This window comes from Polycladidibacter stylochi (assembly GCF_001562055.1).
Lineage (GTDB): Bacteria > Pseudomonadota > Alphaproteobacteria > Rhizobiales > Stappiaceae > Pseudovibrio > Pseudovibrio stylochi.
Window position 1 is genome coordinate 1 of record NZ_LLWE01000035.1, and the last position, 57,671, is coordinate 57,671.

Here is a 57,671-nt window from a genome sequence, read left to right on the forward strand (position 1 = left end):
AACTGGATTACCCATAAACCTGATAGAGCATCTAAGGCATGGCGAAAAAACTGCCCCAAGCGCTCAATAAACTAAAGAGTCGTGTACTGTGCTTTTTATGACTGGATGAGTTCTAAGGAGTTCTTGACCTTACTCAAATGAGCCCGTAATGCCGCAGGTTTTACGGGTTTATGCAGTACGCTCATATGCTTGTCTTTCGCTTCTTGACGCACTTCTTGTGTGCGGTCAGCTGTTATTAAAACAGCAGGGAACTCTTGACCAAACTTCCACCTTAAATTCATAACTGCATCAGGGCCTGTTCCGGTGTCCAAATGATAATCAGCAAGAATAATGTGTGGCTCCGCCCTGTGAAGGTGGATTGCTTTTGCAGCTTCAACAGCAGATTTTGCCTTTAAAACGCTACATCCCCAGCCTGTTAGAAGTGCTGCCATACCATCTAGTATCTGCTGTTCATTATCAATGGCAAGAACACGTAGGCCCTGTAGTTGTCCTGTTATCTGTGTGGTGGCTTCTTCTCTCGATTCTTGTGGCACGCTGCTGGCACACTTTAAATCGAAGGAAAAGCAGGAGCCCTTGTGTTGTTGTGATTTAAGAGAAATGTTTAAGCTGAGTACTTTACTAATCCGGTCAACAATTGAAAGACCGAGGCCAAGACCGGTGGCAACTCGTGCACCGTCATCCAATCTTTGAAACTCTTTAAAGATATTTTCTTGTTGGTTTGGTGCAATGCCAATACCACTATCATACACTTCAATTCGTACCATTGAGCTACCATATTTTCGGCAGCCAACAACAACGCCTCCCTCCCGAGTGTATTTTAAGGCGTTAGAAATTAGATTCTGTAACAAGCGCCTGAGTAGTCGTCTGTCAGAACGAACGGATATTTTGGTTGGTAGAATTTTGAATTTAAGCCCTTTATCAGCAGCAATTGCCGCGAATTCTTTTCGTAAAGGATTAAAGATTTCGTCCAATCGGAAGACTGTGTATTGCGGCTTGAATGAGCCAGTATCAAACCGCGATATATCAAGAACAGCACTGATAATCTCTTCAACAGATTCAAGTGAGGTCTCGATATTATGAGCCAACGAACGATCAGTTTCACTACCGTTAATAAATCGATCAGAAAGAGAAGAAGAATAGAGCCGGGCCGCATTCAAGGGCTGTAAAATGTCGTGACCTGCTGCTGCCAAAAATCGGGTCTTATCCTGAAAGGCATTCTCGGCAGTTTGCCGTGCCTCATTTAATTCATTATTGACTTTAGTTAGTTGCTCGGTGCGCTCTCGAACGCGTCGCTCTAAGGTTTCGTTGGCCCGCGCAAGTGCAGCCTCGGCTAAAACGCGCTCTGTGATGTCGCTATATGTCGTCACAACACCGCCATCTGGCATGGCATTGCTGCGCACCTCTAACACACTGTCGCTTTGTAAAAAGTGCTCTTGGAATGCTTCAAAGTGTTGGCTGTATCGTTGAACTTTTTCCTTCGTTATTTGCTCGACATCGCCATCACCGAATTCACCGCGCTCCGCACATAAATCGATGACTTTTTTAAGCGATGTACCAACCTGGCCAAACTCTGGGGGCAAAGATAAAAGCTCGCGAAAGCGCCTGTTCCAGCAGGTGAGCTCAAGGTTACTGTCAAAAACAGCAATACCTTGTTTTACCTGATCAAGGGCAATCTGCAGTAAATCCCTATTATACTGAATAGCCTCGCTGGCATCATCGAGTAGTTTTATAGCTTCTTTGGTGTTGGTTGAGCGGCGTTTGAGCAGTAAGGTAATGACCAGCCTTGAAGAAGCAGAGCCAATGGCGCTAGCGAGCAATTGCTCGGAAAACGATAGCGTGACACTATCTACAGCCATACTGGCTTCTATTTTGCGGTTGCTTTCACGCGAGAAACGATCAAATGAACGCTGCGTTCTTTCCTCGCCGACATATCGGGCGATTGTCGCCTGAAGTTCTCCAATTGTCACAGATGTTCGCCACAAACCGCTGTTGGGAGAATGAGAAACACTATCAGGTACAAAAATGTTGGCTTGTACCCGCTCCGTAACCGTTGCTGGCCGACTAAGAGAAGCCAGTATATAGACAATTAGGTTTATCAATAGCGATGCTAGAACCCCAACAACAAAAGGATCTGCACCTTCTATGCCCAATGGGTTGGTTAGATAAGCGGTTAATCCCATCGGGTCTTCGCCAAATAGGCTGGGGCTACTGGCATTGTGGTTGATAAATTCGGGCAGGAAGAGCGCATAAGTCCATACGCAAAAGCCAGCTATCATACCAGCAATAGCTCCGCGCGCATTCGCTCCCTTCCAAAAAAGCCCCCCAAAGAAGGCGGGAGCAAATTGTGCGATTGCTGCGAACGAAAGCAAGCCGAATGAAGCCAGTGCGGCGCTGTCGCCTGCGTAATTATAGTAGGAATATCCGGCAAGGATAACGCAAAAAATAGCAAGGCGACGAACGAATAGCAGTGTACGGCTCATATCCTTGCCAGATGAAGAGATGATTTCGTCTTCATTGCCCCGCCTTAAAATAAGCGGCATAACAATGTCGTTGGAGACCATAATGGCCAGCGCAACTGTGGTGACAATGACCATAGCTGTAGCGGCAGAAAGCCCGCCAAGGAACACAATCAAGGTCAGCCATGGCAAATTGCTCTCCATTGGCAAGGCCAAGACAAACATATCCGGATTAATATTGTTACCAACCAAAACCAGCCCGGCTAAAGCAATCGGTACAACAAAAATATTAATGGCTACGATATAGGCAGGAAACAGCCAGCGGGCGAGCCGTAATTCACTCTCGCTATTGTTTTCGGTAACAGTCACATGAAACTGACGCGGCAAGAGCAAAATAGCTACGAATGACAAGAGCGAAATAGCTATCCACCGGCCCCAGTTGGTCGGTGCATCAAGAGCTTGTCTAGCAAGAGCGCTGTCATAGGCTGCCGAGATGAGCTGTGCGGGATTGTCAAAAAGAAAATAGCTAACCCAAATCCCAACAGCAAGAAATGCAACAATTTTAACAATAGCTTCAAGGGCAATAGCACGCATTAAGCCTTCTTGGTGTTCAGTTGCATCAATATGACGTGTGCCGAATAAGAGCGCAAAAGCGGCCATTAGTAACGCAATGATAAAGGTTCCGTTTGCGGCATAAGGAAATGAGATGTCAAAATCTAATGGGGTTTGCACAAGCGTGCTGACCGAAAGCGAAACGGCTTTGAGTTGCAAGGCAATATAGGGGATCATTCCAAAAACGGCAATCAATGTAACGAGAGCGGCAACAACGGGATTTTTGCCATAACGTGCGGCCATAAAATCAGCAACGGATGTTATACGTTCCGCTTTAGCAAGGTGTACAACGCGGCGAACGAGCGGAAAAAATAATAGATAAAATAAAACTGGACCCAGATAGATTGCTAAAAACTCGTAGCCCCGTGCACTGGACATGCCAACTGAGCCGAAGAATGTCCATGAAGTGCAATAAACTGAAAGCGAGAGGGCGTATATGACAGGCCTACCTGCAAGCGAGTTTTTTCGCTTTCTTGCAGCGCGATCTCCCCAGCTGGCAACAACAAATAAGCAAAGAATATACCCTAGCGCGACGGCAAATAGTAACCAGCCTGGCAAAAGTGCTCCCCCTTCTTTTCAAATCGATGCCTTCCCCAAGGCATGTATAATTAATATGGAAGCTACAAATTAGCTTTGTAATAAGTGCAAGGCAAGCAAGATAAATACAATAATTAACAATAGTTATATTAATAATAAAAAATAACTGATTAAAATATACAGTTGAACAATACTGCAAACATGACAAGATTTTCTTATCTTGATTTTGTATTTATTAGTTTGCTTTCAACTATTCCATGGCAAACTAACAGCTCTGTTAGGATAATAAACGGTGGTTAACTCGCGAAAACTGCACACAAGTAGCTCGAGGGATAAGCAAAACATCCCTATGTCGCCTTTGCTCTCGGGAGTTTTGTGCAGTGGCACCGGTTTACATAATAAGAAAAATATTTTTCCCAGGAGCTCTGCTGTGAACCAATCAAGCCTTAATCAAGAAAAACAAAGAATAAACATAATGGAATTGGCTGCTTTTGCCCCCCCCAAAGAAAGTTTACTGAAAAAGCTCGGTCAGCGAATTTGGTCACGTTCTCCAATTAATAGTAGGGATAAGCTTGTGCTGATTATGCAGCAACGTGCTGCATTTGTTTTGTATTGTTTAGCGATTGATCGTCTGGAGGAAGCAAAACAGAGTGAGCCAGAACATCAGTATTTTATAGCAGGCAAGCAAAGCACTATGGGCACGCTCTATACGATGTCTTACGCTGTTATTGCTGACTTGGTACTGCATTTGATGCGCAAATCTGTTTTAGCAGATCCTCAATATATTGCTGGCTCGATAACCCGGGTATCAAAGAGGTCAATTGAAGCAGCGCAAAAGGATGCTGTCATCTATCCCTTACAAAGGTCGCTTTATAAAGAGTGGCAGAGTATGTTTCTTTCTGAAAGGTTGCGTGCAAGTGCAATGGCACCATTAAATAAATCATATTTTCCATCACAAAATCTTATGGATCAGCTATGCCAACTGCTTTTGAACAACGAACCCAATAGGTCATCAAAGCAGGTGTTACTACAAAAAAGGCTGAGAGTAATATTAAGCGTCATAGAGAGAGAGCTTGATCGTAAAATGAATTATAAATCACTCCTCGAATAAATAATTGATACTAAACTACGAAAAAATATACAAATATTGAAATTTATTTCAATATCAAGGAGCTCAAACTATCTTCCTATAGGTATATACCTAAGCCTTTTCCCCGACTTAATTGTCGCAGGAACGCTGCGACATTTTTTCACGTTATAATTGTATACATTATTTGTGATTGATTTTTATTCCAGTATTAAAATTGATGAATGAATATGATTATCTGTTCCATAGGATTCTAAGAAACTACCTCTAGAAAAAGTTACGTAGTGATAACCTATAGATATATATAAGTTTTCTATAATATTCTTGTTAAATAAAATTTAATCTCCTTTATTTCAGTGAAAAAATTTTAAAGAAATATTCAAAATGAAATACGCTTGGGCTCGTGAGAATTTATCAATTTATGCGAGTGATAACAAAATCGTTTCTTCTAAACGCGTCGATGTATCCGTAAAATGGCGTGGTTAAGCGATTGACCTAGCCATTTTACTGAGATAGCTCATTACAACTAAATCCCCATCTGCTTAGGCAAAAAATGCCAAGCCAAAATAATTTTGAGGAAGTCATATGCTGGTTTCCACGGCTCGTTTACATAGCGTCCTTAAAACGGCTGTCGATGGCATTATCGTTATTGATGATAGTGGCACCGTCTTGGTTTTCAATGATGCGTGTGTGCACTTGTTCGGATACGAACGTGATGAAGTAATTGGCAAAAACGTTAGCATTCTCATGAGTGAGGATGACGCTAAATCACATGATGCGCATATTAAACGCTATCTGGATACCGGTGAGAAACGTATCATTGGGCAAGGGCGCGAAGTTAGCGGTTGTCACAAAGATGGTTCCCCAATACCCATTGAATTGTCGGTTGGTGAGGCTGACACTTCAGAAGGGCATCAATTTATAGGTATCATTCGCGATTTGCGTGCCAGAAAGGCATTCGAGCAGCGCGTACGTGATTTGCAATCAAATCTGGTGGTAATGACGCGCGTGAATGCATTGGATGAAATGGGTGCTGCAATTGCCCATGAAATCAACCAGCCATTAACAGCGGTGATGCTGTATTTGCAAACCGCTGCCAGACGTATGAAAACGCTCGAAGAACAAGACCCTCAGCTGCTTTCCATAATGACAAGAGCTGTTGATGAAGCTGACCGTGCTAGTAAAATTATCCAGCGCATGCGTTCTTTTGTTGAAAAGCAGGAGCCGCAAAAAGTTGGTGTAAATCTAGCCAGTTTGATAGATGAATGTGTCGAGTTGGTCATGTTGGGGCACAAGAATGATAATATAAATGTCATATCCAATTTCTCTGATCATGACTATAATTTAACAGTCGATGCTATTCAAGTTCAGCAGATACTTGTTAATCTTATCCGTAACGCTTGCGAGGCCATTAAAGACTGCAAAAAGCAAGAGGTTTACGTGGATGTTGATATAGCTGCAACTGACGTTTTTATTAAAGTAACCGACACAGGCCCTGGTTTGTGTGAGGAAGTCAGAGAGCAGCTCTTTAAGGCTTTCACTGGGACAAAGCGGCGCGGTTTGGGAGTAGGGCTTGCTATTTCTCGTAGTATCGCTCAAAACCACGGGGGAGATTTGTTTGTAGAGCCGTATGTAAAAGGCAAAGGTGCTACTTTTGTACTGCGGCTTCCTCTAGGGCTGGATGGAGCCGATGGACAATCAAACCTAGCTAGTGCGTCGATGATTTAATCAAAAAGAAGGATCTGTGCAATGACGTCTCTACCCTATGTCATTCATGTTGTTGATGATGACCCGGCTGTTCGGGATGCGCTTTCACTGCTATTTGAAACCGAGGGTTTCACAGTTGGCGCTTACGCAAATGCAGAAGAGTTTTTGCAGGCTGTGTCTGTAAAAAAACCGGATTGCGTGTTGCTTGATGTTCATATGCCGGGTCGCTCTGGCATAGACATTCTAAAAACCTTGCACAACGAACACTTTCCATCTCCGATTTTTATCATTTCCGGCCAAGGCGATATTCCAATGGCTGTGGAAGCGATCAAGTCAGGTGCCTATGACTTCATTGAGAAACCTTTCGATGTTGATAGCATCATAGCGCGTGTTCGTGAAGCTGTTGCCAGTGTGCATAGTTCCAATGCCTCTGGTCTAGCTGTATTCCCGGGCTCTGAAACGCTGACACCGCGTGAGCGCCAGGTTCTGCAAGAGATTACCGCAGGCTCATCAAATAAAGAAGCGGGTCGCAACCTGAAGATTTCCCCACGCACTGTTGAGGTACACCGGGCGCGAATCATGGAAAAGTTGGGTGCACGCAATGCTGCTGATTTGGTACGTATAGTGCTAACTGGTGAAAACCCTGCCTAACTTGGTGTTATTCCTATATAAATCATGAAGTATTAACCCGCATTCTAGCAGAATTGCAGAGCAAGGCGGGTTAATACGCACGACAAGTACTGCAAATAGGCGATATTGTCGCACACACGAGCCGCAAGTTGTAATCGTTGAAATTACAATTGAGGCATGCTGGGTGGGAGAATTGCCGTTTGATACATGTTATTGAGGACGATTTTTCGGTACGTGATGCATTGCAGCATTTGTTCACAGAACTTGGTGCCAGTTCGTGTACTTATAGTGACGCTGAAAGTTTTTTGAATTTCCTGAAACAGGTGACAGCAAAAGATTGTGTTCTAGTAGATCTACATCTTCCGGGAATAAGTGGTGTTGAAGTTATTAAGTATCTGCGCGAGTTAAGTGATCCGCCGCATATTGTCGCAATTACTGGGAAGTCTCTAGCCGAAATAAACAAGGCCTTTACAGGTATTAAGAGGCCGCCAATAGTCCGTAAGCCATTGAAAGAAGAGTGTCTTTTAAGGGAAATGGATTTAGGTACAGCTCTCAATAGTGCGTGAATGGTAACCCCTTTATTCTAAGAATTGTTTCTTTGGAATAAAATAGTTGTTGCATAATCACGCAGAAATTTGCTTCAAGTCAAAACATGGGTTTTATTCGTGACGGGACGAGGCCTATGGATTTTGTATAGCCAAGTGGCAAAGGACGATGCCGCTGCTATGATAATTTATAGCAAACCATTGGTTTGCGAGGAGGGAGAATGGTGCATTCACTACATGCCAACGGCTTGGAAAGTGATGGCAGCCATGAAGATAATGCTGTTGGAGTAGGTCAACCGACCGGCTCAAATAGTGCCATGCGCAATGCTGGCCGAAAACACAAACTCAATGCTCATGATGTCCTTTTCTATGAGGGTGATAAGGCTGAGCGGCTGTATGAGGTCGTACATGGCGTTGTGATGATGTATAAACTGCTTCCCGATGGACGGCGGCAAGTAGTCTATATTGTTAGAGAAGGCGATATGCTCGGTTTCTCGAAAGAAGAAAACTACGATTGTACAGCAGAAGCTTTGAGTGATACTGAGCTGTTGGTTTATGAAGCGCGTGAAGTGGCTTCATCTGCTTATATGCAGTCTTACATCAACAAATGCTTGCTTGGACAAATGGAAAACCTGCACGAACATGCTGTTTTGCTTGGCCGTAAATCGGCGCTGGAGCGTGTTGCGACGTTTCTAATGAGTTTGGTTCCCAATAGAGGTGGTACAGGTTGTGAAGGACCGCCAGAGCCTGAAGCGGATGATACAAGAACCGTGGTGCTTTCGATGACACGTCAGGAGATCGCCGACTATTTGGGGCTCACCATTGAAACTGTCAGCCGTGTCGTATCGCAGCTTAAAAAGCGCGGACTGATTAAAGTTGAGAAACAAGATAGCATTCATATCACCAATATCTGTGGGATTTGCCAGTTAACTGGAATTCACTAGGCTTCGCTCAATAGCGAGGTTTCGCTAAATGTGATGTGTCTTATACAGATTAGTTGGTGTGAGAGTTCGCCAGTGCTGTAGCAAAAGAAGCAGCACTGGCTTTATTATTATACGGCAACTGAATGGCGCGCTGCCTGCTTGGGCAAATAAGCATCAAAAGCGGCGGCCGCGACGCGCACATAGCGTCGTCCCTCACCAATAAGCTCAATATGCCCTTCACGGATAACAGCAAGGCCGTCTTCGACCATTTCTTGAAGGCGCTCAAATCCATCCGCTACAATCTCGGGGCTTTGTCCATGCTGGGCGCAAATATCAAACACATCTACTGCGTAATAAGTCATCAACTCCATGATGATTTGCGACCGCAATTTATCCTCGCCATGAACGCCCACCCCTTTAACGATTGGCGCAGTGCCTTCTTCGACTTGTCGGGCCCAACCTCGCATATCTGGTGAGTTTTGGATGTAGCCGGAAGGAAGGAAGCCAATTGAGCTTGGGCCAAATCCGATTAATGTATCGGCTTGATCGGTGGTGTAGCCTTGGAAATTACGCCGCAGGCGATGCTCCTTCAGCGCAATAGCCATTTCATCGCTGGGTAGTGCAAAGTGATCAAGGCCAATGGCTTCGTAACCGGCCTCAATCAAAGCCTCTCTGGAAACGTCGGAAAGCATAATCCGCGCTTCAGCGTCGGGAAGATGCTCTTCTTTAATGAGCTGCTGGTGCTTTTTGAACCACGGCACATGGGCATAACCAAATAAGGCAACGCGGCCGGGTGCTAGTTGTTTTGTGTATTCTACGGTTTGCCGAATGGTTTCCTCGGTTTGCAAAGGCAAGCCATACATTAGATCAAAGTTGATCTGCGAAAGGCCGACGTCTCGTAACGCCTGCACAGCAGTTTCAACAACCTTAAGCGGTTGTACCCGTCCGATAGCCTTTTGAACTTCAAGGTCAAAGTCCTGTACCCCAAGGCTGGTACGGTTGATGCCCCCCATCACCAGAGTTTCGGCTAGAAATGGCGTTACGGTTCTCGGGTCAAGCTCGATAGCATGCTCAATATCAGGAAGAAAATCAAAATACTCTTTGAGCGCATCGATAACATTGAGGAAAATATCGCGTGGTAGCAAACTGGGCGTACCGCCCCCCCAGTGGATATGTTGTACCTGTCTTTTTCCATCAGCCGCTTGTTTGAGTTTGCCCCCGATGAGGTGGACTTCTTTTAACAAAAGATCACCATAAGCGCGGATAGGTGCGATTTGCTTGGTCGCTTTGGTGTTGCAACCGCAATAATGGCACATTTCCTGACAAAACGGCACATGTAGGTACAGTGAGAGTGGCTCTAAAACGTTGAGTTGCTGCAACCAATCTTCATAAACCTGCCCATCAACCTCATTGGTAAAGTGAGGGGCGGTGGGGTATGAGGTATAGCGCGGTATTGTACGCGATGCGTATTTTTCTTTAAGATTGACCATTCCCATAGGCTAGTTGCTTGCCTTTCTTACTCATTGATGCGGATCAAGCTTATTGCACTTATTTAGAATATTTATAATGCAATCGACCCACAGCACGACTAGAATGTTTGTTGCCTACTCATAACGCCAGCCAAATATGAGGTGCAAGTCCTTTTTGTGTGGTCGAAAATTAATATTAAGATTTGCATTGCGGCAAAGACATTGATGATCGATTATCAAGAATTATAGGAATATTTAATGCAATTATCTTGGCGACTGATCCTTTGGACAGCCAGTACATTACTCATCGGAGCAACCGGCTACCTTGTCTTTGATTACGTCGGGGCTCCACTTGCTGTTTTCCTGGGGCCTGTCAGTTTTCTTTTAATCGCAACCAGATGGCTGAAGCAACTCAATTTTCCTAACATTCTTGTCAGTCCAGTTTATTTGGTTGTCGGAGCAGTACTTGGGCAGGGCGTGACCGACGGTTTTCTAGCCCATATGAGCAAGTGGCCAATCAGCCTTGGTGCTATATTGCTCCTTGTTCCAGCAATTATATTTATAACCAGTTGGGTGTTGTCTAGGGTGTTTGCATGGTCTCACTCGCAAAGTTTCTATGCCACAATTCCCGGTGCACTCCCTATGACAATGGCAATGGCTGAAGAAAAAGGTGAAGCGCTAGCACCTATTCTTACAGTTCAACTCACGCGCCTGATGTTCATGGTTGTGTTGGTGCCCTTAACAACATCAATATTCATAGAAATCGAGCCATCGATAGCAAGCTCCCTCCCACCAATGACAGCTGTCGAGTACCTATGGCTTGCCGTAGGTTGTTATGTTGTGGGTTGGATATTTGCCCGTTTGAAATTGCCTGCGGGCTATCTGAGTGGTGCCATACTGGCAAGCTCTTTTCTGCATATAACTGGTGTTGTCAAAGGTGGGCTGCCTGCAAATTTGGAAACTGTTTTCCTTATGATGATGGGCTGTAAAATGGGCTTATATGTTAAAAATGTATCCCAAGCGGACTTGGTCAAAAGCCTCCTGCCTTCAATTGTTGCTTTTATAGTCGCCAGTTCAGTTGCATTTTGTTTTGCTGTTTTACTGTCATATCTAACGGGGTTTTCCATACTGCAATTGTTCATTTCCTATACACCCGGCGGACAGGAGGCGATGATATTACTCGCAGGCTATGTTGGGGCAGATCCGGCTTTTGTCGTTGCCCATCACTTGTTCCGGTTTATTGGGCTTTTGGTCCTAATGCCGTTTTTATTGCGCTGGTTTAGAGCTGACGATTTAATTTTAGAAAAAAAATAAAAAAAGCCTGCAAATACCAAAACTTGCCAGACAGGAGACTGACAGCAACTTAAAGTCGAAACTAAAAAAGATGCTATCCTGTCAATATTTAGTCGAATTCTTATGGAATGCGATAAACGCGCCGTTTTGATTCGTTATTGAACGAGCTACCGCTCGCCTTCAACGCGCCAGCTGTTGATATCTTAGGATCAAATAAGACCAATGAAGGACCAATGAAGTCAACTAAAGCGCTTAACGCTTGAAACTTTTCAACTTCTGAACCGTTTTTCTCTTTAGAAAAATTTTATTTTCTTGGGGACACATGAATTTGATATGGGTCAAGGGCGGGACATTTTGTCCTTCATAGATATACCGATACGAAATAATATCCATTTCACCTAACTGGATGGGGCAAAACGTCATGGTTAAGCAGAAAGCCAGATACCTGACGCTTGAGGAGGGGGGCTTTGCCACTCTTCTGTTGGCGACAGTAGTACTGTGCCTGATTATCGCAGGAAGAACCTTCGATCAGGTATTGGCATTTCATGCAGGCGTCGTCGCGGTGGCTTCCGCTGTCGGTGCTTTCTACATATTCCGTCGTTATTTTGACGGTGAAAAATTACGTGCGCCGTTAGAAATTGACGGCAAACCGAATTATAACTTTGGACCGGTTAAAGTCGGCGCTTGGCTTTCCGTATTCTGGGGTATTGCCGGATTTTTGGTCGGTTTGATTATCGCCTTGCAACTGGCTTACCCAGTACTGAACCTGGACCTTCCTTGGACCAGCTTCGGTCGCATGCGTCCGCTACACACATCTGCGGTCATCTTCGCATTTGGTGGTAACGTTCTAATCGCATCGTCATTCTATGTTGTGCAGCGTACCTGTCGTGCGCGTATGCCTGGTGAGATTTTACCTTGGCTGGTTGTTCTTGGTTACAATGTCTTCATTGTTATCGCAGGTACTGGCTATCTTCTTGGTGTTACACAGGGTAAAGAGTACGCTGAGCCAGAGTGGTATGCCGACTGGTTGCTCACTATTGTCTGGGTGTTTTATCTGTTTGCCTTTTTGGGCACCATTTGGCGCCGCCGCGAGCCGCACATCTATGTGGCCAACTGGTTCTATCTGGCGTTCATTGTCACCATTGCAGTGCTGCACATCTTCAATAACGCTTCACTGCCGGTAAGCTTGTTCTCCACCAAGTCCTATATTGTTTGGGCGGGTGTACAAGATGCGATGGTGCAGTGGTGGTACGGTCACAATGCTGTGGGCTTCTTCCTCACGGCTGGTTTCTTGGCCATCATGTACTACTTCATTCCAAAACGTGCCGAGCGCCCGGTTTACTCTTACCGCTTGTCAATCGTGCACTTCTGGGCACTGATCTTCATTTACATTTGGGCCGGTCCGCACCACTTGCACTATACAGCTCTGCCACAGTGGGCTTCTACTTTGGGCATGACCTTCTCTATCATCCTCTGGATGCCTTCATGGGGTGGTATGATCAACGGTCTGATGACCCTCTCTGGTGCTTGGGACAAAATGCGTACTGACCCTGTGTTGCGTATGATGGTTGTTTCTGTTGCGTTCTACGGTATGTCCACCTTTGAAGGTCCGGTCATGTCAATTCGTGAAGTGAACGGCCTGTCTCACTACACCGACTGGACAATCGGTCACGTGCACGCCGGTGCTCTTGGCTGGGTTGGCTACATCTCCTTTGGCGCGTTGTACTGCCTCATTCCTTGGCTCTACAATAAAAAGCTCTACTCCCTGCGTTTGGTGAATGCTCACTTCTGGGTCTCCACTCTGGGTATCGTGCTTTACATCTGTGCCATGTGGGTCTCCGGCATCATGCAGGGTCTGATGTGGCGTGCTTACGATAGCCTTGGCTTCCTTGAGTACTCATTCATTGAAACTGTAGATGCGATGCATCCATTCTATGTCATTCGTGCATTGGGTGGCGGTATGTTCCTGCTGGGCGCGTTGTTCATGGCCTATAACCTGATCATGACAGTACGTAGCAAAGAGAGCGAAGAAACCGTTGCTGATACGTCTGGCTTGGTAGCCGCTGAGTAAACGGGGAGCGTTTAATGTCTGCTTGGAAAAAACACGAGATTTTCGAGAAAAACTCCCTGATCCTGATCATCGGTATTGTAATTGCAATCTCGATTGGTGGCTTGGTGGAAATTGTGCCGCTCTACTACTTGAAGAGCACCATTGAAAAGACTGAGGGCGTTCGCCCTTATACACCGCTAGAACTGGCGGGACGTAACATATACGTGCGCGAAGGGTGCTACACCTGTCACTCACAGATGATCCGTCCTCTACGCGATGAGCTGGAGCGTTATGGCAACTATTCATTGGCAGCAGAGTCAATGTATGACCGTCCATTCCAGTGGGGCTCAAAGCGTACCGGTCCTGATCTTGCGCGTGTTGGTGGCAAATACTCCGACCAATGGCATAAAGACCACTTGGTAAACCCACGTTCGGTATCGCCAACCTCTGTCATGCCGGGTTATCCGTTCTTGGTTAAAAACGAACTGACCACCCGCGACATGAAAGACCATCTGGAACTGAATGTTCTTTACGGCGTACCATACACCGAGGAGCAAATTGCCAACGCAAAAGCTGATGCTGTAGCGCAGGCAATGCCGGATTCAGATGCTGCGGAAGGCTTCGAAGAGCGTTACCCTGGAGTTGCCTTGCGCGACTTTGATGGTAACCCGGACAAAGTGACCGAAATGGACGCGTTAATCGCATATCTGCAAATGCTTGGAACTCTCGTAGACTTTAAACTCTACGACGAGAAAGCCAACCTGCGCTAGGGAGAAGAATATGGACGAGACATATGTTAGTCTTGCAAACTTTGCCCAAACAGGCGGTCTCCTGTACTTTATGGCAGTTTTTGCAGCAATCGTTGTTTACGCAGTTTGGCCGGGAAATAAAAAGCGCTTCGATGAAGCGTCTAGCATCCCGCTTCGGGAGGATGACTGATGGCTGATCATAACAAAGAAGTGGATCAGATTACCGGTGTCGAGACCACCGGCCACGAGTGGGATGGTTTGAAAGAGCTGAATAACCCGCTTCCAAAGTGGTGGCTTTACATATTCTACGGCTGTATTGTCTGGGCAATCGGCTATTGGGTACTCATGCCATCATGGCCATTGGTTAGTGACTACACAAAGGGTGTTCTCGGCTCCTCACAGCGTGCCGAAGCCACAGCAGAGTTTCAGGCTGCACAGGCCGAGCGTGCGAAGATGGGCGAAAAGTTGATGCAGGCTTCTCTTCAAGAGATTGAAGATACACCTGAACTTCTTGAATTCGCCATGGCACAAGGGAAGATTGCTTTTGGTGATAACTGTGCACCTTGTCATGGTACAAGTGCAACCGGTGCCTTGGGTTATCCGAACTTGCAAGATGATGCCTGGATTTGGGGTGGCTCGCTAGACGATATCAACTACACCATTTCCTATGGTATTCGCTCGGGTAATGACGACGAACGCTATGCTGAAATGTCTGCATTTGGCCGTGATGAAATCCTCTCTAAAGAGGAAATCGTTAACGTATCAAGCTATGTTGCAAAAATTGCAGGTATCGACCCTGATCCAAAAGCCGATTTAGACGCAGGTGCTGTTCTTTTTGAAGAGAACTGTGCAGCGTGTCACGGGGAAGATGCAAAAGGTCTTCGTGATGCTGGCGGACCGGATTTGACTGCGCCGAACTATCTATACAAGCGTTCACTTGAAGGTATCGAAGCACAGGTGACATCACCGAAACACGGTGTGATGCCTGCATGGATTGACCGTCTTGGAGAAACAACTGTGAAATCTTTAGCAGTTTATGTTCACTCACTAGGCGGCGGCGAGTGAATCTGCTAAAATTATAGAACACTAATATAACAGGCGGGCGCCTTGCGCCCGCCTGTTAATCCATTCAAAGCCAAACAGGTAGCGCTATGAAAAAGACTGCCAAAGCCATAGCCGAAACAGACGACGACAGTTGGTTTGTTTCAGACGCCAAAATTTATCCCATGGCGACAAAAGGGTTGTTCCGAAATATCAAGTGGGCAATCCTATTTATAACCTTGGGTTTATATTATTTTCTTCCTTTCATTCGCTGGGACCGCGGCGAAGGTTTTCCAAATCAGGCTGTTCTTATCGACTTTGAGCGCGCCCGTGGATACTTCTTCTTTATCGAAATCTGGCCGCAAGAGGTTTATTATCTAACAGGCCTCTTGGTTATAGCTGCTGTCGCATTGTTTTTAATGAATGCAGTAGCCGGTCGATTATGGTGCGGGTATTTATGTCCGCAAACGGTATGGACTGATCTTTTCTTAAAAATAGAAAACTGGGTTGAGGGTGATCGCCGAAAGCGCATAGCGCTTGATAAGCAACCGTGGACATTGAATAAAATCTCCAGGAAAGCAGTCAAACATTTCTTATGGTTGATGGTGGCCTGGTGGACAGGTGGTGCTTGGGTTCTGTATTTTCACGATGCCCCGACACTTGTAGTTGATTTGCTGACATTCACAGCGCCAATCGGTGCCTATGTCTGGATTGGTATACTGACTTTCACAACTTATTCATTAGCTGGCTTTATGCGTGAGCAAGTTTGCACCTACATGTGTCCTTGGCCGCGAATTCAGGCCGCGCTCACAGATGAATATGCGCTAAACGTTACGTATCGTTACGACCGTGGCGAGCCGCGTATGCACTTGAAAGAGGCACAAAAAAAGCAGGCTGATGGTGAAAAGGCTGGCGATTGTATCGATTGTAACCAGTGTGTTCACGTTTGCCCAACAGGCGTGGATATTCGCGATGGATTGCAGTTAGGTTGTATTCAGTGTGGGCTATGTATTGATGCCTGTGATAATGTCATGATGAAAATTGGTAAGCCGAAAGGCCTTATCGGTTATGACACAGATATGAATATTGAACGCCGCGAACGTGGTGAAAAACCTATTTACCGTTTCATACGGCCAAGAACCATCGTTTATGTTCTAATCATTGGCTTAATTAGTGGTTTGATGCTCTACAAGCTGACCAACCGCGATTTGAGTAATCTAACTGTTGTACATGACAGGAATCCGCTCTACGTCAATCTAAGAGGTGGTGCTGTTCGTAATGGTTATACGCTTCGCCTTTATAACCGCTACAAGCAACCGCAGGAGTTCATTCTATCTATTAAAGGTATGCCGGAAGGTTCGCAGCTAAAAGTTGTTGGCGAAAAGACGGGTACTTCCAACGATATACCTGTGGTGGTTGATCCCGATACAACACGTGAAATACGTGCTCTTGTATTTTCTCCAAAAGGGAGCAAGATGCCGGAATCGCATGATATGCAGTTTGTATTGCATGATCCGAAAGCCGGGACAGAAGTTGTAATTGGTGACTTCTTCCGTGCAAAAGGCAACTAACAAGACGGCAGGTCGGCGAATATCCGGCCTGCCTTGATAAGGGCAAAAACCGATAATACTACCGGCAAAGGCCAAAGGGACCATTAAGGAGATAAGCATGTCAGTACAAACGGGTGATACCAAATCGGTTAGGCCATTTACTGGTAAAAAAGCACTGCTTTGGTTTTTGGGCTTTTTCGCAGTGATTTTTGCCGTGAACTTTACCATGGTTTACATGGCTATTGGTAGTTTCCCGGGGCTGGAAGTCGCCAGTTCCTATAAAGTTTCACAGCGTTACAATGAAGAAATAGCACAAGCGCGCGCCCAAGAAGAACTTGGTTGGCAAGTTGACGTTAGTGCAAACAGAACAAACGACAGTGTTTTGCATATTAAAGTAAACGCACTGGATAAATACGGAACAAAATTGAATGGTGAAACTGTTGATGTTAAGTTGAACCGCCTAAGTGATAAATCCCATGACAAGCATCTTGTGCTTGCAGAAACATCCCCTGGTATTTACGAGGGTGTTATACCTGAAGTAGCAAATGGCCTTTGGTATCTTCATCTAAGTTTTCAAAACAGTAATGATGAAGTCGTTTTCCGCTCTAGAAATAAGTTGCTATTTAAAGCAGATAACCAAGAATGAGTGAAACTACCCGTGATTGGGACGCCTTTATTACAAAAGGCGACAGTCAGAATTTGCATATGGATTTAGCGGTTGATGGAATTACATGTGCCGCTTGTATCTATGAAATTGAACGCGATCTTGAAAAAGTTGACGGAATAGAACGGGCACGTCTCAATTATACATCCCACCGCTTAGGTGTGGAGTGGAAGCAAAACACCACGTCGCCCGATCACATAGTCTCTCGATTAGAACGCTTAGGCTATAAAGTTTACCCATTCGACCCGGCGCAAGTAAAAGAGCGCGGCGATAAAGTGGGTAAAGATATACTGCGCTCACTTGCCGTTTCCGGCTTTGCATCTATGAACATTATGTTGCTCTCAATCTCTGTTTGGTCGGGAAACCATTCGGATATTGACGAAGCAACACGTTCTTTTTTTCATTGGCTCTCAGCACTAATTGCACTGCCAACGGTTGCGTACTCAGGGCGTATTTTTTTCAAAAGTGCATATCGGGCGATCCGCCAGCGTAATTTGAATATGGATGTTCCCATATCAATTGGTGTGCTACTGGCAACGGCCCTATCACTTGTTCAAACAATTTTTCACGCCAAACATGCATATTTTGACAGCGCTGTTATGTTGCTGTTCTTTTTGCTCGCCGGCCGCTATTTCGATCACATGATGCGTCGAAAAACGCGTAGCTTTGCAGAAAATTTAGCCGTATTAAAAGCAGAATCAGCCACGAAAATCCAGCCAGATGGCTCACTATTGGATGTGCCTCTATCAAAATTACAAGAGGGAGACCTTGTAATTGTGCGGCCGGGTGAACGCATTTCTGTAGATGGGCTCATAGTTGAAGGGGTATCAAGCGTCGACCAAAGCTTGGTGACTGGTGAAACGAAGCTCCACGAGGTGAGCGTAGGTTCGCCAGTGTATGCCGGTACAATGAACGCGCAAGGTCAGCTAACCCTAGAAGTTATCAAGGCTGCTCAAAATACTTTACTCGATCAGGTCAACAAGCTGCTTGAAACAGCTATGGAGGCACGTGGTAAATACGTGCAGATTGCCGACAAAGCTTCTCAGCTATATGCGCCATTGGTTCATACGGCTGCACTACTGACCCTTATTGGCTGGCTTATCTTTGGTGCAGGCTGGCAGCATGCTATTATTATTGCCATTTCTGTTCTTATCATCACATGCCCTTGTGCTCTTGGTCTTGCCATACCAGCTGTACAGGTTGTGGCGAGCGGCCTGTTTTTTGATCGTAAAATCCTGCTAAATTCTGGTGATGCGATTGAACGTTTGGCAAAGGTAGACACAATTGTTTTCGATAAAACCGGGACCTTAACAACACCGGATCCTCAATTGCTCCAAGAGCACGGCCTTTCGCAACAACAATTAATTGAAGCAGCAAGGCTCGGGCTTTCTTCTTCGCATCCACTTAGTAAAGCTATAGTCAGGGCAGCCTACAAGCTTAATATTAATAACACTGAACTTACGCCACTAAAACAGGCAAGCGAAACCGCCGGGCAGGGGGTTGCCGCTAATGTTGGTGAGGGTGAAATTCGCTTGGGTTCACCGAAATTTTGCGGCGTAAAGAGCAAAGATCTGGCTAAAATCGAAAGTAAATATCCTGAAGCATCGATCATTGCCTACAAGCAGGCAAATGGCACAATACACTTATTACCGGTCGCACAATCGCTACGCTCCGATGCTCAAACACAGGTTTCCCGTCTACTCAAGCGTGGTTACGATGTTCAATTACTTTCAGGTGATCGGGCAAGTGCCGTTGAAAAAGCAGCAAAAGAGCTTGCTATTGAAAGTTACTACGCACAATTACAACCTCAAGAGAAGATTGCGTATATTGAGAAGCTCCGTGGTAAAGGTAAAAATGTACTGATGGTTGGCGATGGTTTGAATGATGCACCAGCTTTAGCCGCGGCTAATGTATCTATATCTCCTGTCTCCGCAGTACACTTGTCGCAAGCAGCCGCAGACGCCATATTCTTAGGAGAGCCGATTGCACCTGTGTTTGATGCTTTGAACATATCGCGAAGAGCACACACAATTATGCAACAAAACCTCTGGCTTTCTGGGGTATATAACTTACTTTCGGTGCCAGTTGCCGTTGCAGGGTATGTAACCCCGTTACTCGCAGCTTTGGCCATGTCAGGCTCTTCCGTGGTCGTGACACTAAATGCTTTGCGCTTGCGTCTTAGCTTCCTTAGTGCTTCGGAACCAGATACCACGTACAAACTAGGGAAATGATAAGTGGAAATTCTAGTATATCTTATTCCAACAGCTTTAGTTCTTGGTGGTGCTGGCTTAGCGGCTTTCTTATGGTCGTTAAAGTCTGGCCAATACGATGATATTGAGGGCGCTAAATGGCGTATATTGGACGACGGCGATTTGCAAGACGAAAACACGAATAATAATAATAGTTAATTACTTCAATATATATATGATATTTTAAATATAATGCCCCTTAGTTAAGGGGAAGATTTAAATAAATATGCTCTGCTATTGGTGAGTGGCGGGGGAATTAAAGTGCCGTTACACCAATATACATATTTACATTTTACATACTGCCAGACTATGCTGCCACGAGTTAATTTTGTTAGGGCTATGCATTTTTTTGTCTTGACAGTTTTAATTGTTGTCATTGTTCCCATTGAAATTAACCTGCCATTCTTTTTGGCTTTTTTCTGTTTAATGGTGGCGTACCCAAGGGACGAGCGACGCAAACAAATTCCAAGCATCAATATATTGGAATATTTTGATATGGCATTATTATCAGTTAAAGAGATTGCCAGAGCAGCAAACCAGGGAAAGTTCTTAGTTTTTTATCAGCCACAGATAAGCTCGGAGCATTGGCAGCCACTATATGTTGAGGCGTTGGTGAGGTGGCGCCGAGATGATGGAACAATAATCCCTCCCTCTGCATTTCTCTCTAGAATTAACTCTACAAAGAAGCTCGATATTTTGGGGCGTCATGTTATACGCCAATCATTGCAAGATCTGTGCTTAATGCGCAGAGTAAACCCTGAGCTCAAACTAGCGGTGAATGTGAATATTTCGCAGCTGGAGACAAAAGGCTTTGTGGCATTTGTTGAAAGAGAACTAATCAAAAATCGCGTAAAACCATACAATTTGGAATTGGAGCTCACAGAAGTTGGCTTAGACCGGCTTTCTAATCGAGCGGGCAACGCGCTTACCAAACTAAAAAAACTGGGAGTATCATTAGCTCTAGATGATTTTGGCAAAGGCGGCTCGGGTAAAACACGGCTGCAATCTATGGATTGGGATACCCTAAAAATAGATAGGAATGACCTAAAAGACCTCATTGATAACCCCAAAAGCATAACTTTACTCTCCTCAGTCATTCAACTGGGTAAAGCAAATAAATTACGCGTTGTTGCAGAAGGTGTTGAAACGCAAATGCAAGCGTTAACCTTGAAAGCAATGGGGGTTGATGAACTACAAGGTTACCTTTTCGCAAAGCCAATGAATATTACACAAACGCAAGACTGGTTATTAAGTTATGCTGATGATGTGAGGGCTCGAAGATTGCGTTTAGCACAAAGTAAATCCAACGTAAGTGCATAATAATATATGTGCAGTCTTGGCGTTTAAACTCGCGAGCAAAAGCACCAAGCGATTCAACAAGAATGTTATATGCCCATACGCAAACAAGCCCCCATTCGGGGGCCTGTTGTCAGTCGCTATTTATTTTTGAGAAACAGCTTAACCGCCAGCGGCATGGTGCAAAATAGCACCAGGTGCTTCAAGATCATCTATGCCAGTGTTTTGGAACGAAATCCCAAGAGTTTGCCATACGTCTACGAGGGCATCTTTTAGATGTTCAATCATCGCATCATTATGGAAGGGGCCTGGTGTAATCCGCAACCGCTCTGTGCCACGTGGTACAGTAGGGTAGTTGATCGGCTGAATGTAGATATTGTGCTTTTCCAGAAGCATATCAGTTGCTTGCTTACATAGATCAGGGTCAGCAACCAAAACTGGAACAATATGGGTTTGTGAAGGCATCACCGGCAATCCAGCAGCTGACAAAATGTCTTTGGTGCGCTGTGCTTGACGCTGTTGGCCTTCACGTTCTTCCTTTGAAGCCTTCAAGTGAGCAATGGAAGCCGTTGCAGCAGCAGCGAGACCAGGTGGTAATGCTGTTGTAAAAATGAAGCCAGGTGCAAAAGAACGGACTGCATCAACAACAGTTTTGTTGCCTGTGATATAGCCCCCAAGAACACCATAGGCTTTCGCAAGTGTGCCTTCAATGATATCAATGCGATCCATGACGCCATCACGCTCACAAATACCGGCCCCGCGTGGCCCGTACATGCCAACAGCGTGTACTTCGTCAATATAGGTCATGGCGTTATATTTATCGGCAAGATCGGCAATCTTTTCTATAGGGGCAATATCACCATCCATAGAATAAACCGATTCAAAAACAATCAGCTTCGCCCGCTCATTGCCAGCCGCTTTTAAAAGTTCTTCCAAATGCTCAAGGTCGTTATGGCGCCAAACCTTTTTGGCAACACCAGAGTTGCGAACCCCCGCGATCATAGAAGCGTGATTCAGCTGGTCTGAGAGAATGAGGCAATCAGGAAGTAGCTTGGCAATGGTGGAAATGGCAGCTTCATTAGAAACAAAACCAGATGTAAACACCAAAGCGCTTTCTTTTTGGTGTAAGTCGGCAAGTTCATTTTCCAGCATGACCAATGGATGGTTGGTTCCGGCGATGTTTCGAGTTCCACCCGCACCGGTTCCCATGTTTTCCACTGTTGTGGTCATGGCCTTGATAACTTTAGGGTGCTGCCCCATGCCAAGGTAGTCGTTGGAACACCAAACAGCGATTTCGCGCGTCGAGGTGCCATTTCTGTAACATGCATACGGATATTTGCCCGTCTGACGTTCAAGATCAGCAAATACACGATACCGCTTTTCGTCCTTTAAAGAAACAATTGCTTCCTCAAAAACGGCTTGATAGTTCATAGGTTGCCCCTTGTTTGGCTGCCCCACAGTTTAATCTGTAGTTTATATGGGCTCTAAACTAACCGAGTTTGACCTCTCTGTCGCAGGACAGATTGCCGCGCTCTGGTTTTATTGACAAACTACTAGCAGAAATGCGTTCGGCTGTCTTAGCATAGCGCAAACTTCTACGAAGTTTGTTTTGTTTTACACACAGGCAATAATAATTATAACCAATTAATATAAAGGTTCCTGCTTAGTTGATATTGACAGATGTACTATGCAAGTTAAGGTGCTAAAAACTTAAGGGTAGAAACGTGTGAGTATTGATCTTTCTTCACTGACATTTCTAGTGGTAGAAGATAGCGCCTATATGCGTACGATTTTACGTACCTTACTGCAAGGGTTTGGTGCGCGGCGGATCATTGAGGCGGAAGATGGCGCCTCAGGTTTAGAGGCATTAGAGAGAGCTACGCCCGATATATTGATTCTCGATTGGGTTATGCCAATTTTGGATGGTGCAGATATGGTACGTATGATCCGCACGCCAGATAACCCCTTCGCATATATACCAATTATTATGGTAACAGCTCACACCGAACGGAGCAGGGTTTTAGAAGCCCGTAAGCTTGGAGTGCATGAACTCCTATCTAAACCCATTAGTGCCAAGGCGCTTCATCAGCGTATTACCTCTGTGATTTTGCAGCCAAGAGACTTTGTCAAATCGGCGGGCTATTTCGGCCCCGCACCACGTGCCATGTTGCACCAGCCAAAATCTTGGCGGCCAATAACGCAAAGCAGTAACGAGAAATAAAAAGGCCTACCAGATTGACTGATAGGCCTTTAAGGTGCGGGCGATCCATTGCGACAGATGGTGCGCTATGCGTAGTTGTGAGAAACGGACGCGGTTATCTCAAAATACGCATGAAAAGCGAAAGCGGTTGAATTGTATCAAGCGAACATTCACCTACTTTGTATGTCATTACCAAGTAATTAGCTGCGTTGAGATTACTTGGTGCCTAGTCTTGCAAAACTTAACCACCCCTTTGGGAGCGGGTGGTTAAGCGAGCTTAACTTTTTTAATGCGCTAAACGCTCCGATAGCTTTTGGGTAGCTTCACCCCATATCTCAGGGGGAAGTTGTGTTACAACGCGTAAAAGTTGTGCGAATTCTTTTTCTTCCAATTGGTATTTTAAGAGCTGTAGTTCAGCCTCGGAGAACTGAGAATTCGTGGTTTGGCTTACTTCGTGCTCGTTAGTTTGATATGCCACATTTGCCTCCATATTTAAAATATAGCACCCTTAAACCCCTATGATGGGTGCTGATGAATCTGTCGTTAAGGTCTCATTAGAGCGACTAGATGTAAACGGATTAGCTGAATTAATTAAAATTGATAATTATCAAAGTGTGTTTTATGTCACATATCTCAATCAAACCGGCATTAGACTTTTTCTTGTAATCAAGTAATTACTCTCAATGGTTGAAATTTATTTCAAATTTTATACATTTAGGTAAATTCTTTACTTACCCAATAAGAGCGATAGTGATTAGTCTTTGCGTCGATATTTATATAACCTATTGAATTAATTGGTTTATCAATACTCTTGGTGGGAGTAGTTTGTAGCTTTTTAGAGTTATCGACCAAGGTGTCGAATTAGGCCTACAACCCAAAGGCGCGTAGTGGATAAACTGGCGAATAATGCCCTATTTTAGGTATACGTAAAAGAGAGTTTGCCTATTGCTGGCTCATATCTAAGCAGGGAGGCGAACCGCAGCAACAATTATACGCACACTTATTGTGTGAGAGTAAAACGAGGGCTGAAACTGGGTTGATAATGGAGTAGGGCGCATACGGAAACAATATGTCACCAATCCCTAGGGCTAACAGATAGAATTTTAAGCTGATTGTTAGATGGTGCTGCCGAGAAGATTTGAACTTCCGACCTCTCCCTTACCAAGGGAGTGCTCTACCCCTGAGCTACGGCAGCCAATAATCTTAAAATACGTGAAAACCGTATTAAATTAAAGTGGTTTCCAAGTATGAATTTTAGAAACGACCCATAACGCTCTCGCGTCGGGATGAAATCTAAAATACTAGGGAAATGGTGCTGCCAGAGAGAATTGAACTCTCGACCTCTCCCTTACCAAGGGAGTGCTCTACCACTGAGCTACGGCAGCATCTTCATTTCTCAAGGCAACGGCCTTGGAACGAGGAGGCTTATGTCACACAGCTTCTTTTGGTGCAACCTTTTTATTTACAAACCTTGTGGAAATTTCCGCACTCCCAATAGAAGTTTTATATATACAAATAAAATCAGTTAGCTACCCGCAGAATCCTGATTTTTATAGGCGTCTTACACTTACCGGGCTTGACAGCAACGTCAGTCATTACAAGGCTTTACGTGCTGAGCCATAAAGAAGCCATATAAAGTGTGTTTTGGCTATTTGCCTTCAACTCCGATTGGCCTTAAATGACAGGATGCTAAAACGAGCCGCACGATGAGGCGAAGAGGTTAAGGTGACGATAATGGCAACAGAAGACAAGAGCTCAAAGCAGGCAGAAAAAGCAAAAACACAATCGAAGACAGCTGCAGAAGAAAAGGCAGAGCGTTTGGCTAAAGCTCTTAGAGATAACTTAAAACGTCGAAAACAGGCTGCAAAACCATAAAATGCCAATGAGCTATTGTTGAATGCATAATATCTCGAAAGTGCCGCAATCTGGACAATTTGCATACAAATTCATCGACGAGCATTGCATTGACGTTGAGCAGTAAAAGCATCAAATCACATCTGCACAAACGTAAAACAATATTTTTTTTGTGGTACAGCGCACCATTAAGCAAGGATGACTTGCAGCGCAACCGGTTAAAGTGATAGGTGACAGCGCTATTAATTATGAGCATGCTGGGCATTTAGGGAACGGGGCATAAAAACGAATGGATAAAATTCGCATTGTTGGCGGTAATGAGCTGAACGGAACAATTTCCATCTCAGGGGCAAAAAATGCAGCTTTGCCTCTTATGATTGCAAGTTTGCTGACAGATGAAACGTTAACATTAGAAAATGTGCCTCGGCTACGCGATGTGGCGCAGCTTACGCAAATTCTTTCCAATCATGGGGTTGATTACTCCGTAGATGGCAAGCGGGCAGGGGAAGATCCGTTAAAAGGCCAGACCCTACACCTAACTGCAGGTCGCATTGTTGACACCACCGCACCTTATGAATTGGTTTCAAAGATGCGTGCCAGCTTCTGGGTTATTGGCCCTTTATTAGCGCGCATGCATCAAGCGCGCGTATCCTTGCCCGGTGGCTGCGCAATTGGCACACGCCCCGTAGACTTTTTTATCGATGCTCTAGAAGCAATGGGCGCTGATATTGAAATTGACAAGGGCTATATTCTTGCAAGCTGTTCTGGTGGCTTAAAAGGAGCTCACATTGTTTTTCCGAAGGTCTCTGTAGGAGCAACGCACACCGCACTAATGGCTGCGACACTGGCACAAGGAACAACAATTCTTGAAAATGCCGCGCGTGAACCAGAAGTTAGCGATCTTGCTCACTGCCTTGTCGGCATGGGCGCGAAAATTTCAGGCATTGGAACCGATAAGCTGGTAATTGAGGGTGTTGATCGCTTACACGGGTATCGTCATTCAGTTATTCCTGATAGAATTGAAACCGGAACCTATGCCATGGCAGTGGCGATGACGGGCGGTTCGGTTTTGCTCGAAGGTGCACGTGAAGAGCTGATGGAAAGTGCCCTTGACGCCATCCGCAAGACCGGTACACAAATCACACAGACCAACGAAGGCCTGCAAGTCACGCGCACCAATGGCGGTATCCAGCCTGCCGATATCTCTACCGAACCTTTCCCTGGCTTTCCGACAGATTTACAAGCACAATTTATGGCTCTGATGGCCCGGTCAAAAGGGACCTCTCGCATAACAGAGAATATTTTCGAAAATCGCTTTATGCATGTGCAAGAATTGGCCCGTCTTGGTGCGCGTATCCAGCTGGATGGTCAAGTGGCAACCGTTGAGGGAACAGACCAGTTGCATGGGGCCCAAGTCATGGCAACCGACTTACGAGCATCAGTTTCGCTTGTAATCGCTGGTCTTGCTGCCGAGGGCGAAACAACTGTAAGCCGAGTTTACCACTTAGATCGTGGTTTTGAGCGCCTTGAGGATAAACTGTCTAGGTGCGGCGCACAAATTGAACGCATCAGCGCTTAGTATTTTCGAATAGATCAAACAAAACCCAGAGTCTTTCCGCTCTGGGTTTTTTATGTAATCGTAAGGCCATTAGAAAACGCATTGCAATTCGATGCATTCAAACAATATATAATATATGCAGTCGCGTTTTGAGCGTATGCGTGTTGGATATTGTGCAATCGTTCGCTTGACAGGTAGCGTTAGATTTAAGTGTTGAGGACCAAATATGAAACTTCAGGCCTTGGATTCAGAAGACCTTCAAATAATAGCAACATACACTCAAGATGGTCTTTTGCTCGTAGGAGAGGTGCAATACTTACCCAAAGAGAAAACGCTCATCATACCAATGAATAGGTTTGCCTGGGAGAACGAGCAAGAAGGTACAAAAACGCACGAGCGCCACCGCTCGGTTCTCACCATTAATCGTGTTGAAGCATTGAAAACGCAAAATATCGATCAAAGCAAAAAGCAAACAATTCTGTCTCTACTGACGATTGACTATGTCGAGAACTCAGGGCCTTCAGGTGTGATTAACCTGGTATTTGCAGGGGGAGCGGTCTTGGCTGTCGGTGTTGAATGCATCGAAGTTCAACTGGCTGACATGGGGGCGGCCTGGCAAACGGATAACTTGCCTCATCATAATGTTTAAGCAATAACAATTTATAGCATACATTTATTTGCGTGAAATCATCATGAAAGGCTTGCATTTCATCTCGTTTGGAAAATAGATAGTGACCTGTAATTATTAACACTGCCAATAATGGGAAATATGTATCGTGGCTATAAAACTCTCCTCCGTAACTCCAGGATTTGAAGACGAAGTTCAAAAACTGCTGTCCAGCAAGCGTGAGGTGTCAGTTGATGTCAACCATATTACCCATGAAATACTAGAGGATGTGCGCAAGCGTGGCGATGAGGCCGTTTTGGAATATACCGCACGCTTTGACCGTCTAACTGCAAATACGATGCAAGAGTTGCAGGTGAGTGAGGCCGAGATTGAGGCGGCTTGTGCGCAAATTCCTCGCAAAACCATGGATGCATTGCAATTGGCATGCGATCGTATCCGGGCGCATCACAAAAAACAGCTACCGGAAAATCAGCGATATAAAGATGCTATTGGTGTTGAGCTTGGCTCCATATGGACCCCGGTCGAATCTGTGGGTGTCTATGTTCCCGGTGGCTTGGCTTCCTATCCTTCGTCAGTGCTAATGAACGTTGTGCCGGCAAAAGTTGCAGGTGTTGAGCGTATTGTCATGGTTGTTCCAAGCCCGGATGGCGAGCTGAACCCATTGGTGTTGGCAGCGGCAAAGCTGGCCGGAGTAAGTGAGATTTATCGAATTGGTGGAGCTCAAGCCGTGGCGGCACTCGCTTACGGTACGCAAACCATTGAGCCGGTCTGTAAAATTGTTGGTCCCGGCAATGCCTATGTTTCCGCAGCTAAACGCCAGGTATTTGGTACAGTGGGCATTGATATGATCGCAGGCCCCTCCGAGATACTGATTATCGCTGATGAAAAAAGTGACCCCGATTGGATTGCCGTTGACTTGTTGTCTCAAGCTGAGCATGACCCTGTCGCCCAGTCGATTTTAATCACGAACAGCCGCCGCTTGGCTTTGGCCGTTGAAGAGGCTGTCGAAGAGCACCTGAAGACTTTACCTAGAGAGAAAGTTGCGCGTGCCAGCTGGGATAATTACGGAGCAATTATCGTAACAAGAGATTTTAGGGAGGCGATGCAGCTTTCTAATCGTTTTGCTCCGGAACACTTGGAACTGTCCCTCGAAAAACCCGATGATTTGCTACCAATGGTTAAAAATGCCGGCGCGGTATTCATGGGTTCATTTACGCCTGAAGCCATAGGTGACTATGTAGGTGGTTCAAACCACGTGCTGCCTACAGCGCGGTCAGCAAAGTTTTCTTCTGGCCTGTCCACATTGGAGTTTGTAAAAAGAACATCCATATTGCGATGCAACTATGATAATTTAGCGAAAATTGGGCCTGCAGCGGTAGAACTTGCCGAGTGTGAGGGGTTGCATGCACACGCCAAGTCAGTTTCTATTAGGCTCAGTAAGGCAAGTAAGCCCAACTGAGGCATTTTGCGGTCATGAACGATCAGGACAAACAGCCCTTGAACACGGATGATGGCTTTAAGAGCACAGCAGGCACGAGTGAGTGCCTGTTTGAAGTGGTTCTTGACCGCGATTCAATTGCACGCTCCAATAAAGATATCGAACGTGAACGCAAAGTGGCTATCTTTGATCTGGTCGAGGAGAACTATTTCTCGCCAGTCGGTAGTAAAGCGGGGCCATATCGCCTGGATATCTCGATGGTTCAGCGCAAGCTCGTTTTAATGATACGTGATGAGCAGGGCTTGGATATTGCATCACATATTTTATCGCTGACCCCGTTACGCCGCATCATAAAAGAGTACTTTGTTGTTTGCGATTGTTATTATGATGCCATCAAGTCGGCCTCCCCAAGCCAAATCGAGGCCATTGATATGGGGCGACGCGGCCTACATAATGATGGCGCGACAATATTAGAAGAGCGATTAAAAGGAAAAGTGGCGGTTGATCACCAGACTGCGCGTCGTCTGTTTACCCTTATTTGCTCTCTACAGCAGCGGGGCTAAAAATGGACGCCCCCATTCATAAACATCCAAGTGCAATTCTATTTATGTGCCGGATGAATGCTGTGCGATCGCCAATGGCCGAAGCTGTGACCAAATTGATGTTTCCAGGCAAGGTTTATGTTCGCTCCTGTGGCGTTTTCGCAGGAGATAGAGACCCTTTTGTCGATAGTGTGATGGAAGAGCTTGGGGTTGATATGAGTGAACATACCCCGAAAACCTACGAGGATTTGGCGGAAGATGGCTTTGAGTTGGTGGTCACTTTGGCGCCCGAAGCTCACCATATGGCACTGGAGTTAACACGCACCCAAGCCGTTGATGTAGAATACTGGCCAACTTTGGATCCCACATTGGCAACAGGGAGCCGCGCCCAGATATTAGATGCATATCGGGGGGTGCGGGATACTTTAAAAAAACGCTTGCTCAAAAGGCTGGATTGGCATCCACAGGGTGTATTTTAATCCAAACAGGGTTGGAAAATCAGTTGACCATTCATTTTTAGCTGGTGCCAATTGATTCTTGGCTCTATGTATGTGGCGTTGGCTACACTTTGCAAAAGAAATACAATCAAAAGTCAAATCCCTAATTTTTCAGTGGCTTTTCGGGGGTATCTGCCAAGTGTTGACCAAGAACGAGTAGAGAGCTGTTCACTTTTTTCTGGTAATGGGTTAGGTTCCGCCGGAAATTTAAGAAAACCATTCAGGAAACCATATGGCTAAAGAAGAAATGCTGGAGTTCCCCGGCGTTGTAACCGAGCTACTTCCAAACGCGACTTTCCGCGTTCAGTTAGAAAACGACCACGAGATCATTGCTCATACTGCTGGGCGTATGCGTAAGAACCGTATTCGTGTTCTGGCCGGTGATAAGGTGCTGGTTGAAATGACACCGTACGACCTGACCAAAGGCCGCATTACCTACCGCTACAAATAAGTAAACATACATACGGTTTACGCTAGTAGAATTTGTGTAAACGGGCGAGGGAATCCGCAATGGCTAATCAATCACTGTTGGTATTGGCATCTGGTTCGCCAAGACGGCTGGACCTACTCCAGCAAATCGGCATTGAACCCGATTTTTTATTGCCAGCAGATATTGATGAAGAGCCCATGCGCGGCGAGAGCCCTCGTGCGTTGGCCCTGCGTTTAGCCATTGGCAAAGCAGGAACAGCCAGAGCACTGCTCGCAAATGATGCACAAAAGCAAGAGGCTTTAGTGCTGGGTGCGGATACTGTCGTAGCGGTTGGCAGGCGTATTTTGCCAAAAGCGGAAAACCACGAGCAGGCTCTTGCATGTTTGCAACTGCTTTCTGGCCGCGTGCATAAAGTTTACACCGGCATAGCTGTTAATAATGCAGCCGGAATTTCACGCTCAAAACTGGTTGAAACCCGTGTTCGTTTCCGCCGCTTGTCACGACAGGATATGAATAACTATATCGAAACTGGCGAGTGGCAGGGGAAAGCGGGTGGCTACGCCATACAGGGCCTTGCTGGCAGTTTTGTCAATAAGCTGGTGGGTTCGTACCCTGCCGTTGTTGGTTTGCCATTGGCTGAAACCGCTAATTTACTCTCCGGGCTTGGCTACCAAACTCAAGCAAACTGGCAAAACGCTATAGAACTCGCTTGATTGAATACAAAAGCAATATAGTTTTAGCGCACAAAACCACCGGTGACCACGTAGTAAGCAGGTACGAATTTTTCAAGCGCTTCACGTAGTGCTATGCTTGCTGTTCCAGATACTGCTAAGCTTTCAGGTAAAAGCGCCTTTTTGAAGCTGGCTTCGTAGTACTTTGCAAACCACCTTAAATGGACAATTGCTGCTTGGCTTTCACTAAACGAGGTAAAGATCTGGCAGTGCTTACCGTCCTCGGATAAATACCAGACGAAGGCCAATGTTCCAGGCTGCTCGTCTTGTGAGCGCTGCAACATCTCTTTCATTAAATTCTCGAAAACTTCCGGGTCTTGCGTCAGGCAGCGGCAGGTAAGGGTCCACGAAACTTCATTGTTTTTCTGTTGTTCACTCATGGTCTACCTACTTTGCTAAATTCATCTAATGGATCGAATTCAAATTAACCTATGTATTGAAGCGGTTACCTTGCTAACGCCAAGTTTTGCCTACAAATATATATGAGCAGGATTTACCAAATGAATAAACAAAAAAACGCTTAAAATGCTTTTTCACTGTTGTTTTCCTTGGGAAAAAGCAAGTGATTATCCTAGAATAACAAATTCTTCCAATAATCATGTCCTCAAGCACTGCCATCAATAACAATTACACAAAATAAAGGGCCTTGAATACGCGCTCTATGATAGCAAACTGGCTTTGCAATTAGCTGTTGTTCCCATGGCATTGGCAGAATGTAAATACTTAGCTATGAAAGCTCAAATGAAACTGTTGTTTCCCCCTAAAGGAAAACCACTCTATTACTCTTGAGTGAGTTAGACACCAGTAGAACGAGAAGAAGAGGTGTGATAGTGGCCGATAAAGCAGTAATGCGTAAAAAGCAAAAACCGAAATGTCCTATATGTAAACAGCCGGCAACAGATGGTTTTAAACCCTTCTGCTCGGACCGTTGTAAAAACATTGATTTGAACCGCTGGCTCTCGGATTCCTACGCCATACCTGCATCAAGTGAAGAGCAAGACCCGGAAGAGTTGATAGCACAAATGATACAATCACAAGAACAACACTAGTTACATTGACTGCCTTGGATTGAAATTTTTTCCACTATAAGAAAAAAATAGCTACTTAGCCGGATAATATTCTTGCCACTGTCATGTTTCTTCTTAACATTGTGCAGCGAAGAACAGGATCGGGTTGAAGTGTTCTTCAAAAAAACGCAACTATGGAACACTGAAATTCTTACGGGGAGTTTTAAGAATGAAGAAAATACTATTAAATGCCAGTGCTCTAGCGCTATCTCTTGGTTTGGCTGCACCAGCACTTGCTGACTATGACTTAACGATACTTCATATAAACGACCTTCATTCCCGAATTGAACCAATCAACAAATATGATTCTGGTTGTTCTGATAAGAACGCGGCAGAAGGTAAATGCTTTGGTGGTATAGCCCGCTTAAAAACAAAACTGGATGAGCGCCGCGCAGCACTTTCATCTGAGGGCAAAAATTTTGTAACTTTGGATGCCGGTGACCAGTTCCAAGGTTCACTGTTTTACACCACGTACAAAGGTAAAGCGGCTGTAGAATTCATGAACTTGCTCGGCTTTGATGCCATGGCAGTTGGTAATCACGAGTTTGATGATGGTCCTAAAGGTCTGGCCGATTTTATTGCAGGTGCCAAGTTCCCAATTCTTTCCGGTAATATCGATGTCAACAACGAACCACTGCTGAAAGGAAAAGTGCCCGGCACGCTAATTTTAGAAAAAGGTGGTCAGAAAGTCGGTATTATCTCTGCATTGGCTGAAGATACCGACGTAACCTCTTCTCCTGGTAAAGGTGTACGCTTTATCATGGCAGAAGACTACCTCAAGGGAGCGGTTGACGCGCTCGAAGCTGCAGGCGTGAATAAAATTATTGCCCTCACGCACGAAGGCATAACCCGTGATAAGCAAATTGCGGCCTCTGTATCTGGCATCGACGTTATTGTGGGGGGGCACTCGCATACGTTGCTTTCTAATACCCAAAAACGCGCTAAAGGTCCTTACCCTGTACTGGTGAAAAATCCTGAAGGCAAAGACGTTCCAATCGTTCAAGCATATGCCTATGGTAAGTTCCTGGGTGAAATTGCTGTAAAGTGGGACGACAATGGAGACGTCATCCAAGCAGCAGGCGAGCCAATCCTTCTTGATGCTTCTGTAGCAGAAGATAAAGATGTGAAAGCGCGTGTTGCTGAACTTGCAGCACCAATCCAAAAGCTGAAAGAACAGGTTATCGGTTCTGCCGCGGCGACAATTGATGGCAGCCGCAACTCCTGCCGCTCTGGTGAGTGCGCCATGGGCAATCTTGTAGCCGATGCAATTCTTGAAGCGACGAAAGATCAGGGCATAGAAATAGTAATCCAAAATGGTGGCGGACTACGTGCATCTATTGATGCAGGTAAAGTGACCATGGGTGAGGTTTTGACCGTTCTGCCATTCCAAAACACGTTGGCAACCTTTGAAATGAAAGGGGCCTACATCAAGGAAGCCCTGGAAAACGGCGCATCTAAACTGGAAGAGGGCGCTGGCCGCTTTGCACAAGTTGCTGGTATCAAATATTCCTTCGATGCTTCTAAGCCTGCAGGTGAACGTATCGTTGCACTGACTATGGCAGATGGTTCGCCAATTGATGAGGAAAAAGTATACAAAGTTGCCACAAACAACTACATGCGCGGTGGTGGCGATGGCTACAAAGTCTTTGCTGAACATGGCGAAAACGCCTACGACTACGGTCCAGGTCTTGAAATGGTACTTGCAGACTATCTTAAAGCCCATAAAGACTATCAGCCAAAACTCGATGGTCGCGTAACAGCAGTTAAATAATTCTAGGCTTTTCTAGATGGGAGAGGGGGCTTCACGCCCCCTTTTCCTTTTGGGTAACTTGCTCAAATCTCAAAGTTTTCACGTTTTTAGCCGATAACCAAAGGGCTTGTTGAAAAGTGTGTCTTTGGCTTAAATGCCTCTAGACAAGTGCGAATGGCTCTCCTATAAGACGCTCACTTCTTACGGCGGTGAACAAATCGCTGCAAAGCAAGTGCCCGGATAGCTCAGTTGGTAGAGCAGCGGATTGAAAATCCGCGTGTCGGTGGTTCGAATCCGCCTCCGGGCACCACTATTTTCCATAACAATAAAATGGTTTTAGGCAAAGCTTAGCCGGATAGATGAATCCTTTAAGCTGTCCTAGCCATAGTTGACGACTTCAAACTCTATGCCGTCATGGTCATAAAAATAAAACCGGCGGCCGGGTTCATAATCGGCATGATTCATGGTTTTAAATCCTGAAGCCAAAATACGTTGCTCGGTCGCGTCTAAATCAGCCACCACCACGGCTACATGGTTTAAACCATTGACCATTTTTCCCGGGTTACTTCCTTGTGCTGGTGCCGATTGCGGTTTGTAAACCACCAGATAACTGTTTTCATTACCCACATGAATAGAATGTCCATTATCTTTGGCGCTGCCCTGCCAGCGAATGTGCCAGCCAAACCAATGGCAAAGATTTTTGGCTGAGCGCTCAGGGTCACTGACAGTAATATTGGCATGTTCTAAAAACGAGGATGTCATGGTGCTCACTCCTGTAGCTATGGTTTGATGCAGCAATGAATTCTGCACTTCAACAAACTGACACTGATATTTGACAGGTCGTGATAGGCTTTCTAAATGTTAAAGTTAACTTGAAGTCAAGAGGTTTTGATGTCCGCGATTGACGATAGATCCCTAAAAAATGAAGGACCTTCGAAAAACGAAGTGATGAGCATAGGTGAACTCGCCGCGCGTACCGGCCTCACCACATCGGCCATTCGTTTTTACGAGAGCAAAGGCCTTATTGTGGCCGCACGCAGCAATTCCGGTCAGCGCCGCTTTATGCGTGCCGATATCAGGCGGCTATCGCTGATTCTGGTTGCGCAGGAATTCGGTTTCACTCTGCCGGAAATAAGAGAGTATCTTAAAAATATACCCAGTGGCCGTGCGCTGAGCAAACAGGATTGGGCGCGTTTAAGCAAAGAGTTCAAGCAGCACCTTGAACAGCGTATAGAACGCATGACCTTACTACGCGACCGGCTCGATAGTTGCATCGGCTGTGGTTGCCTTTCTATGGAGCAATGTCACCTCTACAATGCAGGTGATGCAGCGGCCAAGTATGGCCGTGGCCCGCGCTACTTGTATGGCGATAAAGTCCTAAAGCCCCAAAAAGAAGCCTGAACTAACTCAATTCACAACGGCAAATCGCTTGGCAAAAGGGTTTTGGATAATAGGGCCGTCAGCATCATTCCTATCGTTGCCGCCCAAGCCACCCGATCCGGAGAGAATAAACTTGTTATCGTAAGAATTGCCGATCACCAGTTCTAACTCCTCATTACCATCCACATCAGCGGGCACCAGAGCCGTTATTTTTTGATCACTGTGTAGGGGGTAGAACTCGGACAAACTCTCCGTATAGCCGCCAGAATTAGTGCGGCGCATAAGGGTCAATCGCCGTTTTTTAGTGAGGGTCGGGTAGGCTTTTGCCAGTAATAAATCTTCATCGCCATCCCTATCAAAGTCCATAAAGGCTAGTCGGTTAACCCACTCTCGATCCAGCCAGTTCGCACCAATAACACCATGGTTTTGCATCTCGTCTTCAAAAGCGTCATAGTGATACAGAAAAACGCGGTTATTGATGCTTGCCCTTCGGCTAATCGCAACCTGCGGCACCATTCCATCAAAATCCGGACCACTGGTAATAGCTATATCTGTCGCCATGGCCGTATCGCCCCATCCGTGGCCACCATCGCTGAAATTGCGAAGCCTTTGCGTGCTACCGGCAAACATGTGCCTTAACAACCTTAAAAACGCATAGCGTACCTGACCTTGCTTGGTGCTATCTGTTGCAATGACAAACTCGTGCTCCCCTTTGCCATCCAGGTTTCCAACGGCAACTCGATTAATTCCAATGCCTGGGAAAGCTCCTCTGGCATGCGCCGTTTGCTCAAACGTGTTATCTTGCCGCGAAAGCTTATAGACCATAAGACTATCGGGACGGCGAGCACTCTCTTCTGCCGGTTGCCCGCGATTCTTGGCATTACTAACAATGACAAGCTCGTCCTTATGGTCATCCCCCAAAAAGCCTTGCTCGAAATTATAAAACATCACCTGCCGCACATGGTATTGTTTTGCCCAGCCCTCACCAATTTTTTGCTTAACTTCAAGCTTGCCTTTTTCTAGGTCTTTTGCAGGATCAGAGTTTTTATAATCAAAAATGATTGCGCGCATATTCACCGATTGCTTGCGCCCAATCACCAGCTCCAGCTCTGGGTCATCATCGATATTACCTAAAGAAACAGAGGTGGCATAAGCGCCATCGCCCCAACCACGGCCATCATCCCACTGACCGCGCATAGGCTGCCAGTTGTTCCAGGGCTCATAAATCTGGATACGCGCCAACCCTTGCTTTTTAGCATCTCGCACCACCACCACCTCTGGCTGACGATCACCGTTAATGTCGCCGACAGCAATGTCGGTGGTGGAGATTTTATCCCCCCATTCTCGCCCCCCTATGGCCGAGTAAAAACCGGGATACATGGCTAGCAGTCCATCCAAATCACTATTGCTTAAAATGGTCCCGCCCATGGTTTTACCATTACAATCCGAGACACAGCTCAGGGTTTTGGTACCCTTCTTGGCCCCAGAGTCGCTACGGTAATGCATAATCGACTCATAATCATAAGGCCCCCAGTAGGGCACATTTTCCAACTTGGTGAAGTTGTGCTCCTCTAATGAGCCATCAAGATTTTCGCGATGAAACGTCACGTGCATGTTACGGTCGGGGCGCACATGCTCGTGATAAACTCCAAGCGCATGCAACAACTCGTGCTGTACGGTGCGCTTGCCGCGGCCAATGCAATCGGGCCGCAGTTCCAGCAATTGAACGCCGCCCACCATGCCAATGGCCGAGCTGCCGCAAGAGCCGGTACTGTTGTGTTTTACAATTCGCACCAAATTGCCGTCTTGCGGATCGTTTATTTGTCCGTGGCGTACATGGTCATGGGGGAGAAAGGTAATATTGGTTTGCAGCTCTATCGCGGTCATTTCACTGCGAATAAATGCCTGCTGATCATCTGTAAAATGCGATTTCTCTATTTCGTAGCGCACCACCCCGTTGGGCCATAAAAGCCGCGAATCCGCCGCCCACACCAATCCTTGTCGCTGGGTGCGTGTACCGTCCAGATTTAGCTGTACCATACTGGTATAAGGTGTGGGAGCAAGGCGTTTGCCGGCAAAATTGGAATGGCCCGTATAAATCGAGCTGCGCACACCCTTCGCGTTTTGGGCAAGTAAATCAGCCTCTAAGCCTAAGTCAACATCGCCCATAGCAATGGCGCGGCCATTACGCAACGTATAGGAAATACGCTGTTGTTTGTTGGAAAAAGGTAACTGAATGAGTGCCGATTTAATCGGTTTTGGCGTGCGCTTTAAAAAATGTAAATGTCGGCGAGAACTTGCCGTTTGGCTACAATCATGTGTAATCCGCTTGAAATATCGCTTATGCCCCTTACTCACAACGCCGATGATATAATCACCCGCTGGCACATGACGGAAAACCACGTTTTTTAGCTTAATGGTGTGCTGGCTACTTTGCACGCCTTTAGCACCAAATGGCACAATGAGTACCTTTGCTGGCCATTCATTGGGCTCCACCATATTGCTCTTAAATGAGTGGATCATACTGCAATTGGCTTGGGCCGTGCCCAAGGCTATTGCGAGTAGCAAAAACAATGAAAATAGCTGTCCCGCAAACCTTGAAATACTCAAGAGCAGTTGGGGAATTGACCTTCCATGATTAAAAGCTAGCGCCATTTATCTGCTTCCCAATAAAGATTCCCACCAGCACTATAAGCATTCTACGGGCGCTGATTATTCTTCACTATTGGCTATGCATAAACCATGGGCCACAGCCCCGCCTACCGCTTGCTTACCTAGATAAGCGAGGGGAGCCATGTGATAATGGCGGGAAAGGCCACGAGCACGGCAACTGTTAGCACATCGGCCACAAAGAACGGCGTGCAGCCGCGAAACACATCCTGCACCGGAATATCCGGGCGCACCCCGGAGACCACAAAGCAGTTTAGGCCAATGGGCGGGGTGATCAGACAGAGCTCCGCCATTTTCACCACGATGATACCAAACCAGATGGCACAGGCGGCACCGGACATGCCAAGCACACTATCTGCCGCGCTCACATCCAAGCCACCGTTTAACGCCATGATCGCTGGAAACACGACGGGCAAGGTCAGCACCAGCATACCAATGGCATCCATAAACATGCCAAGCACCGCATAGGCCAGCAGGATCATAACGATAATCATCATTGGCGGATAATCGAGCGAGGTGATGAAACCTTTGAATGCCTCTGGCAGGCCTGCATAGCCCAAAAAGCGCACATATACGAGCACGCCCCAAATGAGTGTAAAAATCATCACTGTGAGCTTGGCGGTTTCATGAAGGGCCTGAAAGAGTTGCTTCAAGTGCATGCCCTTGGCGAATGCCGTGATAAGCACCACAAATGCGCCAAGTGAGCCCGCTTCGGTGGGGGTTGCAAACCCGTAGTATAGGCTTGAAAAGATAATCAGGATCACACCGATGATTGGCAGGGTTCCAGGTACGGACTTAAACCGCTCCGCCCAGCTGAAACCACCGATAGAGGGGGCACCGCCCTGCCATTTGGCCATGAACATGATAATCCCCACATAGATCAGCACGGAAACCACGCCGGGCAAAAAGCCTGCCATCAGCAACTTACCAACGGATTCTTCCACCAAGATCGCGTAAATCACCAGAATTGCCGAGGGCGGGATAAGCGAGGCGAGCGTGCCACCAGCGGCGACCACTGCCGCAGCTAAGCGCTTGGAATAGCCTTGCTCCAGCATTTCAGGTATCGCCACACGCGCAAACACCGCGGAGGTTGCCGTAGACGCGCCAGAGACAGCGGCAAAGCCAGCAGTGGCGAAAACGGTGCCGATCGCCATGCCGCCGGGCAGCCAACCAAGCCATTTTTTCGAGGCATCAAATAGCTGTCTTGTCAGTCCCGCATAATAAGCCAGATAGCCAATCAGGATAAATGTTGGTAGTACTGAAAGCGCATAGGTAACAGATTTAGAATGCGGAATGGTGCCAGCCATTTTGATGGCCGTAAGAGCACCGCGCTCAAAGCCCATACGCATGGCAAACAATATTGTCATGCCCGCAAGGCCGGTAAAAGCCGCTGCAAAAGCCACCCGCACACCCAGCACAACAAGGACAAGCAGTACCCCTGTCATGAGAAGGCCAATATCAAACGGTGTCATGGCTCAGGCCTCCTGTTTTTGTTGTGCTGCTGATTGGTGAGGCTCTATCTTGGCTGAGTGCAGGTGCATATCGGTTTGCAAAAACGCATCTTCAATCTCTGCGGCGGCATGTTCTGCTGCGTTTTGCGTGTGTGGCAGATCGCCGATCGGGCGCGAGGGATCAAGAACCAGCTTACAATAGGCTACTATTTGCAGAGCCAAGCGCAGCCACAGAATGGAGAGTGCAGAGGGCACCAACACTTTTGAGGGCCATGTGGGTATGGAAATATCGATGGTGCTGTCACCAAACTCCCAAGCCCGCTCAAAATGAAAATAGCTGCCATAGACAAGCGCGCTCACCACAAGAAGCATAATCAACACGCCGAACACCTCTGCCAGCCACAGTATGCGGCCTTTCAAGGCACCCAACACCAACTCCATACGGATATGGCCACCTAGGCGCTGGCAAAACGCCACGCCGAGAAAAGCGAAAACCGCCATGGCTTGCTCGGTAATGTCGATAAAACCCGGCACTGGCGCGTTGAAAAGATTGCGCCCCGCCACTTGCGCTACAGCCAGCAGCATCAACAAGAGAATGCTGGTTGCGGCAATGAGGTTAAGTAGGTTTTCGGCGAATGTCACCGACCGATCGATTAGTGATGCGGGCGGGGCGCTGCTCGTTTGCGGAGCATCCAGTTGAGGTGTTGCCATGGTTGCCTTTTGGATTGAGAACTAGGCCTACTGCGATCAATGCTGAAGCAAAGCTAGAACGACAAACACCGCTGCATAGCTCGTTTGCGGCAGCGGCGCTGATACCCTGCACAAGCAAAGTGACTTGTGCAGGGGAAACTGTTCAAACTAGCCTAGCCTTACTTAGCCATGGTGCTTTGCACGAGCTCCAGCAGTTCCTTGGCTGGTATACCCTTGCCGTCCATTTCTACAATCCAAGCATCCCAAAGAGGCTTGCCTGCTTTTTCCTTAAAGGCTGCCAGCTCTTCATCGGAATAGCTAATCTGCTTCACACCTTGTGCTTCTAGCTCAGGATAGAATTTGTCATAGACCGCTGCATAGGTCGCCAAATAGTGATCAATCGCCGGATCAACACTGTCCATTAGCGCTTTTTTATGTGCGTCCGGGAGCAGATCATAGGCGTCTTTATTGACCACGATCGGGCAATTCACAGTGCCGGGATTTAAGTTGGTGGTCCACCAGTTACCCGCCTCAATGGTTTTAAAGGCAAGGTGCGCATGGGGTGCAAAGGCGATTGCCTGCACGGTGCCGCTGTCTAGCGCTTGGAAGGCCTCGGCCGCGGTAACAGAAGTTGGCACAGCGCCGACGGTTTTCATGGCAGAGCCGATACCACCCAGAGCCCGCACGCGCATGCCCTCAAAATCGGCGACTGTTTGCGGCGCATCACCTTTACCAAGGAAGTTATATTGCGGCATGGGCGAGGACATCAGCGGTATGGCGTTCCAGCGGGCCAGATCCTCTTGCACGGCTGGATGCGCATAAAGCGCCTTATCAACCTTCACCTGCGTTTCAAGATCGGGCACGCCCAAAAATGGCAGCTCGGTTACGGAAAGGCTCGGGTTTTTGTCCGGGTGATAGGAGGCGCAAAACTGCGCCATCTCGAAAGCACCAAGGGAAATACCATCCAAATTTTCGCGGGATTTGGAGAGTGCGCCGCCGTAATGCAGCTTGATTTCAAAATCGCCATTGGTGCGGGCCGCAACCTCTTCGGCGAGCTTTTCAACGTGTTCGGTAAAGGCGCGGCGTTTCCCCCATAGTGAGACATTCCATGTGGTGGTTGCAGCATATACCTCAGCACTCAAACCACTTGCAAACATCAGCGCCAATACGCCTCCTAAAGCCTTTTGCTTCATCCAAACCCCCTTTATCACCTTGTCTGGTATGCTATCAAATTGCCAGATTAAAGTATAAATACCTACATCAAGAGTGGCTTGTTACGCTGCGAAAGTGAAGCCCATTATTTATAACTTAGACGAAGGTTTAGGGTATTGAGCGTTCTAATTGTTTTCTGATATTGCGTTATTGTGCTGAAATAGCAATTCAACTAGTGTTAGTAACGGCTTACGCATTTGCTCTGGCGTTTGTTTCATGTGCAATAAGCCTAGGTAGGCAGCATAAAACAGCTCGGCTGCCTCATGTGCACCGTCTTCCTTAATGTTAGCTCCATACGAAAAATGTTTCTCTAAAAAGGCCAATCGCGCATTATCAACCGCTTGCAAACGTTCGGCGACCACCGGATCAAACCGTGCCCAATCTCTAAGCGCCGGCTCAGAACCAATGCCACCATATTCGTGTAGCGGATAATTAGCAATAATATCAATGAGCATCACAAGGCCCGCATTCGGCGGCTGCATTGGCAGTTCGTTGACTTCCTGCACAACTGCATCCAAGGACCGTTCTTGCCAGTGGTTGAGCATGGCATCGCGCAAAGCGTCTGCGTTGGCAAAGTGCCAATAGAACGAGCCTTTGGTTGCGCCGATTGACCGCGCTAGAGCCTCGATTTTTACAGCAGAAGGACCCTTCGCACTTAACGACTTAAACGCGTGCTTAATCCAGTCTTGCGCCGTTAGGCGTGGGCCGCGTCCGTGTTTTTTGTTGATCCTGTTTTCTGGCATAGTCCCTAAAATTTTTAAAAGTCCAGCATACCCTAATATAACGCAATAATGATGATTAGTATAGAGTAGGGTAATCAATTGATTTATTTAATGAAATACAAAACATACGCATACGTATTGTAAACCATTACATATTGTGTCACCTTAGATGGATTCTAAGAGTAATTTAAGGAGCGACAGATGAATAAACCAATGATAGCTGCAGCGCTTACTTTAATTATAACAGCGCTCATTCACGCAGTGGCTGGAGGCCCACAGTATTTAAACCTTATTTTGCAAGCGGATATACCAATACAAAATGCTAACGAGCAAAAAGCACTATATGCTGTAATTTGGCATGCTATTACTGTTCTCTTCACAGTAAATGGCCTCGCATTACTCACGACTGTTTATTTGAATAAAAGCGCTGTCACTCTCGGTTGGACATGCATAGTTCAGCTATTATGCTTCTCTGCACTGTTTATAATTCTAGGTTTTTCATGGCTTGGTGAAATAATGAGTTTGCCACAATGGATATTGTTCGGCTTTAATATTTGCCTGCTGTTATGGGGAATAAATGTAGAGCGAAAGCAAATACCTTCAGCTGGGGCGAAAGCAAGCAAGTCTGCTGCATTGTCTTGACCTTAGTGCAGTTTTACACCATTCTTAACGCGTATATGCCAAACTAATACCTTAGTATAATTTTAAATTATTTATGTATTTCATAGGGTTATCGTAAAGATCCTCCTTGATATTTATCAAGGAGGTCTGCGAAATTTCGACTTAGACTTACTAATAGAACAATCAAAAATGATTGTTCCATTGATGCAGCAGGCAAGGAGAGCTTCCTCATGGCCATCAAAGATATCGTCACTCTTGTTGATTTGAATGGCGAGCAACCAGCTACGAAATTAACCGTTGAGTTTGCCCAGCAAGTTGGGGCGCATGCAACGGGTATTTCTTTAGCCTTCGAACCAATTGTTCCAGGCTTCATCGCCGCTCCAATGCCAGCAGATTACTTGCAAATGGCGCACAAGCAAGCTGTAGATGCTGCAAATGCCTCTGCACAAACATTTAAAAAAGCTGCAGAAATGGCGGGTATCCCCTTTGAGACCCGCGTTGCCGAAATAATTACTGGTGGTAGCCTGGACCCGATTCTCCAGCAAGCCAGAATGACAGACCTCGTTGTTATCAGTCAGGACAACCCGGAAATGCCAGAGCCAATGCGCGAGCTGGTGATTGAGGGCTTATTGTTCGAATCCGGTGTGCCAACACTGTTGGTTCCATACATCAGTAAAGGTAAGTTCAGCCCTAAAAACGTTGTTGTTGCTTGGGATGGCAGCCCAACCGCGGCACGCGCTGTTCATGCTGCGCTGCCAATATTGGAACTGGCAGAAAAAATTACAATCGTGATGGTGAATAAAGGCCAGGCAGCTGAAGGTGAACCTGGCGCTGACATCGCTACATATCTGGCCCGTCATAATTTGAAAGTCACGATTGATATTATCCAAAATCCGCCAATTTCTGTGGCTGATTCCTTGCTGAATTACGTTAGCGAAAATGACGTTGATCTGTTGGTAATGGGTGGTTACGGCCACAGCCGCATGCGTGAATATCTCGTAGGGGGAGCAACCCGCGATATTCTGGGTAGCATGACAGTTCCGGTTCTAATGGCACATTAGCTTAGACCAAACAATTGGGTCTCTTGCGACATATCAAGGTAAGTGACGCACCGTATTGCTATGAAAAGGCGCGGATTATTCTGCGCCTTTTTAAGTTTGATATTTCCGAAATGGCTCACACTATGCCCTTTACCCAGCTCTATTGAACAGGAACAGGCCATGACTATACTTAACCTTGAAGGTCTTCTTGCCCCAAAGTCCATTGGCATCATTGGCCCGAACTCCCATCAAGATGCGTTGCTCGAGCGGCTATTCAATTCCATAGAGGCAAGTGGGTTTAAGGGAGAAAAACTTTTTATCTCAAGTGAGCAACATTCCGCTCCACAAGACTATCGTACCTATGAAAACTTAGCGGCTTTGAAAGGCGAAAAAGCAACCGCACCTGATTTGGCCATACTATTATCCGAACGCTTTCAATGCTTAGAGCAAATCAAAGAGTTGGGTGCGATGGGCGTAAAAGCTGCCTTGTTGCCATCCGCCGGTTTTGAACAATGGGAGCAGGGCTTACAAAAAGATGTTCTGGAGGCGGCCCGCCCATATAATCTGCGTATTTTAGGTCCGGGCAGTTTGGGAGTGGCCTCGCCGCATGCCAATTTCAGTGCGCTGTTAACACAAGATCAGGCTTTGAAGGGAGATTTGGCGTTAATTTCGCGCAGCGGCACCATTTTTAACGCAACTCTAGCATGGGCAAAGAACAATCGAATTGGTTTCTCCGGAGCGATATCCTTGGGGCGTCGCCTTGATGTTGATATATCCGACTTGCTGGACTGGTATGCCATGGACTACCGCAGCAAAGCGATTTTGATGCACTTGGAGACGATTGAGAATCCAAGGAAATTTCTCTCCGCGGCCCGCGCCGCAGCCCGCGCCAAACCGGTGATAATTATTCGCTCAGGCTCTTCGCGCGATCAACAGCCACAGGGGGTAACGCACTCCGGTCGTTTAGCCACGCGCGATGCGGTATATGATGCGGCCCTACAAAGGGCCGGTGTGCTGCGTGTGGATGATTTAGACGAAATGTTTGAGGCGGTTGAAACCGTTACCAGAGTAAAGCCACCCAGTGGTAAGCGCCTGTCTATTCTGGCTAACGGGCGTTCGTTGGCAACACTTGCAGCTGACCGCCTTAAAAAAATGGGCGGAGAACTCGCTCAGTTAAGCGAACAAACACAAGAAGAATTGGGGCCGCTTACCAGACTGGATGCCAGTTCAGGCAACCCGCTCATTCTTTCAGAAAATGCAAGTCCGGAAGAGTTTCATCAAGGTTTGGAAATCTTGATGAAGGATAAGAATTGCGATGGCATTCTTGCAGTTGCAGCACCCAATGCATTTAGTGATTATCATGGAATTTCGGCTGCCATTGCCGCCGTTGGCCAAAAGAGTAAACGTGGCTATGGCAAAAAACCCGCGATTATTGCGGCACTATCTTGTGGTGGTCAAATGCCGCGCGAAAAACTGGATGAGGCGGGTGTTCCTTGCCATGCCAGTGCATCCGATGCGGTACGCGGTTTTATGCACCTGGTGCGTTACAAAGAAGCGCAGCAGCAGCTTATGGCAACGCCCGAAAGTCTGCCAGCCGGTTTCAAGCCCAATACCAAAATTGCCCGCCGCGCCATATCAACTGCATTGCAGCTCGGTAAAAACTGGCTGACTCCCATTGAAATACGCGATGTACTGAGTGCCTACCACATTCCTCAGGTAGAAATGTACTTTGCGCGAACACTTAACGAGGTGCAAGAGGCTGCCAAAGCATATCTTCGTGTCTATGCCAAGCTGGTTATAAAAATAAGCAGTCCTGATCTGATTTTCAAATCTGATGTGGGCGGCGTGCAACTTGATCTTGATAGCCCTGAGGCCGCGCGAGAGGCGGCACGACTTATGCTGGAGCGTTTGGCTCAACAGTACCCATCCGCTAAAATTGATGGATTTGAAATCCAACCGCAAGTAGGCAAACACCAAGCGCTGGAAACCTATGCCGGTTTGGCGGATGATCCGGTTTTCGGACCTGTTGTGGTTTTTGGACGCGGAGGAACATCTGTCGAAATCATGGGCGACCGAACCATTGATCTGGTCCCGTTGGACATGAACTTGGCACAGCGTATTGTCCAGCGCAGTAATGCCCGTCCCTTGTTAGAGGGCTTTCGCAATCGTCCGCCGGCAAATCAGGAAGAAGTTTCGGGCTTATTGGTGAAACTATCGCAAATAGCGATGGATTTCCCGGAGATTCGCGAACTGGACCTCAACCCAGTGGTAACAGATCACAATGGGGTTCTGGTTTTGGATGCCCGTATTGCCATTGCACCGGCCGACGCGCGTCCGGGCCGTAAAGGTTTGTCGCGCCTCTCGATCGTGCCCTATCCCAAAGAGTGGGAGCACACACAAAAACTCAAAAGTGGTGCCAGCGTATTTATTCGCCCCATACGGCCGGAAGACCAGCAACTGACCAAATCTTTCTTTGAAAACATCAGTCAGGAAGATTTGCGATTGCGCTTTTTTGCACCGGTGAAAGAATTCAGTCATGGCTTTTTAGCCAAGCTGGTGCAACTTGATTATGCCAGAGCAATTGCCTTTGCTGCATTCGATCCGCAAACCAACGAGATGCTTGGCATGGTTCGACTGCACTCAAATCCTGATCATACCGTTGGCGAGTACGCGGTAATGGTAAAATCAAACCTGAAAGGCCACGGGTTGGGCTGGACCCTAATGCAACTTATCATCAATTATGCACGAGCCGATGGTATTGCCACCGTAAAGGGCGAGGTTTTGCGCGAAAACACTACAATGCTTGCTATGTGCAAAAAGCTTGGATTTAAAGTTGCCCGCTCGCCAGATGACGATGCTCTAACAGTAGTAACATTGGACGTAAAGTCCGCGGTGGACGCATCTCTATATACGGAAAGTATTGAGTAAACTGCGTTAGGTGGACATAGCTTGGCCGTTATTCCCTGCTGTGTCCATTAAACGTGCTTCAGCATTTCTGACCGCAGACAAACACTTCCTAAATTTGGTGTGCTCTGTTCGATCCGGTTACAACGAATTCAAAATGACAAAAGGAACTGTGTGCCGCAGATTCCTTAGCTTTTTTGCGATGCGCTGTAATGTAATTTTTCCACTTTATAAAAGACTTTCAAGCCCCTACAGGCATGTGGTTGCGTGTCACAGGTGAAACCACTTAGCATTAGCAAAATTAAATTTACGATATTTCGTATGCGAGTGACATTCGAAAGTTAAGTGGATTCAAACAGTTTCGTATCACCCATCAGTTGTTTCTTGGGGGAGCAGTACTACTGCGAACAACCAAATTAACGGGCATAAATTTGATCTTCTCATCCTCTTCTTTTTTATCGCCAGCAATCAAATCTATGAGCAACTTGGCAGCTTGTGTGCCAATTTCTGTGCGCGGTTGATGAATGGTTGTAAGCGGAGGTATATAGTGGCGCGCGATCTCAATATCGTCGAACCCCACGACAGAAACATCAAGGGGTACTTTAAACCCCATGTGATTTAATTCAGAAATGAAACCAAGCGCCATCTCATCACTCAAACAGAAAACGGAAGTCGGGCGGCGTGAAAGGTTTGCCCAGCTCGCAGCGGCACGCGCACCAGAGGAAATCGAATAGTCTCCTTCAAAAGACCACTCCTCAACAACAGGTAGCCCGAGTGCTTCAATGGTTTTATACGCGCCCTCTAATCGTGCCTGTGAAATCCTATTGTATTTAGGACCACTAACCACACCAATGCGCCAATGCCCTAATTCGTGTAAATGCGAAATCGCGAGTTTGGATGCATGCATATTGTCGACGCGTACACACGGAAACGGGTCATTTTCCAGCCACTCACAGGCGCACACAATTTTGGGTGGCGCAGAGCCAACGCTAATGTTTTTAACTTTGTCGAGCGGCAATGAGCCATCCATAATGATAATACCGTCGCAGCGGTTCATAAGGAGGTATTGAAAAACACGGTCTTCACTGGCTCCAGGTTGCATACTATCGACAATGAGTAGGTTCAAACCGGCTTTGGAAGCTTCCAATTCGATTCCTGCAAGCAATTGTGAGAAGAAAGGGTTGCCCAAATTCGGCACCAAAGCAACCAATGCACCACTACGTTGTTGCCTCAAGTTTCGTGCAGTACTGTTAAGTCGATAGCCGGTTTTTTCGACAGCATCCAACACAGCCTTTCGAGTTGCTTTCGAAACTTTTTCCGGCATGCTGAGGGTTCGACTTACGGTTGCTGTCGATACACCAGCCATACGTGCGACATCTTGTATTTTTGTTATATTTTTTCTCATCTTAACACTACTACTGTTTTTGGTAGGCATTTGCATTGCAAAAATATACTTGACTCTAAATGACTTCGAGTTCAAGTTGAAAATGTAAACGATTACACATTTTGTATTTTAAGATGTAAACGTTTTCATAGGGCCGGTCGGCTCAGTTGCGGTCAGCTGGGAGGTTGGCCTAAATCGATTTTCTTTGGGAGGTTAGTCCATGAATCTATTTAAAGGACTTCTTGCAGCTACAACTATTCTTGGCACCGTTAATGTTGCAAGTGCTGTAGAACTTGAAGTCACCCACTGGTGGACATCCGGTGGTGAAGCTGCTGCTGTTAAAGTGATGGCTGAAGCATTTGATAAAACTGGTCACAAATGGGTAGATGGCGCGATTGCCGGTGGCGGTAATGCACGTCCTATGATTATTAGCCGAATTGGTGGTGGCGACCCTATGGGTGCAACCCAGTTTGCAACTGGCCGCGATGCTGAAGATCTAATTCGCGCAGGTCTTATGACTGACTTGACTGAATTGGCCGAGAAGGAAGGTTGGAAGGATATTGTTCGTCCAAGCAAACTTCTCGATTCTTGTACAATTGATGGTCGCATCTATTGTGTGCCTGTAAACATTCACTCGTTCCAGTGGATGTGGCTAAACCGTAAGGTTTATGAAGACAATGGTCTGAAAGTTCCAACAAATTGGGCAGAGTTTGCAGCTGCGGCTCCAGCGCTGAAAGAAAAAGGTGTAACACCTTTGGCCGTTGGCGGCGAAAACTGGCAGCTTGTTGGTATGGCAGGTACATTTATGGCTGCAATGGGTGGCTCTGAAATGTACAAGAAAATCTACATCGAAAAAGATGTAGAAGCTGCAAAAAGTCCTGAAATGACCAAGGTGTTTGAAGCAATTGCAGCTTCACGTACAATGGTTGATAAGGGCTATGTTGGCCGCGCATGGAATGATGCCACCAATATGGTGATTGCCGGTAAAGCAGGCGCTCAAATCATGGGTGACTGGGCACAAGGTGAATTTGCCGTATCAGGTAAAGTCGCAGGTGTAGATTATGACTGCCTGCCAGGTCTTGGCGTTAATCCGGTTCTGGATACCGGTGGTGATGCGTTCTTCTTCCCGAAACCAAAAGGCGATAAGCCTGAGGTTGTAAAGGCACAGCTTGAACTGGCCTCACTCTTGCTCTCCAAGCAAGTACAGGTAGATTTCAATCTGATGAAGGGCTCTTTGCCAGTACGCGGTGACGTTGATTTGAATACAGCTAACACCTGTATGAAAAAGGGTATCAAGATTCTTGAAAACCCGGATAACGTCATGCCTTCACAAGAGCAAACCTTTACGCCTGACGCACAAGGCCAGCTCGAAGATCTCTGGGTAGAGTTCTTCAATAATCCAGACTTAAGCGTTGAAGTAGCTCAAAAACGCTTTGTTGAAATCATCAAATACGCAGAATAATATTGTAATAATAGGAAAGGGTGCGCTAGCTGTTTGCTAGCGCACCGGCTCCGGGAGGTCCCCCATGTCAGCTGGCCGCGCTCAGGCTTTCTGGCTCCGCAATCTTACAGCTAAGATTGCAGCTATCCCGATGATCCTGACATCCCTAGTCATTTTCATTGGTTGTTCCATTTGGACAGTTGTTTATTCTTTTACATCGTCAAGGTCTTTACCTGTTACTGATTTTGTAGGTTTTCGCCAATACGAGCGCCTTTTTGGTGCACACCGTTGGAGTTTAGCCGTAGAAAACATAGCAATTTATGGTGTTTTGACATTGGTTTTTGCTTTAACTGTTGGTTTTATACTGGCAGCTCTACTAGATCAGAAGATAAGATTTGAAAGTATATTTAGAACTATCTTCCTTTATCCCTACGCTATGTCATTTATTGTTACTGGTGTGGTGTGGCAATGGATGTTCAACCCGGGTCTTGGTATTCAGCACTTCGTCCGCCAACTGGGATTTGAGAACTTTACTTTCGATCTGATCTCAAACAGAAATACCGTCATTTATGCAATTGCTATTGCCGGTATTTGGCAGATCACTGGCTTTGCTATGGTCTTGATGTTGGCAGGCCTACGCGCTGTTGATGACCAGATTTGGAAGGCTTCGCGTGTTGATGGTATTCCCGCCTGGAAAACTTACGTGATGATCATAATTCCAATGATGCGTGGGGTTTTTGTTACCTCCTTGGTCATTATCGCAGCTGGCATTGTTAAGCTTTATGACCTTGTTGTTGCCATGACAAATGGTGGTCCAGGCTTCGCGTCAGATGTTCCAGCCATGTACGTTTATAACTGGCTGTTTGAACGCGCAAACCTTGGTCACGCAATGGCTGCCTCAACCATGATGCTGCTCACCGTGCTGATTATTATGGTTCCGTGGTTTTACATGGAATACGGCCGTAAGAATAAGAATTGAGGTAAGAGATGAAAAATGAACCTAAAGGTCCGCGTCCGCGCAAGGCCTTCTCCCCTGGGCGCATAATGCTCTATTCAATTCTTGTTGTTGCAGCAATTTATTACGCCTTGCCACTTTATATTATGATTGTAACCTCTTTAAAGGGCATGCCCGAAATTCGTATGGGCAATATCTTTGCTCCCCCGGTCGAGGTTACTTTCGCCCCATGGGTTAAAGCATGGGATAGTGCTTGCACAGGTCTGTATTGTGAAGGTTTGAAAGTTGGTTTTTGGAACTCTGTAAAGATTACAGTGCCAAGTGTAATTGTCTCTATTGCAGTTGCATCTGTAAATGGCTATGCGCTGGTGAATTGGAAGTTCAAAGGCTCAGAGTTTTTCTTTGCAGTGCTGATTTTCGGCTCTTTCATACCCTATCAGGTCATGCTGTACCCACTGGTTATTATAACACGTGAACTGGGTATATTCGGATCACTCTGGGCCGTTATCTTTGTACATACCATTTTTGGTATGCCGCTTTTGACCCTAATTTTCCGAAATTACTTTGCGGCTTTACCAGAAGAGTTGTTCAAGGCGGCGCGCGTTGATGGTGCAGGTTTTTGGGGCATTTATTGGAAAGTACTTGTGCCAATGGCAACGCCGATCTTTGTTGTCGCTGTTATTCTACAAGTAACTGGTATTTGGAATGACTTCCTGTTTGGTATTGTTTTTGCCGGACAACCCAACTTCCCTATGACCGTCCAGCTTAATAACATCGTCAATACTACTCAGGGCATTAAAGAATATAACGTGAATATGGCAGCTACCATGCTTACAGCTATGGTGCCTCTGGTGATCTACTTTGTCTCCGGCCGGTTTTTTGTTCGCGGCATCGCCGCAGGTGCTGTCAAAGGATAATTATCATGAACTCTATTGAAATTCGGGATCTTGTTTTAAGATTTGGCAAAACAACAGTACTGCAAGATTTGGACCTGGATATTGAACAGGGTGAGTTTTTGGTACTGCTTGGTTCATCCGGCTGTGGTAAGTCAACGCTACTCAACTGTATTGCTGGCCTGCTGGAAGTTTCAGAAGGGCAAATCTTCATCAACGGTCGCAACGTGACTTGGGAAGAGCCCAAGGATCGCGGCATTGGTATGGTTTTCCAATCTTATGCGCTTTATCCGCAAATGACTGTGAAGGGCAACCTTTCATTTGGTCTCAAAAATGCGGGAGCCTCTAAAGAGGAAATAGAAAAGCGTATTAAAAACGCATCACAAATGCTGCAAATCGAAAACCTGCTGCAGCGCAAGCCAGCCGAGCTTTCCGGTGGTCAGCGTCAACGTGTGGCAATTGGCCGTGCGCTGGTGCGAGATGCTGATGTCTTCTTGTTCGACGAACCGCTGTCAAACTTGGATGCAAAACTGCGCACAGAGCTGCGGGTAGAGTTAAAGCAGCTGCATAAGCGCCTGCAAAATACCATGATTTATGTGACGCACGATCAAATTGAGGCCATGACATTGGCCGATCGTATCGCCATCATGAAAAATGGTTTCATTCAACAGCTTGATAGCCCTGCAACGATTTATAATCGCCCAAAAAATAAATTTGTGGCCGGGTTTATTGGTTCGCCAGCAATGAACTTTTTAGAAGGTACTTTGGACTGCACTGGCGAGCCGCACTTTGTGGTAGGCGAAGCGAAAATTCCATTAGCAGGCTACGAATTTAGTCAAAACCTGGAAGGCAAAACCCAAAGCAGTTTTGGTATTCGCCCCGAGCACATCGTTTATGGCGAGGAAGCCCAAAAGGCACCGTTTAATGCCAAAGTCACCGTCGATGTGTTTGAACCTATGGGGTCCGACACACAAGTATGGGCACATGTGGAAGGGCAAAACTTCCGCTTCCGCATCGATGGTCGAGATAAAATTGCCAATGGTGATGAGATGCTTATCGGTTTTGATCCTGCCTGTGCCTCCATTTTCCATGGTGAAACTGAAGAACGCATTTAAACCGTGTTGCAAAGTATGCGCCGCAGAGCCCCTGGTTCTGCGGCGTTTAAGTAACTAAGCATATTTCTTACAATCAGCTATTCAACGGCTCTTGGGAATAGTTTTTTGGGATTTAATTTGCAGTTTTCATATTCAACAATCGTGTAGGAATGAGGTGCCAAATGCAAACGAAACTAAAAGTCGGCATTATCGGTTGCGGTCATATTTTTGACACCTACATGAGACTGGCACCATTATTCGGCAGTATAGAAATTGTTGCCTGCAGTGATTTGAATATGGAAGTTGCGCGTAAATACGCCAATGAGTACGGCCTTAAAGCGATCAGTGTTGAAGCGTTACTGCAAGATACATCCATTGATATTATTGCAAACTTAAGTACCCCGCGTGCGCACTATGATATCAATAAGAGATCATTACTGGCAGGCAAACACGTTTTTTGCGAAAAGCCAATGGCTTTAACCAAGCAAGAAGCGCTGGAGTTAATTGAACTCTCTGAAAAACAACAGCGACGATTAGGCATTGCGCCTGATACTTTTTTTGGCGGCGCAAACCAGCAAGCACGCCATTTGCTCGACCAGGGAACGCTTGGCAAAATCATTGGCGGTACATGCCACTTGCTCAATCACGGTATGGAAAGCTGGCATCCAAATCCTGCAAGCTTTTTCCAAGTCGGTGGCGGTCCCTTGTTTGATATGGGGCCCTATTATCTATCTGTTCTTATTAATTTGCTTGGGCCGGTTCGCCAGGTTGCGGCCATGTCATCAATTGTGCAAAAAGAGCGCACCATAACATCAAAGCTGTTATATGGGCAAAAAATTCAAGTGGAGACACCCACTACAGTAAATGGGGTTCTTGAATTTCACTGTGGCGCTCTTGTCACTCTTACCATGAGTTGGGATGTGTGGGAAACAGCTCACGAGCCCATTGAAATATATGGAGAAACCGGAACTCTGCATTTGCCGGATCCCAACTTCTTTGGTGGCGATCTACGCTTGACCAATGGCAAGACGCTGGTTGAAAACTTGCCTCTTTGGGATCATCCGCTGTCCCGATTGAATGAAACCTGTAGTGGTGACGGTATTCCTGTTGCCAATTACCGCTGTAGCGGCCTTGCCGACATGGCCAACGCAATTACTCAAGGCAGAGCACACCGTTGTTCCCAAGAGTTGGCTCTGCATATAATCGATATCATTAGTTCCATACTGCAAGCAGGCGCAACACGTGAATATGTTTCTCTAACAACCACGTGCGCAAGGCCCGAGCCCTTGAATGTCGATCAAGCAAGCAAGCTGTTTCATATTGATGAAAGCATACCCGCCTAAACCACTAGGGGCCCAAAATGGCTAGGCCCCTGAATGTGAATTGGCTATTAGCAACAGCTCTCGTCAAAAAAATCAGCTCACCAAATCATGCAGGAACTTGATGTAAGGCAGTCGTAGAACAACATTGTTTTTATTGACCATTAAAGAGAGCGCGGTTGCCTGACAAACAGGGTTAGTCGTTACTAACGAGCGCTGACAAACAGCTTCTGCACTATCGATAAAATTCAAGTTTTCCTGACGCTTGATAATTAAAGTCTCCCCCTCGTGAATACCTGCAAGCGGTTTCACCACGAAAATGGATAGTTGCAAATATGCGTAGACTACAAAGGCAGTTAATACGATGGTTACAAGTGTTTTCATGAACTTACGATCCATTCTCTTTATTGAACTTATATTGCAAACCCGGCACGCTCAACGACGTGCACCAACGACCTTCATAGGTCGATACAATCTGTAATTGCTATAATGGTGTTTCCTTGCCTCAAAATCTGGTTTTGCCCACTTTTTACTGTATTGGATAAAAAAGTGTCAGGTATCAAGTCGAGAAAATGCCTATCAATTCTACGAAAATGAGTAATATGGAAAGTTAAGTATAATCGTTTGTTTTACTTAGTTTGTATAAGTAGTTATTTTCAATCTATTTATATTTGCCACTCAAACTTTGCGGGTGTTTTTAAGGGCTTGGCAGGAGCTTTGAAGTAAACCACTCTTGTCAAGGTAACGTCCGCGCCTATCTAGCACAATTACAGCAAGCCGAAGATACATCTTCTCGGGTGAACTCGTGAGCAAATCAGTTGGCTTGCTTCAAGCGCACATCAAACGGCATGAAGCAAATAATTGGATGTAAGGATAAGCTATGGAGTTTACAGCCCTGGAACTTGCCAGAATGCAGTTCGCTTTCACTGTATCTTTCCATATCCTTTTTCCAGCGTTTACAATTGGTCTTGCCAGTTACCTGGCTGTACTGGAAGGCCTATGGCTGTGGACGCGGAAAGAGGTTTACATACAAGTTTACCGCTTCTGGCTTTCAATATTTGCCATAACATTCGGCATGGGGGTGGTTTCCGGCATCGTGTTAACCTATCAGTTCGGCACCAACTGGTCGGTATTTTCCGACAAGGTTGGTGCGGTTCTTGGGCCGGTCATAGGCTACGAAGTGCTCACCGCATTTTTTCTAGAAGCGGGATTTTTGGGAATTATGCTTTTTGGCATGAATAGAGTTGGCCCCAAATTACACTTTCTGGCAACGCTCGTTGTTGCATTGGGCACAGCCCTTTCAGCCTTCTGGATCTTATCGGCCAACAGTTGGATGCAAACACCAGCAGGTTATGCCTTCAATGAAAATGGCCAGTTCATTCCGCAGGACTGGTGGGCAATCATATTCAACCCTTCATTCCCTTATCGTTTGGTCCACATGCTCATGGCGGCTTATCTCACCACCGCCTTTGTTGTTGCAGCTGTTGCCGCCTATCATCTGCTAAAAAACACTGCCAGTGCTGGCGGTCGTCTCATGTTCGCCATGGCACTTGGTTTTATTGTTGTTGTCAGCCCCCTACAAATGGTCGCGGGTGATTTACACGGTATCAATACGCTTGAGCATCAGCCGGTAAAAGTTGCGGCTATGGAAGGAAACTTTGAACGCAAGAAAAGTGCGCCGTTAATTTTGTTTGGTATCCCGGATGAAGAAAACGAAACGGTCCATTATGCGATAGAAATTCCTTACCTCTCCAGTCTGATACTCACGCATTCGCTAGATGGTGAAGTGCCGGGACTAAAGGATGTCGCAAAGCAAGATAGACCACCGGTGCTGATTGTCTTCACAGCCTTTCGAATTATGGTCGGTCTTGGCACCCTCATGTTACTAACGGGGCTGTGGGCTTTATTTGCGCGCTGGCGTGGCCATTTCTACGAAAACAAATGGCTGCAACGCATGTGCTTGCTCATGGGGCCATCTGGGTTTATTGCGCTGCTGGCTGGTTGGGTGACCACAGAAGTGGGCCGGCAACCCTACACAGTCTACGGCTTGTTACGTACATCCGAATCCGTTGCCCCGATCTCGGCGCCAACACTGGCCGGCTCGCTCACTGCCTTTGTGGTTGTCTACTTCGTTGTTTTCGGAACCGGTATTTATTATGTGCTGCGAGCGATGGCAAAACCCCCGACAGCCAGCAAGGGGCCGCCAACCGGTATTCCCGTACGCTCGGCAGGTATAACACCTGCTGCCGCACTTAGCCCCCCTTCACAAAGGGAGTGATAGCCATGGATGTTGACTATGCTCTAATCTGGGCTATTCTAATCGCATTCGCTATCTTTGCGTATGTAGTGCTCGACGGCTTCGATCTTGGTGTTGGCATTTTATACCCAACCACCCACGACGATGAAGAACGCAGCCTGATGATGAATACCATTGCACCCGTTTGGGATGGTAACGAGACTTGGCTCATCTTGGGCGGTGGCGGTTTGCTTGCTGTCTTCCCGCTGGCCTACGCAGTTATAATGCCAGCCCTCTACATTCCTATTATTACAATGTTGTTGGGCTTGATTTTTCGCGGCGTTGCGTTTGAATTTCGCTTCAAGGCCGGTCTAAATCACCGTCGTATTTGGGATTTTTCCTTTTTCTTTGGTTCTGTTTTAGCAGCCTTCTCACAAGGCGCGATACTGGGCGCACTCATTGAAGGGCTGGAAATTAGCGGTCGACAATTCAGTGGCGGTGCATGGGACTGGCTGTCGCCATTTAGCGTTCTTATTGGGGTTTCTCTTATTATTGGATATGCACTCCTTGGTGCCACTTGGCTTGTATTAAAGCTGGAGGGGCCTGTTTGCCTTCACTTTCGCAAAATCAGCAATCTGGCTTTACTCATGGTCATCGGCTGTATTGGCGCGGTAAGTCTCGCCACTTTGTACATAAGGCCCGATTTTGTCACCATATGGTTTGATAGCAGCACAATACTCTATAGTTTTGCGGTGCCTCTGCTCATTATCGCTCTATTTGTCACTGCAAGTCGCAGTTTATCAAGAGGCCCGGATTACGTACCGTTCCTATGTGCCTTGGCTGTTTTCCTCTTAAGCTACATCGGCTTGGGCATGAGCCTCTATCCATTCATCGTGCCAATGCAGTTCACCATTTGGCAAGCTGCGGCACCAGAAAGCAGCCTAAAGTTTCTGTTAGGTGGCGCTGCCTTTTTAATCCCCTTAATCCTGGCATATACAGGATATGCCTATTGGGTCTTTCGGGGCAAACTGCGTAAGGGAGAGGGCTACCATTAGTCGCTGGAAACCAATGGAGAAACAAAAGCAAACAAGTCCGACAAAACATCACGACACAGTTTTGGTAAAGCGCGACAGCAGTAAATTAGAGGCAGGTGGACAAGTGCAGCCATCGCTTGGAAGTAGGCTTTTTTGGTTTGTCTTGCTATGGGCTGGCGGCGTTGTTGCAATAGCAATATTTTCTTACAGCCTACGCGCGCTTATTCTTTAGCTATAATCATTATCGGGAATAAGTGGTGCCCGGAGGCGGATTCGAACCACCGACACGCGGATTTTCAATCCGCTGCTCTACCAACTGAGCTATCCGGGCACTTATCGAACGGGCAGTGTTTGTCCCGCCGTTGAAGTGAGCGTCTTATAGGAGAGCCATTCGCACTTGTCTAGCATAATTCCATAGGAAATTGGGGATGACTTCCAAAGAGCGCGATTAGCTGTGAATTATTAGCCATTAAAACATTCGATTCATCATTGCTTTCGCGGTTAAATATTTTTTATTTACCTAGTAAACGCTAAGTGTAAAATTTATATTCGTATATTATAATTAAGTAAATGTAGTTGAATAATAATATTATTCTAGTTTAATCTATATGTGTTTCAAAAACGTAACGTACTGTTTCATATTTATGCTTGCTATTTCTCCGAGATAACCAATATTTTTTAAGTCTAATTGATAAAGGTGTTTGATGTTTAAGTTTTACAATTTAATTGTTCTTTCTCTTGTCTTGTTGCTTTCTGCTTGTTCAGAAGAACCAAGGCAAAATAAAATCAGTGCAGAAAAGGAGCAATTGGTACCAGCTGTTTCTGTTAAAGGGCAGGCACTTACCTTTGCGCACCTGAAAAGCGATCATTCTCTTTTGCTGGTTCACTCTTATAGCAACGGAAAAACAACAGCCGTTAACCTATCTGATTTAGGTGCGCCCAAGCTTCCCGATATGTTGGATGCAATTACACAATACGGTCTTGAGAACATTAAAGAAATAGCTGCAAGTACCTCTTTGGAGAGCAAAAACTATGAAATTGGTGAATTTTCGGCTGCCGCAAGTTCACTGGG

51 protein-coding genes and 4 tRNA genes (1 of these 55 running past the window's edge) are annotated in these 57,671 nt (G+C 46.3%); 39 read left to right on the top strand and 16 right to left on the bottom strand.

The window, feature by feature from the left end; all coding sequences use genetic code 11:
- Positions 1-95 precede the first annotated feature (95 nt).
- Entirely contained in the window at positions 96-3,626 is a 3,531-nt protein-coding gene (locus AYK67_RS14330) for a hybrid sensor histidine kinase/response regulator (protein WP_156453181.1), read from the bottom strand.
- 409 nt (positions 3,627-4,035) lie between these two features.
- Between AYK67_RS14330 and AYK67_RS14340 the strand changes: the two genes are divergently transcribed.
- The 5 genes from AYK67_RS14340 (at position 4,036) to AYK67_RS14360 (ending at position 8,518) form a co-directional block, all read left to right on the top strand.
- Positions 4,036-4,716 carry a hypothetical protein gene (locus AYK67_RS14340; protein ID WP_068088276.1) on the top strand — a complete coding sequence of 227 codons (681 nt, stop codon included), beginning with the start codon at positions 4,036-4,038 and terminating at the stop codon, positions 4,714-4,716.
- A 561-nt stretch (positions 4,717-5,277) separates the two neighbouring features.
- Positions 5,278-6,420, top strand: coding sequence for a two-component system sensor histidine kinase NtrB (locus AYK67_RS14345; protein ID WP_208976310.1), 1,143 nt, complete (start codon positions 5,278-5,280; stop codon positions 6,418-6,420).
- Between the two features lie 21 nt (positions 6,421-6,441).
- Positions 6,442-7,050 carry a response regulator transcription factor gene (locus AYK67_RS14350; protein WP_068088279.1) on the top strand — a complete coding sequence of 203 codons (609 nt, stop codon included), beginning with the start codon at positions 6,442-6,444 and terminating at the stop codon, positions 7,048-7,050.
- A 179-nt stretch (positions 7,051-7,229) separates the two neighbouring features.
- On the top strand, positions 7,230-7,595 hold the full coding sequence (locus AYK67_RS14355; RefSeq protein WP_162265117.1) for a response regulator: 366 nt from the start codon (positions 7,230-7,232) through the stop codon (positions 7,593-7,595).
- A gap of 200 nt (positions 7,596-7,795) precedes the next feature.
- On the top strand, positions 7,796-8,518 hold the full coding sequence (locus AYK67_RS14360; protein ID WP_082735843.1) for a Crp/Fnr family transcriptional regulator: 723 nt from the start codon (positions 7,796-7,798) through the stop codon (positions 8,516-8,518).
- Between the two features lie 107 nt (positions 8,519-8,625).
- Here AYK67_RS14360 and hemN read toward each other — a convergent pair whose 3' ends face one another.
- Positions 8,626-9,993 carry an oxygen-independent coproporphyrinogen III oxidase gene (gene hemN / locus AYK67_RS14365; RefSeq protein ID WP_338012339.1) on the bottom strand — a complete coding sequence of 456 codons (1,368 nt, stop codon included), beginning with the start codon at positions 9,991-9,993 and terminating at the stop codon, positions 8,626-8,628.
- A gap of 231 nt (positions 9,994-10,224) precedes the next feature.
- Between hemN and AYK67_RS14370 the strand changes: the two genes are divergently transcribed.
- From AYK67_RS14370 to AYK67_RS14415, 10 genes are all read left to right on the top strand, one after another.
- Positions 10,225-11,280 (top strand): AbrB family transcriptional regulator, encoded by a 1,056-nt coding sequence (locus AYK67_RS14370; RefSeq protein ID WP_068088284.1) that lies wholly within the window; start codon positions 10,225-10,227, stop codon positions 11,278-11,280.
- 400 nt (positions 11,281-11,680) lie between these two features.
- Positions 11,681-13,330: a cytochrome-c oxidase, cbb3-type subunit I gene (ccoN, locus tag AYK67_RS14375; RefSeq protein ID WP_082735844.1), complete on the top strand. Its 1,650-nt coding sequence runs from the start codon at positions 11,681-11,683 to the stop codon at positions 13,328-13,330.
- Between the two features lie 14 nt (positions 13,331-13,344).
- The gene (ccoO, locus tag AYK67_RS14380; RefSeq protein WP_068088290.1) at positions 13,345-14,079 is read left to right on the top strand and encodes a cytochrome-c oxidase, cbb3-type subunit II; all 735 of its coding nucleotides are present in this window, start codon (positions 13,345-13,347) and stop codon (positions 14,077-14,079) included.
- A gap of 10 nt (positions 14,080-14,089) precedes the next feature.
- The gene (locus AYK67_RS14385) at positions 14,090-14,248 is read left to right on the top strand and encodes a cbb3-type cytochrome c oxidase subunit 3 (RefSeq protein ID WP_068088294.1); all 159 of its coding nucleotides are present in this window, start codon (positions 14,090-14,092) and stop codon (positions 14,246-14,248) included.
- The gene (ccoP, locus tag AYK67_RS14390; RefSeq protein ID WP_068088298.1) at positions 14,248-15,123 is read left to right on the top strand and encodes a cytochrome-c oxidase, cbb3-type subunit III; all 876 of its coding nucleotides are present in this window, start codon (positions 14,248-14,250) and stop codon (positions 15,121-15,123) included. Before AYK67_RS14385 ends, ccoP begins: the two co-directional genes overlap by 1 nt.
- An 86-nt stretch (positions 15,124-15,209) precedes the next feature.
- Positions 15,210-16,670, top strand: coding sequence for a cytochrome c oxidase accessory protein CcoG (ccoG, locus tag AYK67_RS14395; RefSeq protein WP_208976311.1), 1,461 nt, complete (start codon positions 15,210-15,212; stop codon positions 16,668-16,670).
- Between the two features lie 97 nt (positions 16,671-16,767).
- Entirely contained in the window at positions 16,768-17,295 is a 528-nt protein-coding gene (locus tag AYK67_RS14400) for a FixH family protein (RefSeq protein ID WP_068088301.1), read from the top strand.
- Positions 17,292-19,544 (top strand): heavy metal translocating P-type ATPase, encoded by a 2,253-nt coding sequence (locus AYK67_RS14405; RefSeq protein ID WP_068088304.1) that lies wholly within the window; start codon positions 17,292-17,294, stop codon positions 19,542-19,544. The genes AYK67_RS14400 and AYK67_RS14405 overlap by 4 nt, the downstream gene beginning before the upstream one ends.
- A 3-nt stretch (positions 19,545-19,547) precedes the next feature.
- Positions 19,548-19,721: a cbb3-type cytochrome oxidase assembly protein CcoS gene (gene ccoS, locus AYK67_RS14410; protein ID WP_068088306.1), complete on the top strand. Its 174-nt coding sequence runs from the start codon at positions 19,548-19,550 to the stop codon at positions 19,719-19,721.
- A 336-nt stretch (positions 19,722-20,057) separates the two neighbouring features.
- Positions 20,058-20,882 (top strand): EAL domain-containing protein, encoded by an 825-nt coding sequence (locus AYK67_RS14415; protein ID WP_162265118.1) that lies wholly within the window; start codon positions 20,058-20,060, stop codon positions 20,880-20,882.
- A gap of 138 nt (positions 20,883-21,020) precedes the next feature.
- Here AYK67_RS14415 and hemA read toward each other — a convergent pair whose 3' ends face one another.
- On the bottom strand, positions 21,021-22,289 hold the full coding sequence (gene hemA, locus AYK67_RS14420) for a 5-aminolevulinate synthase (protein ID WP_068088313.1): 1,269 nt from the start codon (positions 22,287-22,289) through the stop codon (positions 21,021-21,023).
- 295 nt (positions 22,290-22,584) lie between these two features.
- On the opposite strand from hemA, the gene AYK67_RS14425 reads away from it, so the two are divergent.
- Complete coding sequence (locus AYK67_RS14425) at positions 22,585-23,079, top strand: response regulator (protein ID WP_082735846.1); 495 nt, start codon at positions 22,585-22,587, stop codon at positions 23,077-23,079.
- 265 nt (positions 23,080-23,344) lie between these two features.
- Here AYK67_RS14425 and AYK67_RS14430 read toward each other — a convergent pair whose 3' ends face one another.
- The 3 genes from AYK67_RS14430 to AYK67_RS14440 all read right to left on the bottom strand — a co-directional run bounded on the left by AYK67_RS14430 (position 23,345) and on the right by AYK67_RS14440 (position 24,443).
- Positions 23,345-23,536, bottom strand: coding sequence for a hypothetical protein (locus tag AYK67_RS14430; RefSeq protein ID WP_208976312.1), 192 nt, complete (start codon positions 23,534-23,536; stop codon positions 23,345-23,347).
- Positions 23,537-24,178: 642 nt separating this feature from the next.
- A tRNA-Thr gene (locus tag AYK67_RS14435) sits at positions 24,179-24,253 on the bottom strand.
- A gap of 115 nt (positions 24,254-24,368) precedes the next feature.
- A tRNA-Thr gene (locus AYK67_RS14440) sits at positions 24,369-24,443 on the bottom strand.
- 349 nt (positions 24,444-24,792) lie between these two features.
- Between AYK67_RS14440 and AYK67_RS17275 the strand changes: the two genes are divergently transcribed.
- From AYK67_RS17275 to AYK67_RS14475, 8 genes are all read left to right on the top strand, one after another.
- Positions 24,793-24,933: a hypothetical protein gene (locus AYK67_RS17275; RefSeq protein ID WP_173645125.1), complete on the top strand. Its 141-nt coding sequence runs from the start codon at positions 24,793-24,795 to the stop codon at positions 24,931-24,933.
- A 268-nt stretch (positions 24,934-25,201) separates the two neighbouring features.
- On the top strand, positions 25,202-26,491 hold the full coding sequence (gene murA, locus AYK67_RS14445) for a UDP-N-acetylglucosamine 1-carboxyvinyltransferase (protein WP_068088318.1): 1,290 nt from the start codon (positions 25,202-25,204) through the stop codon (positions 26,489-26,491).
- A gap of 205 nt (positions 26,492-26,696) precedes the next feature.
- Complete coding sequence (locus AYK67_RS14450) at positions 26,697-27,119, top strand: DUF2948 family protein (protein ID WP_068088322.1); 423 nt, start codon at positions 26,697-26,699, stop codon at positions 27,117-27,119.
- Positions 27,120-27,246: 127 nt separating this feature from the next.
- A complete protein-coding gene (gene hisD / locus AYK67_RS14455) occupies positions 27,247-28,557 on the top strand; it encodes a histidinol dehydrogenase (RefSeq protein ID WP_068088325.1) in 1,311 nt (436 codons plus the stop codon).
- Between the two features lie 14 nt (positions 28,558-28,571).
- Positions 28,572-29,099 carry a UPF0262 family protein gene (locus AYK67_RS14460; RefSeq protein ID WP_082735847.1) on the top strand — a complete coding sequence of 176 codons (528 nt, stop codon included), beginning with the start codon at positions 28,572-28,574 and terminating at the stop codon, positions 29,097-29,099.
- Positions 29,100-29,101: 2 nt separating this feature from the next.
- The gene (locus AYK67_RS14465; RefSeq protein ID WP_068088328.1) at positions 29,102-29,557 is read left to right on the top strand and encodes an arsenate-mycothiol transferase ArsC; all 456 of its coding nucleotides are present in this window, start codon (positions 29,102-29,104) and stop codon (positions 29,555-29,557) included.
- 250 nt (positions 29,558-29,807) lie between these two features.
- Entirely contained in the window at positions 29,808-30,026 is a 219-nt protein-coding gene (gene infA / locus AYK67_RS14470; protein ID WP_068088330.1) for a translation initiation factor IF-1, read from the top strand.
- Between the two features lie 59 nt (positions 30,027-30,085).
- A complete protein-coding gene (locus tag AYK67_RS14475; RefSeq protein WP_068088333.1) occupies positions 30,086-30,718 on the top strand; it encodes a Maf family nucleotide pyrophosphatase in 633 nt (210 codons plus the stop codon).
- Positions 30,719-30,741: 23 nt separating this feature from the next.
- Here the strand turns inward: AYK67_RS14475 and AYK67_RS14480 are convergent, their stop codons facing one another.
- Positions 30,742-31,116 (bottom strand): hypothetical protein, encoded by a 375-nt coding sequence (locus tag AYK67_RS14480; RefSeq protein WP_068088336.1) that lies wholly within the window; start codon positions 31,114-31,116, stop codon positions 30,742-30,744.
- A 450-nt stretch (positions 31,117-31,566) separates the two neighbouring features.
- Between AYK67_RS14480 and yacG the strand changes: the two genes are divergently transcribed.
- The 3 genes from yacG to AYK67_RS14495 all read left to right on the top strand — a co-directional run bounded on the left by yacG (position 31,567) and on the right by AYK67_RS14495 (position 33,863).
- Positions 31,567-31,785 carry a DNA gyrase inhibitor YacG gene (gene yacG / locus AYK67_RS14485; protein ID WP_420800606.1) on the top strand — a complete coding sequence of 73 codons (219 nt, stop codon included), beginning with the start codon at positions 31,567-31,569 and terminating at the stop codon, positions 31,783-31,785.
- Positions 31,786-31,972: 187 nt separating this feature from the next.
- Positions 31,973-33,574, top strand: coding sequence for a bifunctional metallophosphatase/5'-nucleotidase (locus tag AYK67_RS14490; protein ID WP_068088339.1), 1,602 nt, complete (start codon positions 31,973-31,975; stop codon positions 33,572-33,574).
- A gap of 213 nt (positions 33,575-33,787) precedes the next feature.
- Positions 33,788-33,863, top strand: a tRNA-Phe gene (locus AYK67_RS14495).
- 68 nt (positions 33,864-33,931) lie between these two features.
- Here AYK67_RS14495 and AYK67_RS14500 read toward each other — a convergent pair.
- Positions 33,932-34,315: a VOC family protein gene (locus AYK67_RS14500; RefSeq protein WP_068088342.1), complete on the bottom strand. Its 384-nt coding sequence runs from the start codon at positions 34,313-34,315 to the stop codon at positions 33,932-33,934.
- A 129-nt stretch (positions 34,316-34,444) separates the two neighbouring features.
- Between AYK67_RS14500 and soxR the strand changes: the two genes are divergently transcribed.
- Entirely contained in the window at positions 34,445-34,954 is a 510-nt protein-coding gene (gene soxR / locus AYK67_RS14505; RefSeq protein WP_068088345.1) for a redox-sensitive transcriptional activator SoxR, read from the top strand.
- A 6-nt stretch (positions 34,955-34,960) separates the two neighbouring features.
- Here soxR and AYK67_RS14510 read toward each other — a convergent pair whose 3' ends face one another.
- The 5 genes from AYK67_RS14510 to AYK67_RS14530 all read right to left on the bottom strand — a co-directional run bounded on the left by AYK67_RS14510 (position 34,961) and on the right by AYK67_RS14530 (position 41,699).
- A complete protein-coding gene (locus AYK67_RS14510; protein ID WP_162265119.1) occupies positions 34,961-37,432 on the bottom strand; it encodes a M12 family metallopeptidase in 2,472 nt (823 codons plus the stop codon).
- Between the two features lie 275 nt (positions 37,433-37,707).
- Entirely contained in the window at positions 37,708-39,075 is a 1,368-nt protein-coding gene (locus AYK67_RS14515; RefSeq protein ID WP_068088351.1) for a TRAP transporter large permease, read from the bottom strand.
- A 3-nt stretch (positions 39,076-39,078) separates the two neighbouring features.
- Positions 39,079-39,765 carry a TRAP transporter small permease gene (locus tag AYK67_RS14520; RefSeq protein WP_068088352.1) on the bottom strand — a complete coding sequence of 229 codons (687 nt, stop codon included), beginning with the start codon at positions 39,763-39,765 and terminating at the stop codon, positions 39,079-39,081.
- Between the two features lie 158 nt (positions 39,766-39,923).
- On the bottom strand, positions 39,924-40,937 hold the full coding sequence (locus AYK67_RS14525; protein WP_082735848.1) for a C4-dicarboxylate TRAP transporter substrate-binding protein: 1,014 nt from the start codon (positions 40,935-40,937) through the stop codon (positions 39,924-39,926).
- 144 nt (positions 40,938-41,081) lie between these two features.
- Positions 41,082-41,699 carry a TetR/AcrR family transcriptional regulator gene (locus tag AYK67_RS14530; protein WP_068088355.1) on the bottom strand — a complete coding sequence of 206 codons (618 nt, stop codon included), beginning with the start codon at positions 41,697-41,699 and terminating at the stop codon, positions 41,082-41,084.
- Positions 41,700-41,879: 180 nt separating this feature from the next.
- Here AYK67_RS14530 and AYK67_RS14535 point away from each other — a divergent pair, with 180 nt between their 5' ends.
- The 3 genes from AYK67_RS14535 to AYK67_RS14545 all read left to right on the top strand — a co-directional run bounded on the left by AYK67_RS14535 (position 41,880) and on the right by AYK67_RS14545 (position 46,267).
- A complete protein-coding gene (locus AYK67_RS14535; RefSeq protein ID WP_068088358.1) occupies positions 41,880-42,320 on the top strand; it encodes a hypothetical protein in 441 nt (146 codons plus the stop codon).
- 209 nt (positions 42,321-42,529) lie between these two features.
- The gene (locus tag AYK67_RS14540) at positions 42,530-43,360 is read left to right on the top strand and encodes a universal stress protein (protein ID WP_068088361.1); all 831 of its coding nucleotides are present in this window, start codon (positions 42,530-42,532) and stop codon (positions 43,358-43,360) included.
- A 159-nt stretch (positions 43,361-43,519) separates the two neighbouring features.
- Complete coding sequence (locus AYK67_RS14545) at positions 43,520-46,267, top strand: bifunctional acetate--CoA ligase family protein/GNAT family N-acetyltransferase (RefSeq protein WP_068088363.1); 2,748 nt, start codon at positions 43,520-43,522, stop codon at positions 46,265-46,267.
- 349 nt (positions 46,268-46,616) lie between these two features.
- Here AYK67_RS14545 and AYK67_RS14550 read toward each other — a convergent pair whose 3' ends face one another.
- A complete protein-coding gene (locus AYK67_RS14550; protein ID WP_068088423.1) occupies positions 46,617-47,648 on the bottom strand; it encodes a LacI family DNA-binding transcriptional regulator in 1,032 nt (343 codons plus the stop codon).
- A gap of 199 nt (positions 47,649-47,847) precedes the next feature.
- On the opposite strand from AYK67_RS14550, the gene AYK67_RS14555 reads away from it, so the two are divergent.
- The 5 genes from AYK67_RS14555 to AYK67_RS14575 all read left to right on the top strand — a co-directional run bounded on the left by AYK67_RS14555 (position 47,848) and on the right by AYK67_RS14575 (position 53,353).
- Positions 47,848-49,089: an ABC transporter substrate-binding protein gene (locus AYK67_RS14555; protein WP_068088366.1), complete on the top strand. Its 1,242-nt coding sequence runs from the start codon at positions 47,848-47,850 to the stop codon at positions 49,087-49,089.
- Between the two features lie 64 nt (positions 49,090-49,153).
- Positions 49,154-50,047: a carbohydrate ABC transporter permease gene (locus AYK67_RS14560; RefSeq protein WP_068088370.1), complete on the top strand. Its 894-nt coding sequence runs from the start codon at positions 49,154-49,156 to the stop codon at positions 50,045-50,047.
- 8 nt (positions 50,048-50,055) lie between these two features.
- Positions 50,056-50,940 carry a carbohydrate ABC transporter permease gene (locus AYK67_RS14565; RefSeq protein WP_068088373.1) on the top strand — a complete coding sequence of 295 codons (885 nt, stop codon included), beginning with the start codon at positions 50,056-50,058 and terminating at the stop codon, positions 50,938-50,940.
- Between the two features lie 5 nt (positions 50,941-50,945).
- Positions 50,946-52,031, top strand: a complete 1,086-nt coding sequence (locus tag AYK67_RS14570) for an ABC transporter ATP-binding protein (protein ID WP_068088376.1) — start codon at positions 50,946-50,948, stop codon at positions 52,029-52,031.
- A gap of 161 nt (positions 52,032-52,192) precedes the next feature.
- Positions 52,193-53,353: a Gfo/Idh/MocA family protein gene (locus tag AYK67_RS14575; protein WP_068088380.1), complete on the top strand. Its 1,161-nt coding sequence runs from the start codon at positions 52,193-52,195 to the stop codon at positions 53,351-53,353.
- A 72-nt stretch (positions 53,354-53,425) separates the two neighbouring features.
- Here AYK67_RS14575 and AYK67_RS14580 read toward each other — a convergent pair whose 3' ends face one another.
- Entirely contained in the window at positions 53,426-53,713 is a 288-nt protein-coding gene (locus tag AYK67_RS14580; protein ID WP_156453182.1) for a hypothetical protein, read from the bottom strand.
- Between the two features lie 496 nt (positions 53,714-54,209).
- On the opposite strand from AYK67_RS14580, the gene AYK67_RS14585 reads away from it, so the two are divergent.
- Positions 54,210-55,607, top strand: coding sequence for a cytochrome ubiquinol oxidase subunit I (locus AYK67_RS14585; protein WP_068088386.1), 1,398 nt, complete (start codon positions 54,210-54,212; stop codon positions 55,605-55,607).
- 5 nt (positions 55,608-55,612) lie between these two features.
- Complete coding sequence (cydB, locus tag AYK67_RS14590) at positions 55,613-56,620, top strand: cytochrome d ubiquinol oxidase subunit II (RefSeq protein ID WP_068088389.1); 1,008 nt, start codon at positions 55,613-55,615, stop codon at positions 56,618-56,620.
- 234 nt (positions 56,621-56,854) lie between these two features.
- Here the strand turns inward: cydB and AYK67_RS14600 are convergent.
- Positions 56,855-56,930: transfer RNA gene (locus AYK67_RS14600), tRNA-Phe, on the bottom strand.
- 373 nt (positions 56,931-57,303) lie between these two features.
- On the opposite strand from AYK67_RS14600, the gene AYK67_RS14605 reads away from it, so the two are divergent.
- Positions 57,304-57,671, top strand: partial view of a fumarylacetoacetate hydrolase family protein gene (locus AYK67_RS14605; RefSeq protein WP_068088395.1) — the 5' end (the start) only. The gene runs 799 nt beyond the window's last position; the window shows 368 of its 1,167 coding nt (coding positions 1-368); it begins with the start codon at positions 57,304-57,306; its stop codon lies beyond the right edge, outside the window.

Excerpts from the sequence above, each read along its gene's own strand:
- AYK67_RS14345 (WP_208976310.1), top strand. The coding sequence starts at position 5,278 with ATGCTGGTTTCCACGGCTCGTTTACATAGCGTCCTTAAAACGGCTGTC.
- AYK67_RS14350 (WP_068088279.1), top strand. The coding sequence starts at position 6,442 with ATGACGTCTCTACCCTATGTCATTCATGTTGTTGATGATGACCCGGCT.
- AYK67_RS14360 (WP_082735843.1), top strand. The coding sequence starts at position 7,796 with ATGGTGCATTCACTACATGCCAACGGCTTGGAAAGTGATGGCAGCCAT.
- hemN (WP_338012339.1), bottom strand. The coding sequence starts at position 9,993 with ATGGGAATGGTCAATCTTAAAGAAAAATACGCATCGCGTACAATACCG.
- AYK67_RS14370 (WP_068088284.1), top strand. The coding sequence starts at position 10,225 with ATGCAATTATCTTGGCGACTGATCCTTTGGACAGCCAGTACATTACTC.
- ccoN (WP_082735844.1), top strand. The coding sequence starts at position 11,681 with ATGGTTAAGCAGAAAGCCAGATACCTGACGCTTGAGGAGGGGGGCTTT.
- ccoO (WP_068088290.1), top strand. The coding sequence starts at position 13,345 with ATGTCTGCTTGGAAAAAACACGAGATTTTCGAGAAAAACTCCCTGATC.
- AYK67_RS14385 (WP_068088294.1), top strand. The coding sequence starts at position 14,090 with ATGGACGAGACATATGTTAGTCTTGCAAACTTTGCCCAAACAGGCGGT.
- ccoP (WP_068088298.1), top strand. The coding sequence starts at position 14,248 with ATGGCTGATCATAACAAAGAAGTGGATCAGATTACCGGTGTCGAGACC.
- ccoG (WP_208976311.1), top strand. The coding sequence starts at position 15,210 with ATGAAAAAGACTGCCAAAGCCATAGCCGAAACAGACGACGACAGTTGG.
- AYK67_RS14400 (WP_068088301.1), top strand. The coding sequence starts at position 16,768 with ATGTCAGTACAAACGGGTGATACCAAATCGGTTAGGCCATTTACTGGT.
- AYK67_RS14405 (WP_068088304.1), top strand. The coding sequence starts at position 17,292 with ATGAGTGAAACTACCCGTGATTGGGACGCCTTTATTACAAAAGGCGAC.
- AYK67_RS14415 (WP_162265118.1), top strand. The coding sequence starts at position 20,058 with ATGGCATTATTATCAGTTAAAGAGATTGCCAGAGCAGCAAACCAGGGA.
- hemA (WP_068088313.1), bottom strand. The coding sequence starts at position 22,289 with ATGAACTATCAAGCCGTTTTTGAGGAAGCAATTGTTTCTTTAAAGGAC.
- AYK67_RS17275 (WP_173645125.1), top strand. The coding sequence starts at position 24,793 with ATGGCAACAGAAGACAAGAGCTCAAAGCAGGCAGAAAAAGCAAAAACA.
- murA (WP_068088318.1), top strand. The coding sequence starts at position 25,202 with ATGGATAAAATTCGCATTGTTGGCGGTAATGAGCTGAACGGAACAATT.
- AYK67_RS14450 (WP_068088322.1), top strand. The coding sequence starts at position 26,697 with ATGAAACTTCAGGCCTTGGATTCAGAAGACCTTCAAATAATAGCAACA.
- AYK67_RS14460 (WP_082735847.1), top strand. The coding sequence starts at position 28,572 with ATGAACGATCAGGACAAACAGCCCTTGAACACGGATGATGGCTTTAAG.
- AYK67_RS14465 (WP_068088328.1), top strand. The coding sequence starts at position 29,102 with ATGGACGCCCCCATTCATAAACATCCAAGTGCAATTCTATTTATGTGC.
- infA (WP_068088330.1), top strand. The coding sequence starts at position 29,808 with ATGGCTAAAGAAGAAATGCTGGAGTTCCCCGGCGTTGTAACCGAGCTA.
- AYK67_RS14475 (WP_068088333.1), top strand. The coding sequence starts at position 30,086 with ATGGCTAATCAATCACTGTTGGTATTGGCATCTGGTTCGCCAAGACGG.
- AYK67_RS14480 (WP_068088336.1), bottom strand. The coding sequence starts at position 31,116 with ATGAGTGAACAACAGAAAAACAATGAAGTTTCGTGGACCCTTACCTGC.
- AYK67_RS14490 (WP_068088339.1), top strand. The coding sequence starts at position 31,973 with ATGAAGAAAATACTATTAAATGCCAGTGCTCTAGCGCTATCTCTTGGT.
- AYK67_RS14500 (WP_068088342.1), bottom strand. The coding sequence starts at position 34,315 with ATGACATCCTCGTTTTTAGAACATGCCAATATTACTGTCAGTGACCCT.
- soxR (WP_068088345.1), top strand. The coding sequence starts at position 34,445 with ATGTCCGCGATTGACGATAGATCCCTAAAAAATGAAGGACCTTCGAAA.
- AYK67_RS14510 (WP_162265119.1), bottom strand. The coding sequence starts at position 37,432 with ATGGTGGAGCCCAATGAATGGCCAGCAAAGGTACTCATTGTGCCATTT.
- AYK67_RS14515 (WP_068088351.1), bottom strand. The coding sequence starts at position 39,075 with ATGACACCGTTTGATATTGGCCTTCTCATGACAGGGGTACTGCTTGTC.
- AYK67_RS14520 (WP_068088352.1), bottom strand. The coding sequence starts at position 39,765 with ATGGCAACACCTCAACTGGATGCTCCGCAAACGAGCAGCGCCCCGCCC.
- AYK67_RS14525 (WP_082735848.1), bottom strand. The coding sequence starts at position 40,937 with ATGAAGCAAAAGGCTTTAGGAGGCGTATTGGCGCTGATGTTTGCAAGT.
- AYK67_RS14530 (WP_068088355.1), bottom strand. The coding sequence starts at position 41,699 with ATGCCAGAAAACAGGATCAACAAAAAACACGGACGCGGCCCACGCCTA.
- AYK67_RS14535 (WP_068088358.1), top strand. The coding sequence starts at position 41,880 with ATGAATAAACCAATGATAGCTGCAGCGCTTACTTTAATTATAACAGCG.
- AYK67_RS14540 (WP_068088361.1), top strand. The coding sequence starts at position 42,530 with ATGGCCATCAAAGATATCGTCACTCTTGTTGATTTGAATGGCGAGCAA.
- AYK67_RS14545 (WP_068088363.1), top strand. The coding sequence starts at position 43,520 with ATGACTATACTTAACCTTGAAGGTCTTCTTGCCCCAAAGTCCATTGGC.
- AYK67_RS14550 (WP_068088423.1), bottom strand. The coding sequence starts at position 47,648 with ATGAGAAAAAATATAACAAAAATACAAGATGTCGCACGTATGGCTGGT.
- AYK67_RS14555 (WP_068088366.1), top strand. The coding sequence starts at position 47,848 with ATGAATCTATTTAAAGGACTTCTTGCAGCTACAACTATTCTTGGCACC.
- AYK67_RS14560 (WP_068088370.1), top strand. The coding sequence starts at position 49,154 with ATGTCAGCTGGCCGCGCTCAGGCTTTCTGGCTCCGCAATCTTACAGCT.
- AYK67_RS14565 (WP_068088373.1), top strand. The coding sequence starts at position 50,056 with ATGAAAAATGAACCTAAAGGTCCGCGTCCGCGCAAGGCCTTCTCCCCT.
- AYK67_RS14570 (WP_068088376.1), top strand. The coding sequence starts at position 50,946 with ATGAACTCTATTGAAATTCGGGATCTTGTTTTAAGATTTGGCAAAACA.
- AYK67_RS14575 (WP_068088380.1), top strand. The coding sequence starts at position 52,193 with ATGCAAACGAAACTAAAAGTCGGCATTATCGGTTGCGGTCATATTTTT.
- AYK67_RS14580 (WP_156453182.1), bottom strand. The coding sequence starts at position 53,713 with ATGAAAACACTTGTAACCATCGTATTAACTGCCTTTGTAGTCTACGCA.
- AYK67_RS14585 (WP_068088386.1), top strand. The coding sequence starts at position 54,210 with ATGGAGTTTACAGCCCTGGAACTTGCCAGAATGCAGTTCGCTTTCACT.
- cydB (WP_068088389.1), top strand. The coding sequence starts at position 55,613 with ATGGATGTTGACTATGCTCTAATCTGGGCTATTCTAATCGCATTCGCT.